General features: G+C 72.7%; 62 protein-coding genes (2 of these 62 running past the window's edge). 28 read left to right on the forward strand and 34 right to left on the reverse strand.

The window, feature by feature from the left end:
* From cysS to ABFX46_RS22050, 5 genes are all read right to left on the reverse strand, one after another.
* A protein-coding gene (cysS, locus tag ABFX46_RS22030) for a cysteine--tRNA ligase (RefSeq protein ID WP_346044738.1) crosses the window boundary here: on the reverse strand, positions 1 to 1,189 show its 5' portion. Its footprint begins 206 nt before the window's first position; only the first 1,189 of its 1,395 coding nucleotides appear in the window; its start codon is at positions 1,187 to 1,189; the stop codon falls past the left edge of the window.
* A 69-nt stretch (positions 1,190 to 1,258) separates the two neighbouring features.
* Positions 1,259 to 2,146 carry an alpha/beta fold hydrolase gene (locus ABFX46_RS22035; RefSeq protein ID WP_346044739.1) on the reverse strand — a complete coding sequence of 296 codons (888 nt, stop codon included), beginning with the start codon at positions 2,144 to 2,146 and terminating at the stop codon, positions 1,259 to 1,261.
* Positions 2,133 to 3,401: an RNA polymerase sigma factor gene (locus ABFX46_RS22040; protein WP_346044740.1), complete on the reverse strand. Its 1,269-nt coding sequence runs from the start codon at positions 3,399 to 3,401 to the stop codon at positions 2,133 to 2,135. Before ABFX46_RS22040 ends, ABFX46_RS22035 begins: the two co-directional genes overlap by 14 nt.
* Positions 3,398 to 3,766, reverse strand: a complete 369-nt coding sequence (locus tag ABFX46_RS22045) for a YciI family protein (protein WP_346044741.1) — start codon at positions 3,764 to 3,766, stop codon at positions 3,398 to 3,400. The genes ABFX46_RS22040 and ABFX46_RS22045 overlap by 4 nt, the downstream gene beginning before the upstream one ends.
* 94 nt (positions 3,767 to 3,860) lie before the next feature.
* Entirely contained in the window at positions 3,861 to 4,610 is a 750-nt protein-coding gene (locus ABFX46_RS22050; protein WP_346044743.1) for a DUF6585 family protein, read from the reverse strand.
* A gap of 215 nt (positions 4,611 to 4,825) precedes the next feature.
* Here ABFX46_RS22050 and ABFX46_RS22055 point away from each other — a divergent pair, with 215 nt between their 5' ends.
* The 3 genes from ABFX46_RS22055 to fahA are packed head-to-tail and all read left to right on the forward strand — an operon-like array spanning position 4,826 to position 8,017.
* Positions 4,826 to 5,992: a DUF2637 domain-containing protein gene (locus ABFX46_RS22055; RefSeq protein ID WP_346044745.1), complete on the forward strand. Its 1,167-nt coding sequence runs from the start codon at positions 4,826 to 4,828 to the stop codon at positions 5,990 to 5,992.
* Between the two features lie 28 nt (positions 5,993 to 6,020).
* The gene (locus ABFX46_RS22060) at positions 6,021 to 6,803 is read left to right on the forward strand and encodes a hypothetical protein (protein ID WP_346044747.1); all 783 of its coding nucleotides are present in this window, start codon (positions 6,021 to 6,023) and stop codon (positions 6,801 to 6,803) included.
* Positions 6,800 to 8,017, forward strand: a complete 1,218-nt coding sequence (gene fahA / locus ABFX46_RS22065; protein WP_346044748.1) for a fumarylacetoacetase — start codon at positions 6,800 to 6,802, stop codon at positions 8,015 to 8,017. The genes ABFX46_RS22060 and fahA overlap by 4 nt, the downstream gene beginning before the upstream one ends.
* A 9-nt stretch (positions 8,018 to 8,026) precedes the next feature.
* Here fahA and ispF read toward each other — a convergent pair whose 3' ends face one another.
* The gene (ispF, locus tag ABFX46_RS22070) at positions 8,027 to 8,488 is read right to left on the reverse strand and encodes a 2-C-methyl-D-erythritol 2,4-cyclodiphosphate synthase (protein WP_346044750.1); all 462 of its coding nucleotides are present in this window, start codon (positions 8,486 to 8,488) and stop codon (positions 8,027 to 8,029) included.
* Positions 8,489 to 8,522: 34 nt separating this feature from the next.
* Complete coding sequence (locus ABFX46_RS22075) at positions 8,523 to 9,005, reverse strand: CarD family transcriptional regulator (RefSeq protein ID WP_346044752.1); 483 nt, start codon at positions 9,003 to 9,005, stop codon at positions 8,523 to 8,525.
* A 350-nt stretch (positions 9,006 to 9,355) separates the two neighbouring features.
* On the opposite strand from ABFX46_RS22075, the gene ABFX46_RS22080 reads away from it, so the two are divergent.
* Together ABFX46_RS22080 and ABFX46_RS22085 are read left to right on the forward strand one after the other, a co-directional pair.
* Positions 9,356 to 10,129, forward strand: coding sequence for a hypothetical protein (locus ABFX46_RS22080; protein WP_346044753.1), 774 nt, complete (start codon positions 9,356 to 9,358; stop codon positions 10,127 to 10,129).
* Between the two features lie 203 nt (positions 10,130 to 10,332).
* A complete protein-coding gene (locus ABFX46_RS22085; protein WP_346044755.1) occupies positions 10,333 to 11,262 on the forward strand; it encodes a hypothetical protein in 930 nt (309 codons plus the stop codon).
* 66 nt (positions 11,263 to 11,328) lie between these two features.
* On the opposite strand, the gene ABFX46_RS22090 is transcribed toward ABFX46_RS22085, so the two are convergent.
* Entirely contained in the window at positions 11,329 to 12,009 is a 681-nt protein-coding gene (locus tag ABFX46_RS22090; protein ID WP_131942437.1) for a response regulator transcription factor, read from the reverse strand.
* Complete coding sequence (locus ABFX46_RS22095) at positions 12,006 to 13,208, reverse strand: sensor histidine kinase (protein ID WP_346044757.1); 1,203 nt, start codon at positions 13,206 to 13,208, stop codon at positions 12,006 to 12,008. Before ABFX46_RS22095 ends, ABFX46_RS22090 begins: the two co-directional genes overlap by 4 nt.
* A gap of 186 nt (positions 13,209 to 13,394) precedes the next feature.
* On the opposite strand from ABFX46_RS22095, the gene phoU reads away from it, so the two are divergent.
* Together phoU and ABFX46_RS22105 are read left to right on the forward strand one after the other, a co-directional pair.
* Entirely contained in the window at positions 13,395 to 14,057 is a 663-nt protein-coding gene (phoU, locus tag ABFX46_RS22100; RefSeq protein WP_346044759.1) for a phosphate signaling complex protein PhoU, read from the forward strand.
* Between the two features lie 64 nt (positions 14,058 to 14,121).
* Positions 14,122 to 14,988, forward strand: coding sequence for a WD40/YVTN/BNR-like repeat-containing protein (locus tag ABFX46_RS22105; RefSeq protein WP_346044760.1), 867 nt, complete (start codon positions 14,122 to 14,124; stop codon positions 14,986 to 14,988).
* Positions 14,989 to 15,035: 47 nt separating this feature from the next.
* Here ABFX46_RS22105 and ABFX46_RS22110 read toward each other — a convergent pair whose 3' ends face one another.
* From ABFX46_RS22110 to ABFX46_RS22125, 4 genes are all read right to left on the reverse strand, one after another.
* The gene (locus ABFX46_RS22110; protein WP_346044762.1) at positions 15,036 to 15,563 is read right to left on the reverse strand and encodes a hypothetical protein; all 528 of its coding nucleotides are present in this window, start codon (positions 15,561 to 15,563) and stop codon (positions 15,036 to 15,038) included.
* 154 nt (positions 15,564 to 15,717) lie between these two features.
* Positions 15,718 to 15,975 carry a DUF397 domain-containing protein gene (locus ABFX46_RS22115; protein WP_346044764.1) on the reverse strand — a complete coding sequence of 86 codons (258 nt, stop codon included), beginning with the start codon at positions 15,973 to 15,975 and terminating at the stop codon, positions 15,718 to 15,720.
* A 69-nt stretch (positions 15,976 to 16,044) separates the two neighbouring features.
* Complete coding sequence (locus tag ABFX46_RS22120) at positions 16,045 to 16,335, reverse strand: DUF397 domain-containing protein (RefSeq protein WP_346044766.1); 291 nt, start codon at positions 16,333 to 16,335, stop codon at positions 16,045 to 16,047.
* A gap of 8 nt (positions 16,336 to 16,343) precedes the next feature.
* Positions 16,344 to 17,222, reverse strand: coding sequence for a helix-turn-helix domain-containing protein (locus tag ABFX46_RS22125; RefSeq protein ID WP_346044768.1), 879 nt, complete (start codon positions 17,220 to 17,222; stop codon positions 16,344 to 16,346).
* A 130-nt stretch (positions 17,223 to 17,352) separates the two neighbouring features.
* Between ABFX46_RS22125 and ABFX46_RS22130 the strand changes: the two genes are divergently transcribed.
* The 3 genes from ABFX46_RS22130 (at position 17,353) to ABFX46_RS22140 (ending at position 18,627) form a co-directional block, all read left to right on the forward strand.
* Positions 17,353 to 17,613: a hypothetical protein gene (locus ABFX46_RS22130; protein ID WP_346044770.1), complete on the forward strand. Its 261-nt coding sequence runs from the start codon at positions 17,353 to 17,355 to the stop codon at positions 17,611 to 17,613.
* Entirely contained in the window at positions 17,610 to 18,026 is a 417-nt protein-coding gene (locus tag ABFX46_RS22135; protein ID WP_346044771.1) for an ATP-binding protein, read from the forward strand. The genes ABFX46_RS22130 and ABFX46_RS22135 overlap by 4 nt, the downstream gene beginning before the upstream one ends.
* 163 nt (positions 18,027 to 18,189) lie before the next feature.
* Complete coding sequence (locus ABFX46_RS22140; RefSeq protein WP_346044772.1) at positions 18,190 to 18,627, forward strand: hypothetical protein; 438 nt, start codon at positions 18,190 to 18,192, stop codon at positions 18,625 to 18,627.
* Between the two features lie 30 nt (positions 18,628 to 18,657).
* Here ABFX46_RS22140 and ABFX46_RS22145 read toward each other — a convergent pair whose 3' ends face one another.
* The 3 genes from ABFX46_RS22145 to mshA are packed head-to-tail and all read right to left on the reverse strand — an operon-like array spanning position 18,658 to position 21,381.
* Entirely contained in the window at positions 18,658 to 19,482 is an 825-nt protein-coding gene (locus ABFX46_RS22145; protein ID WP_346044774.1) for a phosphoglyceromutase, read from the reverse strand.
* Between the two features lie 28 nt (positions 19,483 to 19,510).
* A complete protein-coding gene (locus ABFX46_RS22150; RefSeq protein WP_346044775.1) occupies positions 19,511 to 20,002 on the reverse strand; it encodes a type III secretion system chaperone family protein in 492 nt (163 codons plus the stop codon).
* Between the two features lie 50 nt (positions 20,003 to 20,052).
* The gene (gene mshA, locus ABFX46_RS22155) at positions 20,053 to 21,381 is read right to left on the reverse strand and encodes a D-inositol-3-phosphate glycosyltransferase (protein ID WP_346044777.1); all 1,329 of its coding nucleotides are present in this window, start codon (positions 21,379 to 21,381) and stop codon (positions 20,053 to 20,055) included.
* 150 nt (positions 21,382 to 21,531) lie between these two features.
* Here mshA and ABFX46_RS22160 point away from each other — a divergent pair, with 150 nt between their 5' ends.
* Positions 21,532 to 22,287 carry an SDR family NAD(P)-dependent oxidoreductase gene (locus ABFX46_RS22160; protein WP_346044778.1) on the forward strand — a complete coding sequence of 252 codons (756 nt, stop codon included), beginning with the start codon at positions 21,532 to 21,534 and terminating at the stop codon, positions 22,285 to 22,287.
* A gap of 4 nt (positions 22,288 to 22,291) precedes the next feature.
* Here the strand turns inward: ABFX46_RS22160 and ABFX46_RS22165 are convergent, their stop codons facing one another.
* A complete protein-coding gene (locus ABFX46_RS22165) occupies positions 22,292 to 23,182 on the reverse strand; it encodes a class I SAM-dependent methyltransferase (protein WP_346044780.1) in 891 nt (296 codons plus the stop codon).
* 176 nt (positions 23,183 to 23,358) lie between these two features.
* On the opposite strand from ABFX46_RS22165, the gene ABFX46_RS22170 reads away from it, so the two are divergent.
* The 3 genes from ABFX46_RS22170 (at position 23,359) to ABFX46_RS22180 (ending at position 26,357) form a co-directional block, all read left to right on the forward strand.
* Positions 23,359 to 24,972, forward strand: coding sequence for an AMP-binding protein (locus ABFX46_RS22170; protein WP_346044782.1), 1,614 nt, complete (start codon positions 23,359 to 23,361; stop codon positions 24,970 to 24,972).
* A 68-nt stretch (positions 24,973 to 25,040) separates the two neighbouring features.
* A complete protein-coding gene (locus ABFX46_RS22175; RefSeq protein ID WP_346044784.1) occupies positions 25,041 to 25,829 on the forward strand; it encodes a TIGR03084 family metal-binding protein in 789 nt (262 codons plus the stop codon).
* A gap of 63 nt (positions 25,830 to 25,892) precedes the next feature.
* Positions 25,893 to 26,357 (forward strand): universal stress protein, encoded by a 465-nt coding sequence (locus ABFX46_RS22180; protein ID WP_346044786.1) that lies wholly within the window; start codon positions 25,893 to 25,895, stop codon positions 26,355 to 26,357.
* Between the two features lie 11 nt (positions 26,358 to 26,368).
* On the opposite strand, the gene ABFX46_RS22185 is transcribed toward ABFX46_RS22180, so the two are convergent.
* The gene (locus ABFX46_RS22185; protein WP_346044788.1) at positions 26,369 to 26,881 is read right to left on the reverse strand and encodes an O-acetyl-ADP-ribose deacetylase; all 513 of its coding nucleotides are present in this window, start codon (positions 26,879 to 26,881) and stop codon (positions 26,369 to 26,371) included.
* Positions 26,882 to 27,182: 301 nt separating this feature from the next.
* Here ABFX46_RS22185 and ABFX46_RS22190 point away from each other — a divergent pair, with 301 nt between their 5' ends.
* Positions 27,183 to 28,031, forward strand: a complete 849-nt coding sequence (locus ABFX46_RS22190; protein ID WP_346044790.1) for an NAD-dependent epimerase/dehydratase family protein — start codon at positions 27,183 to 27,185, stop codon at positions 28,029 to 28,031.
* A 33-nt stretch (positions 28,032 to 28,064) separates the two neighbouring features.
* Here ABFX46_RS22190 and ABFX46_RS22195 read toward each other — a convergent pair whose 3' ends face one another.
* On the reverse strand, positions 28,065 to 28,826 hold the full coding sequence (locus ABFX46_RS22195) for a dioxygenase family protein (protein WP_346044791.1): 762 nt from the start codon (positions 28,824 to 28,826) through the stop codon (positions 28,065 to 28,067).
* 90 nt (positions 28,827 to 28,916) lie between these two features.
* On the opposite strand from ABFX46_RS22195, the gene ABFX46_RS22200 reads away from it, so the two are divergent.
* Complete coding sequence (locus tag ABFX46_RS22200) at positions 28,917 to 29,402, forward strand: MarR family winged helix-turn-helix transcriptional regulator (RefSeq protein WP_346044793.1); 486 nt, start codon at positions 28,917 to 28,919, stop codon at positions 29,400 to 29,402.
* 52 nt (positions 29,403 to 29,454) lie between these two features.
* On the opposite strand, the gene ABFX46_RS22205 is transcribed toward ABFX46_RS22200, so the two are convergent.
* Complete coding sequence (locus ABFX46_RS22205; RefSeq protein ID WP_346044794.1) at positions 29,455 to 30,540, reverse strand: winged helix DNA-binding domain-containing protein; 1,086 nt, start codon at positions 30,538 to 30,540, stop codon at positions 29,455 to 29,457.
* A 91-nt stretch (positions 30,541 to 30,631) separates the two neighbouring features.
* Here ABFX46_RS22205 and ABFX46_RS22210 point away from each other — a divergent pair, with 91 nt between their 5' ends.
* On the forward strand, positions 30,632 to 31,444 hold the full coding sequence (locus ABFX46_RS22210; RefSeq protein WP_346044796.1) for a class I SAM-dependent methyltransferase: 813 nt from the start codon (positions 30,632 to 30,634) through the stop codon (positions 31,442 to 31,444).
* On the forward strand, positions 31,444 to 32,067 hold the full coding sequence (locus ABFX46_RS22215; RefSeq protein WP_346044798.1) for a TetR/AcrR family transcriptional regulator: 624 nt from the start codon (positions 31,444 to 31,446) through the stop codon (positions 32,065 to 32,067). Before ABFX46_RS22210 ends, ABFX46_RS22215 begins: the two co-directional genes overlap by 1 nt.
* Before the next feature lie 87 nt (positions 32,068 to 32,154).
* On the opposite strand, the gene trpS is transcribed toward ABFX46_RS22215, so the two are convergent.
* A complete protein-coding gene (gene trpS / locus ABFX46_RS22220; protein WP_346044800.1) occupies positions 32,155 to 33,189 on the reverse strand; it encodes a tryptophan--tRNA ligase in 1,035 nt (344 codons plus the stop codon).
* A gap of 220 nt (positions 33,190 to 33,409) precedes the next feature.
* Here trpS and ABFX46_RS22225 point away from each other — a divergent pair, with 220 nt between their 5' ends.
* Positions 33,410 to 33,898 carry a MarR family winged helix-turn-helix transcriptional regulator gene (locus ABFX46_RS22225; protein WP_346044801.1) on the forward strand — a complete coding sequence of 163 codons (489 nt, stop codon included), beginning with the start codon at positions 33,410 to 33,412 and terminating at the stop codon, positions 33,896 to 33,898.
* A 48-nt stretch (positions 33,899 to 33,946) separates the two neighbouring features.
* On the forward strand, positions 33,947 to 35,494 hold the full coding sequence (locus ABFX46_RS22230) for an MFS transporter (RefSeq protein WP_346044803.1): 1,548 nt from the start codon (positions 33,947 to 33,949) through the stop codon (positions 35,492 to 35,494).
* Here ABFX46_RS22230 and ABFX46_RS22235 read toward each other — a convergent pair.
* The 4 genes from ABFX46_RS22235 to ABFX46_RS22250 are packed head-to-tail and all read right to left on the reverse strand — an operon-like array spanning position 35,451 to position 38,561.
* Positions 35,451 to 36,356, reverse strand: coding sequence for a M56 family metallopeptidase (locus tag ABFX46_RS22235; protein WP_346044805.1), 906 nt, complete (start codon positions 36,354 to 36,356; stop codon positions 35,451 to 35,453). The genes ABFX46_RS22230 and ABFX46_RS22235 overlap by 44 nt on opposite strands.
* Entirely contained in the window at positions 36,353 to 36,736 is a 384-nt protein-coding gene (locus ABFX46_RS22240) for a BlaI/MecI/CopY family transcriptional regulator (protein ID WP_346044806.1), read from the reverse strand. Before ABFX46_RS22240 ends, ABFX46_RS22235 begins: the two co-directional genes overlap by 4 nt.
* A 38-nt stretch (positions 36,737 to 36,774) precedes the next feature.
* Positions 36,775 to 37,440 (reverse strand): response regulator, encoded by a 666-nt coding sequence (locus tag ABFX46_RS22245; RefSeq protein ID WP_346044808.1) that lies wholly within the window; start codon positions 37,438 to 37,440, stop codon positions 36,775 to 36,777.
* A complete protein-coding gene (locus ABFX46_RS22250; RefSeq protein WP_346044810.1) occupies positions 37,437 to 38,561 on the reverse strand; it encodes a sensor histidine kinase in 1,125 nt (374 codons plus the stop codon). The genes ABFX46_RS22245 and ABFX46_RS22250 overlap by 4 nt, the downstream gene beginning before the upstream one ends.
* Positions 38,562 to 38,695: 134 nt before the next feature.
* Here ABFX46_RS22250 and ABFX46_RS22255 point away from each other — a divergent pair, with 134 nt between their 5' ends.
* A complete protein-coding gene (locus tag ABFX46_RS22255) occupies positions 38,696 to 39,847 on the forward strand; it encodes a glycosyltransferase 87 family protein (protein ID WP_346044812.1) in 1,152 nt (383 codons plus the stop codon).
* A 98-nt stretch (positions 39,848 to 39,945) separates the two neighbouring features.
* On the opposite strand, the gene ABFX46_RS22260 is transcribed toward ABFX46_RS22255, so the two are convergent.
* Entirely contained in the window at positions 39,946 to 40,944 is a 999-nt protein-coding gene (locus ABFX46_RS22260; protein ID WP_346044814.1) for an aldo/keto reductase, read from the reverse strand.
* 115 nt (positions 40,945 to 41,059) lie between these two features.
* Between ABFX46_RS22260 and ABFX46_RS22265 the strand changes: the two genes are divergently transcribed.
* The gene (locus ABFX46_RS22265; RefSeq protein WP_346044816.1) at positions 41,060 to 41,953 is read left to right on the forward strand and encodes a helix-turn-helix transcriptional regulator; all 894 of its coding nucleotides are present in this window, start codon (positions 41,060 to 41,062) and stop codon (positions 41,951 to 41,953) included.
* 33 nt (positions 41,954 to 41,986) lie between these two features.
* On the opposite strand, the gene ABFX46_RS22270 is transcribed toward ABFX46_RS22265, so the two are convergent.
* Positions 41,987 to 42,745 (reverse strand): TioE family transcriptional regulator, encoded by a 759-nt coding sequence (locus tag ABFX46_RS22270; protein ID WP_346044818.1) that lies wholly within the window; start codon positions 42,743 to 42,745, stop codon positions 41,987 to 41,989.
* A gap of 198 nt (positions 42,746 to 42,943) precedes the next feature.
* Between ABFX46_RS22270 and ABFX46_RS22275 the strand changes: the two genes are divergently transcribed.
* From ABFX46_RS22275 to ABFX46_RS22295, 5 genes are read left to right on the forward strand one after another with little or no spacing between them, the layout of a single operon-like run.
* A complete protein-coding gene (locus ABFX46_RS22275; RefSeq protein ID WP_131944559.1) occupies positions 42,944 to 43,183 on the forward strand; it encodes a ribbon-helix-helix domain-containing protein in 240 nt (79 codons plus the stop codon).
* Positions 43,180 to 43,569, forward strand: a complete 390-nt coding sequence (locus ABFX46_RS22280; protein ID WP_131944560.1) for a hypothetical protein — start codon at positions 43,180 to 43,182, stop codon at positions 43,567 to 43,569. The genes ABFX46_RS22275 and ABFX46_RS22280 overlap by 4 nt, the downstream gene beginning before the upstream one ends.
* Positions 43,570 to 43,622: 53 nt before the next feature.
* Positions 43,623 to 44,150 (forward strand): hypothetical protein, encoded by a 528-nt coding sequence (locus tag ABFX46_RS22285; RefSeq protein WP_346044820.1) that lies wholly within the window; start codon positions 43,623 to 43,625, stop codon positions 44,148 to 44,150.
* A 34-nt stretch (positions 44,151 to 44,184) separates the two neighbouring features.
* Complete coding sequence (locus ABFX46_RS22290) at positions 44,185 to 45,549, forward strand: cytochrome ubiquinol oxidase subunit I (RefSeq protein ID WP_346044822.1); 1,365 nt, start codon at positions 44,185 to 44,187, stop codon at positions 45,547 to 45,549.
* Positions 45,546 to 46,562, forward strand: coding sequence for a cytochrome d ubiquinol oxidase subunit II (locus ABFX46_RS22295; protein WP_346044824.1), 1,017 nt, complete (start codon positions 45,546 to 45,548; stop codon positions 46,560 to 46,562). The genes ABFX46_RS22290 and ABFX46_RS22295 overlap by 4 nt, the downstream gene beginning before the upstream one ends.
* Here the strand turns inward: ABFX46_RS22295 and ABFX46_RS22300 are convergent.
* The 3 genes from ABFX46_RS22300 to ABFX46_RS22310 form a co-directional block, all read right to left on the reverse strand.
* Positions 46,453 to 47,040 carry an isoprenylcysteine carboxyl methyltransferase family protein gene (locus tag ABFX46_RS22300; RefSeq protein ID WP_346044826.1) on the reverse strand — a complete coding sequence of 196 codons (588 nt, stop codon included), beginning with the start codon at positions 47,038 to 47,040 and terminating at the stop codon, positions 46,453 to 46,455. The two genes, ABFX46_RS22295 and ABFX46_RS22300, sit on opposite strands and share 110 nt — an antisense overlap.
* An 8-nt stretch (positions 47,041 to 47,048) precedes the next feature.
* Positions 47,049 to 48,098, reverse strand: coding sequence for a type III polyketide synthase (locus tag ABFX46_RS22305; protein ID WP_346044828.1), 1,050 nt, complete (start codon positions 48,096 to 48,098; stop codon positions 47,049 to 47,051).
* Between the two features lie 67 nt (positions 48,099 to 48,165).
* Positions 48,166 to 50,481 (reverse strand): MMPL family transporter, encoded by a 2,316-nt coding sequence (locus tag ABFX46_RS22310; protein ID WP_346044830.1) that lies wholly within the window; start codon positions 50,479 to 50,481, stop codon positions 48,166 to 48,168.
* A 71-nt stretch (positions 50,482 to 50,552) separates the two neighbouring features.
* Between ABFX46_RS22310 and ABFX46_RS22315 the strand changes: the two genes are divergently transcribed.
* A complete protein-coding gene (locus ABFX46_RS22315; RefSeq protein WP_346044832.1) occupies positions 50,553 to 51,230 on the forward strand; it encodes a TetR family transcriptional regulator in 678 nt (225 codons plus the stop codon).
* A 66-nt stretch (positions 51,231 to 51,296) separates the two neighbouring features.
* Here the strand turns inward: ABFX46_RS22315 and ABFX46_RS22320 are convergent, their stop codons facing one another.
* The 4 genes from ABFX46_RS22320 to ABFX46_RS22335 form a co-directional block, all read right to left on the reverse strand.
* Complete coding sequence (locus ABFX46_RS22320) at positions 51,297 to 52,028, reverse strand: alanyl-tRNA editing protein (protein ID WP_163058441.1); 732 nt, start codon at positions 52,026 to 52,028, stop codon at positions 51,297 to 51,299.
* Positions 52,029 to 52,044: 16 nt separating this feature from the next.
* Positions 52,045 to 52,410, reverse strand: a complete 366-nt coding sequence (locus ABFX46_RS22325; protein ID WP_203596704.1) for a DUF2516 family protein — start codon at positions 52,408 to 52,410, stop codon at positions 52,045 to 52,047.
* 191 nt (positions 52,411 to 52,601) lie between these two features.
* Complete coding sequence (locus ABFX46_RS22330; protein ID WP_346044834.1) at positions 52,602 to 53,018, reverse strand: hypothetical protein; 417 nt, start codon at positions 53,016 to 53,018, stop codon at positions 52,602 to 52,604.
* Positions 53,015 to 53,393: the 3' portion of a helix-turn-helix domain-containing protein gene (locus ABFX46_RS22335; RefSeq protein ID WP_346044836.1), read on the reverse strand. 62 nt of this gene lie beyond the right edge of the window; only the last 379 of its 441 coding nucleotides appear in the window; the start codon falls outside the window, past its right edge; its stop codon occupies positions 53,015 to 53,017. Before ABFX46_RS22335 ends, ABFX46_RS22330 begins: the two co-directional genes overlap by 4 nt.

A 53,393-nucleotide genomic window follows, 5' to 3' on the forward strand; every position in this document is an offset into this window, starting at 1 on the left:
GCGGGTCGATGCCGAGGACGTCCGCCATCGCCCGCACGGATGCGAGCGCATCCCGCGCCGCGTCCCGATCGCCGGCGGCGAGGGCGCTGTTCCCCTCCCGGACGGTCTCGTGCAGCACCGCGAGCGCCTGCGGGACGCCCAGGTCGTCGTCCAGCGCCGCGGCGAACTCGGACGGCACCGAGGAAGCCGGAACCGCGCCCACCAACTCGGAGGCTCGCGTAACGAAACCCTCTATGCGCTGGTAGGCGGACACGGCCTCGGCCAAGGCGGCGTCGGTGTAGTCCATGAGGGACCGGTAGTGCGCCGAGGCCAGGTAGTAGCGCACCTCCACCGGACGGGCCTTGCCCAGCAGATCCGGCAGCAGGACCACGTTGCCGACCGACTTGCTCATCTTCTCGCCGTCCACGGTGAGGAGCCCGTTGTGCAGCCAGTAGCGGGCGAACCCGTCGCCGGCGGCACGGGACTGGGCGATCTCGTTCTCGTGGTGCGGGAAGATCAGGTCGACGCCGCCGCCGTGGATGTCGAACGTCGGGCCGAGGTACTTCGTCGCCATCGCGGAGCATTCGAGGTGCCAGCCGGGGCGCCCGTCGCCCCAGGGCGTCTCCCAGAACGGCTCGCCCGGTTTCGCGCCCTTCCAGAGCGCGAAGTCGCGCGGGTCGCGCTTGGCGTCCTCGTTGGGCGTGTCGCCGGTGGGCCGCATGTTGTCCAGCCGCTGGTTCGACAGCGACCCGTACTCGTCCGCCCACGACTTCACGTCGAAGTACACGTCGCCGCCCGCCGCGTAGGCGTGGCCCTTCTCGATCAGCCGGCGGATCAGCACGATCATCTCCGGGACGTGCCCGGTGGCGCGCGGCTCGACCGTCGGCGGCAGGCAGCCGAGCAGGTCGTAGCCCTGCGTGAAGACGCGCTGGTTGCCCTCGGCGACCGCGAACCACGGGACGTCCCGCTCCGCCGCCACCGCGATGATCTTGTCGTCGACGTCGGTGACGTTGCGGGCGAACGTCACCTCGTAGCCGGACGCGCGCAGCCAGCGCAGCAGCACGTCGTAGATGACGCCCGAGCGGAGGTGCCCGATGTGCGGTGATGCCTGCGGGGTCGCACCGCACACGTACATCCCCACGCGGCCCTCTTCGAGGGGCTCGAACGTGCGGACGCTGCGGGTGCCGGTGTCGTAAAAGCGCAGACTCACAGGGACAAGGCTATTGGATCGGCGCGGGGCCGCGCCGTGCATTGCGCGGCGCGGCCCCATGGCGGCGGGTCACGCCTTCGCGAACACGGCGTCCAGCCGGGCCGCGAACGCCTCGGCCTCGGCGCCGAAACCGCCGTGGTCGCCCGGGTAGACCTCGGCGGACGTGCCGAGGCGCTCGGCGAGCGCGAGGGCCGCCCGGTGCGGCGGCTCCCCGGCGGACGCCTCCCCCGCCGCGACGACGACCGGGACGGACGATCCGCGCAGCGCCGCGACGTCGAGCGCGTGCCGCCCGAATCCCGGCACCTCGTACCCGGCGAAGAAGTCGGTGTTCTTCTCGAAACGCGCGAACATCTCCAGCATTTCCGGGGACGGCGGCTCCTCCGGCGCCTCTCCGGCCCCCGTTGCCCCTGTCGCCTCCGACGCCTCTCCCGCCTCCGGTGCCTCTCCGGTCTCCGCCGGCTCGTCGTCGCCGGCCATGCCCATCGCGGCGCCGAAGACGCCCATGGCGGGGCCTGCGCCGCCGTCCCGGTAGGCGCGTTCCACGTCCGCGATGACCGACTCCCAGTGCGCCGCGTCCGGCAGCAGCCCGAGCAGCGGCGGCTCGTGCGCGATCAGCGCTCGCACCTGCTCCGGGTGCCGCACCGCCAGCTCCAGCGCGATCTGCGCGCCCGAGCTGTTGCCGAACACGAACGCGGGCTCGCCGGTCACCGCGGCGAGCAGCCGGGACGCGTCGTCGGCGTGCTCCGCGACGCTCTGCACCGACGGCGGCCCGGACAGCGGGCTGCGCGAATTGCCGCGCCGGTCGTAGGTGACGACCGTGTACCGGTCGGCGAGCAGACCGGCGAGACCGGCATATCCGGCCGCGTCGTAGATACCGCCGCAGATCAGCAGCAGCACCGGTCCGGCACCGCGCATCTCGTAGTGCAGGCTCGCGCCGGGGACATCAAGCGTGTTCATTGTCTTCTCCATTGAGTCGAACCGCGCGGGATTCGAGGTAGCGGCGCTCCGGCAGGCTGGTCGTGCGCCGCGCCGCCTCCCGGTAGGCGTCCCGCGCCGCCTCCGGGTCTCCGGCCATTTCCAGCAGGTGGGCGCGGACGGCCGCGAGCCGGTGGTGTCCCGCCATGCGGTCGTCGCCGTCCAGCGTCCGCAGGAGGTCGAGCCCGGCGGACGGCCCGGAGACCATCGCCAGGGCGACCGCCTCGTTCAGCGTCACCATGGGGTTCGGCGACAGGTGCGCCAGCAGCCGGTACAGCGCGAGGACCTGCGCCCAGTCGGTGTCCTCCGGGCGCCGCGCCTCCGCGTGGACGGCGGCGATCGCGGCCTGCACCTGGTACGGGCCGGGCGGCGACCAGGTGAGCGCGTCGGTGATCAGCGCCGTGCCCTCCTCGATGGCGTCCCGCCGCCAGAGCGTCCGGTCCTGCTCGGTGAGCGGGATCAGCAGCCCGCCGCGGCCCGTCCGCGCCGGGCGGCGGGCGTCGGTGAGCAGCATCAGCGCGAGCAGGCCCGCGGCCTCGCCGTCCCCCGGCAGCAGCCCGTGCAGCGCCCGCGCCAGCCGGATCGCCTCCGCCGTCAGGTCGGCGCGCTGCAGGTCCGGCCCGCTGGACGCCGTGTAGCCCTCGTTGAAGATCAGGTACAGGACGTGCAGGACGGCCCGCAGCCGCTCGTCCCGCTCCCCGGCCGGCGGGAGGGCGAACCGCGCCCCCGCCGCCCGGATCTTCTGCTTGGCGCGGCTGACCCGCTGCGCCATCGTCGCCTCGGGGACGAGGAACGCCCGCGCGATCTGCGCGGTCGTCAGGCCGCCCACCGCGCGCAGCGTCAGCGCGACCTGCGAGGGCGGCGACAGCGCCGGATGGCAGCACAGGAACAGCAGCGTCAGCGTGTCGTCCCGGTCGCCGGGGCGCTCCTCGTCCGGGCCCGGACCTTCGACCTCCTGAGCGAGCACCGCGTCCCGGGCGAACACGGCGGCCTCCCGGTCGCGGCGGGCCCGCTCGCTGCGCCACTGGTCGGTGAGCCGCCGCGTCGCGACGGTCAGCAGCCAGCCGCGCGGGTGCTCTGGGACGCCGTCCCCCGGCCACTGCACGGCGGCGGCGAGCAGCGCCTCCTGCACGGCGTCCTCGCAGGCGTCGAAGGCGCCGTGCCGCCGCACGAGCGTGCCGAGGACCTGCGGCGCGAGGGTGCGCAGCAGGTCCTCGACGGCCGGGGGCGTCCTCACATCTCCGTCCCGGCGCCGTCCATGATCGCCCGGACCTCCATGCGCCCGCCGTACCGGACGTCCGGCCAGCGCGAGGCGATCTCCACGGCCCGCTCCTCCGACTCGACGTCGACGGTGAGGTGGCCGGCGAAGTGCTCCTTGGCCTCCAGGAACGGGCCGTCGGTCACGGCCGGCTGCCCGTCCGCGCCCGCCCGGACGGTCTTCGTCCGGGACGGGTCGGCGAGCGCGTCCCCGCCGACCATCTCCCCCGACTCGGTCAGCTCCTGCATGATCGCGTCGACCTCGCCGAACAGCGCCTCGCGCTCGGCCTCCGTCAGCTCCTCCACGAAGCCGGGACGGTTGTAGATCAGCAGCATGTACTTCATGGTTCGCTCCTTGCCCTGAGCGGCCGCGACGGCCACTCGTCACAGAACGATCGGAGCGGCGGGCGGGTTCTCGACATCCCCCGCGAAAGATTCTTCAGGACGATCCGGCGAGGTCCCCGAGCCGGTGGCACAGCGCCGCGAACGCCAGCGCGTCCGGCGTCTGCGAGGCGACCGCCGTCAGGTCGGGCCGGCCGGCCCGCGCGTGCACGGTCACCATGCCGTTGTCGATCGCCACGTCGCGGACCTCCTTCCACGGGAGCCGCTCGCCGTCCTTCTCGACACCGTCGAGGTCGACGGTGAACGCGCCGAGGCGCACGGTCTCGCGCGCCCGGACCGCCTCCAGGTGGCGCGGGACGATCCGGGCCGTCACCTCCTCCGCGACGGCCACCCCCAGCGTCCGGACGTCCGGGATGTCGTCTTCGAGGCGCAGGACGCGGCCGTCGTCCGCCACGACCGTGAAGCACCACCGGACCCGCGGGCCCCGGGACCGGCCCGAGACGGTCACCGAGGCCAGCTCGTCCCACGTGTAGCCGGCCTCGCCGCCCGGTCCGGTGAGCGACAGGCCCCCGGTGTAGAGGCGGGCGACCCGGTGGCGGAGGCGCGGGCGGTCGCGGCCCGCGATCCAGCCGGCGGCGGCCGCGTAGCCCATCGAGAGCAGCAGCGCCGGGACGCCCACCCACCACGCGCGGTCGTGCAGGTAGACGACGGCCGCCGGGATCAGCGACGCCGACGCCAGGCCCAGCAGGCCCAGCCATGCCCACGTGCGGCGGCCCGCGGCCCTGCCGTCGAAGATGCGGATCGGCTCGCCCAGCCGGCCGGCCGGGCGGTCGTGAGGCCACGCCATGCCGCGCTACCCGGCCGTTCGGGTCCGCGTTCCGTCCACGAACCAGCCGTACGGCATCGCAGCCTCCCCTCGGGATGTCGTCGTCCATACCGTACGTCTCCCCCCTTATGGTGCGCAGCGACAATGTGATCACCAAGAAGTTGCGGTTCGCCTCCGTCCCGGCTGGTTAATCTCGGCTGAGGATCACTCAGGCGCCCTCCCCGGAACGAGACCCCATGCCATCTGATCGCACCCCGCCGTCCTACAGCCGCGGCCAGCGGCGGCTGCTGACCGCCCTCGCCGGCCTCGTCGTCGCCGCGCTCGCGGCCGCCGCGTACGTGCTCACCTACGACGTCCTGCGCGAACTCGCCCTCGCCGGGCGGGTGAGCCGCCGCTGGGCGCCGCTGTACCCGGCGATGGCCGACACCCTCGTCGCGATGACGATCCTGTCGCTGGTCGTCACCCGGGGCGCCCGCTGGTGGACGCGGCTGCTGCGCTGGGCGCTGCTGCTCGTGCTCGCCGCCGGGGGCGCCGCGGCCTCCGTCCAGCACTCGGTGTGGGGCTACGGCTCCCTCCCGGAGGACGCGGTGCGCGCGGGGGTCGCCGTGGCGCCGCACGTCATGCTGGTGATCGCGATCTGGCTGTGGCTGACGATGTTCAAGCAGATCCGGGTGGCCCGCCCCGCCACCGAGGAGGCCGCGCCCGTCGAGACGCAGCGCGGCCATGTGAAGGTGCTGGAGCCGGCCGCGCCGCCGCTCGCGCTAGAGGCCCCGGCGGCCGCCGAGCCGCCGTCCGAGTCCGCCGACGAGGAGCCGCTGATCCCGTTCCTCCCGGAGCCGCCGGCCGAGCAGGCTCCGGACCCGCACGCGCCCTGGCCCGCCGAGCCCGGGACCGGCGCCGGGACCGTCCCAGATGTGCCCGGCGTGGCCGAGGCGAGCGCGCCGGAGCCCGTCCAGGCCGAGGACGGCCACGAGATCGCGGTTAGCGCACCGGAGGAGCGGCAGGACGGCGAGCAGGCCCGGGAGGCCCCGGGCGCCGAGGACGAGCCCGCCGCGCCGAGGCACGACGAGCCCCTCGGCTACGGGGGCGGTCTGTCGTCCGAGCCGGCGCCGCCGCTGGACGCGCTACCGGCGCCGCGGCCGCCGCTCGACCGCGTTCCGGCGCTGCTGCCGACGGACGTCGAACTCGTCCGCGGCCGTGACCGGGAGGACGCCGCCGAGCAGCGTCCGGTGGCGTCCACGACCCGGCCCGACTTCGTGATCCCCGGCGCCGACGAGGACCTCCACGACACGCCGCCCGCCGACCGCGCCGAGGACCCCGACGCCGGCGACCCCCCGGCCGAGGACTGGAACCCGCCGCCGTCCAGCAACTTCCGCAGCGGCCCCACCCCGCCGGTCGACTAGCGCGGCGGGCCCGGGGTACGGGACGGGCATGGGCGCCTTACTCGCTCGGCTCTTCGACGACGCCGCGCTCTCCCCGCCGGACCGCGCCCCGATCGGCGCGGCGCTGCCCGCCTACCGCGCGGCCGTCCGCGATCCCGTCGCCGGACGGCTGCGCTGCCCCGCATCCCGGTTCGCGGAGCTGCGGGCGCATCTCGTCCCGGAGGACCTCCTCGACCTCGTCCTCGTCGCCGACACCGGGATCGACGAGCTGCCGGAGGCGCTGGACGCCGCCCTGGCCGAGCCGCGCGTCCGGCCGTCGGCGCTGGAGATCGCCGTCCCGCCGGACGCCGACCAGGCGCGGGCCGTGGCCGTGACGCTCGCGCGGCTGCCGTCCGAGGTCCCCGCGCGCATCGGGGTGCGTCCCACGCCCGGCTGGCGGGACGCGCTGGACCGCATCGCCGCCGCCCGCGACCACGGCGCGCCCCTCGGCACCGCGACCACGACCGCGTCGGCGGCGTTCATCTCCGCCTGCGCCGAGCGCGGCCTCGAATTCACGTGCGCGGACGGGGCGGGCGGGTCGTCCGGCCACGGGTTCCTGAACGTGCTGCTGGCCGCGGCGCACGCCGCGGCCGGTGAACGAGACGTCCGCCGGACGCTCCAACGCACCGATGCCCCACGCCTCGCCGACGACGTCCGTGCCCTGCCCGAGGACGCGGCGCGGGCCGCCCGGCGTCTCCTCGCCGCGTTCACCGTCCGCGATCTCGGCGCCTGCCGCACGAATCTGCGCGCGGCGGGTCTGATGCCGGACACGGGGGAAGATATGTCTCCATGACGACCGTTTCGTGGGTCGAGGTCGACGAGGACGCCGGGTTCGGCATCGAGAACCTGCCGTACGGGGTCTTCGCGCGCCCCGGCGAGCTGCCCCGCGTCGGCGTGGCCATCGGCGACCGCGTCCTCGACCTGGCGGAGATGTCCGCCGCCGGGCTCGTCGAGGACCGGCACTACTTCGCGTCCGGCTCCCTGAACGCCTTCATGGTCGCCGGACGCGCGGCCTGGCGGGCGAACCGCGAGCGGGTGACCGAGCTGCTCACCGACGCGTCCTACCGCGCCCGGGTCGAGCCGCACCTGATCCCGGTCGCGGACGTCGAGCTGCTGCGGCCGTTCGAGGTCGCCGACTACGTCGACTTCTACTCGAACGAGCACCACGCCGTGAACGCGGGACGGATGTTCCGGCCGCACGGCGACCCGCTGACGCCGAACTGGAAGCGGCTGCCGGTCGGCTACCACGGCCGCGCGGGGACCGTGTACCCGTCCGGGACGCCGATCATCCGGCCGTCGGGGCAGCGCCGCGTGTCCAGTGACGCCGAGCCCACCTACGGCCCCTCGCTGCGCCTGGACTTCGAGGCGGAGGTCGGGTTCGTCGCGGGCGTCCCGTCCCCGGCGGGGCGCGGCGTCCCGGCCGGCGCGTTCCGCGATCACGTGTTCGGGTTCGTGCTGGTGAACGACTGGAGCGCACGGGACCTGCAGGCGTGGGAGTCGCAGCCGCTCGGGCCGTTCCTCGGCAAGTCGTTCGCGACGTCGGTGTCGTCGTGGGTGGTGCCGGTCGCGGCCCTCGAACCGGCGCGCGTGTCCCCGCCCGTCCAGGACCCGGCGCCGCTGCCCTACCTGCGCTGCGACGAGCCGTGGGGCCTCGACCTGCACCTGGAGGTCCTGATCAACGGCCAGGTGGCGGCGCGCCCGCGGTTCGCGTCGATGTACTGGACGCCGCCCCAGCAGCTGGCGCACGCCACGGTGAACGGAGCCCCGCTGCGCACCGGCGACCTGTTCGCGTCCGGGACGGTGTCGGGCCCGGAGCGCGACCAGCGCGGCTGCATGCTCGAACTCAGCTGGAACGGCCAGGAGCCGCTGGAGCTCCCCGACGGCACCGAGCGCACGTTCCTGGAGGACGGCGACACGGTGACGATCCGTGCTCAGGCCCCGGGAGCCGCCGGCTCCCGGATCACGTTCGGCGAGGTGACGGGCACCGTCCACCCCGCCCAGCCGTAGAAGACGGCCCTAGAAGACCAGAGCGGTGGCGATGGCCGCGAGCCCCTCGCCTCGGCCCGTCAGGCCCAGGCCGTCCGTCGTGGTGGCGGAGATCGTCACCGGTGCGCCGCCGAGCGCCTCGGTGAGCGTCTTCTCGGCCTCGGCGCGGCGCTTGCCGATCTTGGGGCGGTTGCCGACGATCTGGACGGCCACGTTGCCGATGGTGAAGCCCGCCTCGGTAACGCGGCGGGCGACCTCCCGCAGGAGGTCGACGCCGGACGCACCCGACCAGCGGGGGTCGGCGGTGCCGAAGACGGCGCCGAGATCGCCGAGGCCGGAGGCCGACAGGAGCGCGTCGCAGGCCGCGTGCGCGGCGACGTCGCCGTCGGAGTGGCCGGCCAGGCCGTGGCCCTCACCGGGCCATTCGAGACCCGCGACCTTGAGAGGGCGCGGTGAGGACGAGAACGGGTGGACGTCGGTTCCGACGCCCACCCGTGGAAGCCGCTCGGTCAACTCGGTCGGCCGCTCAGCTGGCCAGGACCTCGTCGAGCAGGGCCTCTGCCTTGTCCTCGTTGGTCTTCTCGGCGAGCGCCAGCTCACTGACGAGGATCTGGCGTGCCTTCGCGAGCATCCGCTTCTCACCGGCGGACAGACCGCGCTCCTTGTCGCGCCTCCAGAGGTCGCGGACGACCTCGGCGACCTTGTTGACGTCGCCGGACGCGAGCTTCTCAAGGTTCGCCTTGTACCGGCGCGACCAGTTGGTGGGCTCTTCGGTGTAGGGTGCGCGCAGCACCTCGAACACCTTCTGCAGCCCCTCCTGGCCGACGACGTCCCGGACGCCCACGTCCTCGACGTTCTCGACCGGGACCTGCACTGTCAGGTCACCCTTGTCAACCTTCAGAACCAGATAGGTCCTGTCCTCACCCTTGATGGTGCGAGTCTCGATGGCCTCGATCCGAGCAGCCCCATGGTGGGGGTAGACGACGGTGTCGCCGACCTGGAAAGTCATGTGACAAGTACCCCTTCCGCTAGGACCAGGGTAGCACGGAAACGAGTGTGCCTGAACCGGCCTTCCCGGCATATCCGCAGGTCAAGCCACATATTGGGGTATTGACAAAGCCCTTTAATGGTGCATCGGCGTCCAGTTCCCCGTACTCAGCGTAGCCGATGGATCACCGGGATCCCATCCGAACACCATTACCGGTAAGGGGAGGCCCGTTACAAGCATCCGTCCCGCCCGCCGCGCGGATGCGTTCCATACTGGAGGTGAGCATGCCGGGCGGCGCGGGTACGAAGCGCCCGGAAGGCCCCGAATAGGACGGCGGCCCGTGCGGACGCGAGCCCGAGGGGAGGTGCGGCGTGAGGCCGGACGGCGGCGACCCGGAGCGGGACGACTACGGGCTCCCGCACGTCGACGTCGTCGTGCCCGACGACGCCCGCGAGCTCGAGCGGGACATGGCCGCCTACCACCGCGAGGAGCGGCGCCGGCGGCGCAGGCGGCGGCTGCGACGGCTGGCCGGCCCAGTGACCCGGTTCGGCGTCGCGATCCCGATCATCGCGGGCGCGCTGCTGGTCGCGCTGCTCAGCGGGGTGCTCATGACCGCGTTCGGGCCGCGCCCGGTGCCCCGCCCGACGGGCGCGCAGCTCGCGCCCCGCCCCTCCGCCGACCCCGGCACGATCGGCGGACTCCTGCCGGACCGGGAGGTCGACATCGTCGCGGACGGCCGCACGTCCACCCCGCTGCGGAACCTCCGGCCCAGCGTGATCGCCATCGTCCCGGCCGCCTACGAGTGCGAGGGCGTGGTGGCCGACCTCGCGGGCAAGACGCGGCAGTACCGGCTCAACTTCTGGCTCGTCGCCGACCCGCGCCCCGCCGGCGACCGGAAGGCGGCGTCGCTGAAGGACCTGCGGGCCTGCGCGGGCACCGCCCACGACGGGATGCCGATGATCCTGGAGGACCGGGACGGCGTCCTCGCCGCGGCCTACGCCCCCGAGCCCGGCACACGCGGCCCGACCGGCACCGGCCTCACCGCCGTGTTCGTCCAGCCGGACGGCGTCGTCACCGAGATCGTCCACGCGCCGAGGCCCGGCCCCGACCTCACCGCCCGCGTCGAGGCCCTCGGCACCGGCTGACCGGCGGGGCCGCACCTGCTGACCGGCGGGGCCGCGCCGGATTCGGGCGGCGCACCGCGCATGGTCCGCCCGTCCGCGAGCATTGTTCAGGCCATGCGCACGCGTGTCGGCGACCCCGAAGACGGATCCGCGGCGGGGTCTCGCTACGCTTCCTCTGGCGTATCTCACGCCGCTCTCACAACTTTTCGATGTCACATCTTCTGATGACACTTCGCGAGGAGACCGACGCCGTGATCCGAAACAGCCGTCGAGTGGTCGTGCTCGCCGTCGCGGGCGCCGTCGCATTCGCGCCGGTGATCTCCGGCTGCGGCGCCGGCGAGACTCCCCAGTCCGCCTACCCGACCCGCCTGTCCGAGGGCGTCAACGTGTCGGTGCCGCTGGACAAGCCGAACTCATCGCAGATCGACCTGCGCAACATGTTCCTGCTGGGCGCGGGCCCCGACGGCTCGCTCAAGCCCGGTGACGCGCTGCCGCTGTACGGCGTGATGATCAACCAGGTGCAGGGCCGGGAGGACCGGCTGGTCTCGGTCAGCTCCCCCGCCTTCAGCGGCGCGAAGATCGCGGGCGGCACCATCGCCCTGCCGGGCGCCGCGGCGGACGGGACGGGCAGCATGGTCCCGCTGCTCGGCAAGCCGGCGAAGGAGAGCCCCTCCGCGAGCCCGACCGGCCAGAGCACGGGGCAGCCGACGGGCGGCACGAGCCCGCAGCCGACGGCCGGGGCGGGCGCCGCGCCGACCACGACCGGCACCCCGACGTCGCAGAACACGGCCGGCCCGCAGGAGAGCGGCCTGCCGACGACCCCGCGCCCGGGCGACCAGCCGCTCGTGGTGCTCACCGGCCTGACCGCGAGCAACCTGGTCGCCGGGTCGACCGTCCCGGTGCGGATGCAGTTCGAGAAGGCGGGCAGCGTCGAGTTCCAGGTGCCGATCGCGCCGCACCAGCAGGACTACGCGACCTACCCGCTGGCCACCCCGACCGAGCAGCCGGCCGGCACCCCCGGCCCGGGCGCGACGGGTCCGCAGGGGAGCCCGAGCCCCGGCGCCTCGGGTGAGCCGACGCCCGGCACGTCCGAGACCCCGGGCGCGCCCGCGAGCCCCGGCGGTTCCGAGACTCCGGCCGCCGCCGGCCACTGACCGGTCCCGCATCACGAAAGAACGGCCCGTCCGAACCCCGGACGGGCCGTTCTTCTTCGCCGTGCGTCAGGGCTCGAACTTGTAGCCGAGGCCCCGCACGGTCACGATGTACCGCGGCGCGGACGGGGTCTCCTCGATCTTCGCGCGGAGGCGCTTGACGTGCACGTCCAGCGTCTTGGTGTCGCCGACGTAGTCGGCGCCCCACACGCGGTCGATCAGCTGCATCCGGGTCAGGACGCGGCCGGCGTTGCGCAGCAGCACCTCCAGCAGCTCGAACTCCTTCAGCGGCAGCTGGACGGGCTCGCCGCCGACGCTGACGATGTGCCGCTCCACGTCCATCCGGACGGGCCCGGCCTCCAGCGTCGCGGGCGCCGGCTCGTCCGCCTCTCCCTGGCGGCGCAGGACGGCCCGCATCCGGGCGATCAGCTCCCGGGTGGAGAACGGCTTGGTGACGTAGTCGTCGGCGCCGAGCTCCAGCCCGACGACCTTGTCGACCTCGCTGTCCTTCGCGGTCAGCATGATCACCGGCACGTTGGACCTGGCGCGCAGCTCCCGGCACACCTCGGTGCCCGGCAGGCCGGGCAGCATCAGGTCGAGCAGCACGAGGTCGGCACCGTTGCGCTCGAAGATGTCCAGCGCGTCGGGGCCGGTGGCGGCGACCGCCACCTCGAAGCCCTCCTTGCGCAGGTTGTACGACAGTGCGTCGCTGAACGACTCCTCGTCTTCCACGACGAGAACGCGGGTCACGTTTCTGCCTCCCGGGCGATGTCCTGTGGGGGTTGTTCCGCACCTGCGGCGGGACGGGACGGGGCGTCGAGCAGCGGGAGCCGGATCGTGAACGTCGACCCGTGCCCCTCCTTGCTCCACACCGTCACGTCGCCGCCGTGCTTGCCGGTGACGTGCTTGACGATGGCGAGGCCGAGCCCGGTGCCGCCGGTCCGCCGGGAGCGCGCCGGGTCGACCCGGTAGAAGCGCTCGAAGATCCGGCCGATCTCGCTGTCCGGGATGCCGATGCCCTGGTCGGACACGTTGATCTCGACGTGCCCGTCGTCGCGGCGCCGGGTCGACACCACCACCCGGGTGTGCTCGGGGCTGTAGGCGACGGCGTTGTCGACGAGGTTGCGCAGCGCGGTGACGAGCAGCTCCTGGTCGGCGCGGACCCGCACGTCCCCCTCACCGCCGGACGCCAGCTCGATGTCCTTCGCGGACGCCTTGAACTGGCACCGTTCGAGCGCCTCCACCATCACCTCGCCGAGCACGACCGGCTTCAGGTCGGGCAGCGGCTCGTCCCCCTGGACGCGCGACAGCGTCATCAGGTCCTGGACGAGGTTGTTCAGCCGCACCGACTCGTACTGCATGCGCCCGGCGAACCGGCGGACGGCCTCGGGGTCGTCGGCGGCGCCCTCGACGGTCTCGGCCAGCAGCGACAGCGCGCCGACCGGCGTCTTCAGCTCGTGGCTGACGTTCGCCACGAAGTCGCGCCGTATCGCCTCGGTGCGGTGCATGTCGGTCAGGTCCTCGGCGAGCACGAGGACGAGCCCGTGCGACCCGAGCGGCGCGACCCGCACCGCGAACCAGCGCCCGTCCAGCCTGCTCCGCACGGTCGTCGGGCCGACCTGGATCTCGGTCTCCCGGATCTCCCCGTCCCGGCGGACGAGCCGGGTCATGGCGAGGACCTCGTTCACGACGAGCCGGTCCCCGCTGACGAGGCCGTACGCGCGCGCCGCCGAGCTGGCGCGCAGCACCCGGTCCTCGCCGTCCACGACGACGGCCGAGGACCGCAGGACGCTCAGCACCGACGCGACGCCGGGGGGCAGCGACCCCGCCGGGGCCGCGGGCGCCGGTATCCGCTGGGACCGCTCGCTCACGCGCACCGCCAATCCAGTCGTGAGCCCGATCGCGAGCCCGGCGAGCCCGGCGAGGCTCGCCACAATCTCGACCTCCACACCTCGGATCGTAAGCGGCTTTCCGGACCACCCTTCCCGGCGGCCCAGGTCAGAGCACTCCGTTAGCCGAAAATTCACCTTCCCCTCCGGGACCGTTCACAGCGGCAGGGCAGGCTGTTGCGTGGGCGAATCCGCCCTCCCCCGGCCCCCGTTCTCCCGGCCCTGATCTCCCGAAAAGGACTTCACGTGCGCGACGCCTATCACGAGGAACTCGACTCCCTCACCGACAGCCTGGTGGAGATGACCCGCCTCGTCCGGTCCGCGATGGCCCGCGCGGTGACCGCCCTCCTGGACGCCGACCTGCGGCTGTCGGAGGAGGTCATCAGCGGTGACGAGCACGTCAACAAGATCGAGGCCGACATCGAGGCGACGGTGTTCGACCTCATGGCGCGGCAGCAGCCCGTCGCCGGCGACCTGCGCCTCCTGATCACCGCGCTGCGGATGAGCGGCGACCTGGAGCGCATGGGCGACCTCGCCGTGCACATCGCCAAGACCGCCCGGCGCCGCCACCCCGAGTCGGCCGTCCCGCCGGAACTGCAGGCCATCGTCCTGGAGATGGGGCAGATCGCCCAGCGGATGATCGCCAAGACGGGCAGCGTCATCGCGTCCCAGGACGTGGAGATGGGCCTCGAACTCGACGCCGACGACGACCAGATGGACCGGCTCCACCGCCGCCTGTTCGACCTCCTGCTGTCCCCGAAGTGGAAGCACGGCGTCGAGCCCGCCGTGGACATCACCCTCGCCGGCCGCTACTTCGAGCGCTTCGCCGACCACGCCGTCCACGTCGCCGAGAACGTCGTCTACCTGGTGACCGGCCAGCGCCCCGACGAGATCACCGACCTGTCCTGACCGCCCCGCCCGACGACCCTGGACGACTTGATCAACTTGGGTTGGCTTGCGCCTCATGAGGCCGATGAGAGCGCTCGTCCGGAAGCTGTCGTTCGCCGGAATCTGCGCCGTGGTCGCGGCGTCCCTCACCGCGCCGGCCCCCGCGAACGCGGGCGGGCCGGGCTGGCGGCTCACGCCGACCGGCACCGACGCGCGGTTCCGCGGGCTCGCCGCGGTCGGCCGGGACGTCGCCTGGCCGGCCGGCAGCGGCGGGACGGTCCTCCGCACGACCGACGGCGGCCGGTCCTGGCAGGACGTCGCCCCGTCCGGCGCGGCGGGCCTGGAGTTCCGCGACATCGAAGCGTTCGACGCGCGCCGGGCCGTCGTGCTGGCCATCGGCGAAGGCGACGCGTCCCGCGTCTACCGGACGTCGGACGGCGGCCACACCTGGACCCTCGGCTTCCAGAACGACGACCCCAGGGCGTTCTACGACTGCGTCACGTTCTTCGACTCCCGGCACGGGCTGGCCATGAGCGATCCCGTGGACGGCAAGTTCCGGATCATCTCCACCCGTGACGGCGGCCGCAGCCGGCGCGTCCTGCCGTCGTCGGGGATGCCGCCCGCCCTGGACGGCGAAGCGGGCTTCGCGGCGAGCAGCCAATGCCTGGTGAGCCACGGAAGCCGGGACGTGTGGCTGGCAACGGGCGGCGGCTCCCGCGCCCGGGTCTTCCACTCCGGCGACCGCGGCCGCACCTGGACGGTCGCCGACACGCCGCTGCCGAGCGGCCCGTCCCAGGGCGTGTTCGCGGTCGCGTTCCGCGACTCCCGGCACGGCATCGCGGTCGGCGGCGACTACCGGCCCGGCGAGTTCGAAACGGTCGACTGCACCCCCGCCCACACCTGCTGGGCCGCCGGCGAGAAGGGACGCGCCGCCCACCTCACCCTCCGATAACCCACCACCCCGCCGCGCCCCCATAACCGCAGATCCTGCCGGAAGGTCTACGACGATCGGCCATTCGGGAGCGCGTCCGGATGTCGGAAACACGGAGAGGAGATGTTCACGCCGATACGCTGCTCGCTCCCCCGACCGGCGATGGGCGCTTCGAGAACCGCGCCATACCCGCTCTCCGGCGGCGCGACCCGCAACTGCCACGTCCCGCCAGAAGGCCGCTCGAACGACGCGACCCGCCATCCCTCCTCGCGAAGATGCTCACTCAGCCGGGTCAACGCCGCCGTGGCCTCGTCCTTGCCCCGCACGCTCATCCATGTGTTCACGGTCATCGCATAAGGGCTGTAGTCGACGTACCAAGGCTTCAGATAGGGGTTGACGCCGGGCGGGCCAGTTCTCCGCACGCCTCTGCGGTCCGCTTCATTTCCGCAGGGCAACGGGTTGACGCCTGCCGTCCGGCTATCCGCGGGCAGTCCAACGCCGAGACCCTTCTCTATCTGGCCGCGCAGCCCCTCGACCTTGCCGGCGACCTCCCGTGGATGCGCCACCGGAAGATCACTCTTCCCTCGCACCTCCACGCCACACCCTCCCGGACCGCAACCGGCAACCATCCCCGCCAACAGGGACACCGCTACCGCAGTGCGTCGCCGCACAGGTCCGTCCTCCCCTCCGCGCACACCCGGCCAGAGGCGAAGCTGAGGGCCATCGCCAGAGATACCGGCGCAGGTGGCGTCAAAGGACGGGAGCGGTGAAGTCCTCGATCAGGCGGGCCGAGTCGAACTCCCGCTTGCTCACACCGTCCAGGAACGCATCCCACTCGGCCACCGTGAACACCTGCGGCTCCCGGCCCGGGTTCTTACTGTCCCGGACGAGCACGACGAACTCCTCGTCCACCTTGTTCGCCACACCACAGTCACGCCCGCGCACCACGGCCACCTCAACGCAATGACCGCCGTTGTTGCCACTGCGGGAACTCTTGCGCCAGTCCACGGCTCAACCATCCGGCCGCTGCGTACCACGCCGCAACTGTCCACCCGGAGAGGCAGGCGTAACTCCAGGTCAGCGGACGGGAGCGGTGAAGTCCTCGATCAGGCGGGCCGAGTCGAACTCCCGCTTGCTCACACCGTCCAAGAACGCATCCCACTCGGCCACCGTGAACACCTGCGGCTCCCGGCCCGGGTTCTTACTGTCCCGGACGAGCACGACGAACTCCTCGTCCACCTTGTTCGCCACACCACAGTCACGCCCGCGCACCACGGCCACCTCAACACAGACGCCGCCGTTGTTGCCGCTGCGGGAACTCTTCCGCCACTTCGGGCCGGGGACGTTCATCACGGACACCCCTTGCATGTCATCGCCTACGCCAACTCTTCCGCCAGCTTGCGCAGCATCACGATCGTCTGTTCAGGCCCGAGCGCTTGAGCCCGCAAGTGGTCAGATATCAGCCTATACCGGCTGACTTCGGGCGGCTTCTGAGCGTAAAGACCTCCGATGTGCTGCTCCATGTACACCTTGTCCGGGTCGTCCGGAGCCGCGAACTCCAGCAGGTAGAACATGCCGTGCATGGCACCGTGTTCACCCGAAGCGAATGGCAAGATCTGAAGAGTCACGTTGCGAAGACGAGCCAGCTTGATCAGGTGCTCGATCTGCTCGCGCATGACGTCACGGCCGCCCACCATCCGGCGGATCACAGCCTCATTCAGGACGAACCACGCTTCGAGTGGGTCGTCTCTCGTCAGTCGCGCCTGGCGAGCGGCTCGCACTGCAATCTTTTCTTCGATCTCCGCCTCGGTGTCCGGATAGGGCGCTGTGGACATGATCGACCGTGCGTAGGCGTCCGTCTGCATGATCCCCGGCACGAACTCCGACTCATAGCCAAAGATGTGGGACGCGGACGCCTCAAGGACGACGTAGACCTGCAACCACTCTGGGATGGCGCCGGAGTACTGGTGCCACCAGTCGGGTTCGCGGGCCAGCCGGGCGAGTTCGAGCATCGCGTCCGCCGCATCGCCCTCGACCTTGTACAGACCAAGCAGGCGTTTGACGTCCCGGACCAGCACGCGACTCTTGTCGTTCTCGATACGGGTCAGTTTGCTCTCGTTCCAGCCCATCTCCTCGGCCACGGCCTCCTGGCTCAGGCCAGCCTGCCCGCGGAGGCTCCGGAGTTCCCGGGCGAGACGAGTGCTGGCCACGGTCGGAACGTGCCTGCCTGGCGCCATCTGAGTCCCTCGATCCATCCGGCTATTTAGCGACCTACAAATACGCTCTTGCGTTCATGCTCCTCGGCGTGCATCCTAACGACGGCAGGTCGAACGCGCAGCGTAGTTGTTAAATTACTTAAAGTGGTCGCAATGAGGAGAATGTCCGATGACGGGGCGCGAGGTGCAGTTGCTTCACCTGGTGGTGCTCGCCGTCGAGCTGGACGTCCTCGGGCGGTCCTGCACGATCGCGCTCAGCCGTTACGACATGCCGGTCCTGTACGTGCCGAGGGGCACGGCGACGCTGAAGATCAAAGCGGAACTGCGAGGCGAACGATGGTTCTACGCGTGGGGGCGGAGTCCCTCGAACCGGATTCCGGTGGACAGGGGGGCGGCGCGCGGGATCGCCGCGACGGTGGCGGCGCCGTGACGGGGCGCTTCCTCGGGCTGATCGTCTTCCCCGGGGCCGTCGAGGAGGTGCCCGACGCCCGGCACTACGTCCGGAGCCTGCTCGCCCGCAACGGGTCGCCCGCCATCGCCGGCGACGCGGAACTGCTGGCCTGCGAGTGCGTCAGCAACGCGATCCGGTTCACCCGCAGCGGCGCCGCGGGCGGCCGGGTCGCGGTCAAGCTGCTGGGGCTGGACGACGCCCTCCGTGTCGAGATCCTGGACGAGGGCGGCGCCTCGTCCGTCCCGGCCCCGTGCGGCGCGCCCGACTCCGCGGAGGCCGAGAGCGGCCGCGGCCTGCACCTGATCGAGGCCCTCGCGAAGGAGTGGGGCAGCATGCCCTACGGCCCCGGCACCCTCACCTGGTTCACCATCGCCCGGCCCGCTCACGCCTGACCTCAGCCGCGACTACTCGGCCGACCGCCGTGCCGCTCCGTATGGCCGTCCTCTCGTCCCCTGGGCGCGAGGACGGTATGGCGCTCGCTGCGCTCAGCAGCGATTCTTGATCGTGGCGCGTCGTCGGCGACGCGTGTCGCGATCCGGCTTGGAGTGGGGTGTGGTGACGGCGCTCATACTGATCGGCGTCATCGCGGTGATGCTCTGGATGATCTTTCTGCGCTCCTCGATGATCAGCATGTTCTGGGGGCCGATCGTGCGGTCCGCGGGTGGGGACGTCGCGTTGGCCACCGTGCTGTCGGTGGTCCTGTACATCGGCGGCCTGGTCGCGTTCGGGCTGGTGCTGCTGGGGATGCACTGGGCCTTCGACGGGCTGCTCGCGCGGGCGCCGGCCCTCGTGCTGAGCCTGCTGTACGCGCCGGTGGCGTTCATGCCGATGCCCGACCGCGACAAACGCCCCTATGGGGAGGTTCGGGACTACCTGATGAAGGCCGGGGCGACGGAGAAGCAGGCGCGGGCGTGCGCGTGGGCGACCGGGCCGCTGGCCTTCGCCGGGCTCCCGGTGGTCGCCGGCGGATTCTTCTCGGCGTTCGTCGGTTGAGGGGCCGCGCCTGGGCGGCCCCTCGACCGGCTACTTCTTGCGGCCGCGCCTGGGCTTGTCCTTCTTGGCGTCCTTGGCGGGCGGGGTGGGGGGCTTGGGGCCGTCCTTCTTGGCGGCGCCCTGGTTCTTGACGGCCTCGATCGCGGCCTTGGCGGCGGCCGGGTCGAGGTACTCGCCGCCGCGCTTGAGCGGGGCGAAGTCGTCGTCCAGCTCGTAGACGAGCGGGATGCCGGTCGGGATGTTGAGGCCGACGATCTGCTCGTCGGAGATGTCGTCCAGGTGCTTGACCATGGCGCGGAGCGAGTTGCCGTGCGCGGCGACCAGGACGGTCTTGCCGGCGGCCAGGTCGGGGACGATCGAGTCGTACCAGTACGGCAGCAGGCGGTCGACGACGTCGGCGAGGCACTCCGAGCGCGGGATCAGCTCGGACGGCAGCTCGGCGTACCGCAGGTCGTTGACCTGGGACAGCGGGTCGTCGTCCTTGATCGGCGGCGGCGGGGTGTCGTAGGAGCGGCGCCAGGTCATGAACTGCTCTTCGCCGAACTCCTCGCGCGTCTGCGCCTTGTTCTTGCCCTGGAGGGCGCCGTAGTGGCGCTCGTTCAGCCGCCAGGAGCGCTGCACCGGGATCCAGAGGAGGTCCGCGACGTCCAGGGCGATGTTGGCGGTGCGGATGGCCCGCTTCAGCAGGGAGGTGTGGACCACGTCGGGGGTGATGTCGGCGTCGAGCAGCAGGTCTCCGCCGCGGGTCGCCTCGCTCTCGCCCTTCGTGGAGAGGTCGACGTCCACCCAGCCGGTGAACAGCCCTTCCGCGTTCCAGACGCTTTCGCCATGCCGGAGCAATACCAAGGTCGCCATGCTCCAGAGCCTATCGGCCCCGGGCGGGTCACTCGCGGTTGGCCGGGTCGGCGAAGGAGGCGAACGCCTGGAGGTTGGCGAGGCTCTCGCCGCGCTTGACCCGCCAGTCCCACTCGCGCTGGATGGACGTCTTGAACCCGCGTTCCAGGGCCTTGTCGAAGTTCTCGTCGGAGTAGGTGAGGACGCAGCCGAGGATACGGTCGATCTCGTCCGGCGAGATGGCCTCCAGGGGCAGCTTGCCGACGAGGTGGACGTCGCCGACGTCGTCCAGGGCGAAGGCGACCCCGTACATGCGGCCGTTCTTCTCCAGGAGGAACCGGTAGAACTCGGCGTGGTTCTCGTCGGGACGGCGGCAGAAGAACGCCTCGACGTGCAGGGAGTGGTCGCCGACGATCAGCCACGTCATGGTGGCGAGCTTGTGCTGCCCGGGGAGCTTGACGAAGAACGCGTTCTCGCGCGGCTCGTCGAACTCCAGCTCGGCCGCCTCCAGCGTCTCCCTGATCGTTTCGACGGGACTCAAGCTCACCTCCTGCGGGGGGACGACCCCCCGCACCCCCCGGTTCGCTTCGCTCATGCCGTGACCTCCGCAGCAACGGAAACGGGGACGGGAACGGCCGGAATGGACATGGCACCGGTATACACGTCGAGCAGGCGGTCGACGGTGGCGTCCCAGCCGAAGCCGGCCGCGTGTCGGACGGCCCCGCGGGACAGCCGGGCGTGCCGGCCGGGTTCGGCGTGCAGGCGGCGCAGGACGGCGGCGTAGTCGGCCGGGTCGTGCCCGGAGATCAGCACGCCGGACTCGCCGTCCGCGACGGCCGTGCACAGGCCGCCGACGCGGGACGCGACGACGGGCGTCCCGCACGCCTGGGACTCGACGGCGACGAGCCCGAACGACTCGCTGTGGGACGGGACGACGGTGACGTCCGCGGCCCGGTACCAGTCGGCCAGCTCGTGCTGCGGGCTCGGCGGCTCGAAGCGCATGACGTCGGAGATGCCGAGCCGGGCGGCCAGGGACTGGAGCCCTTCGGGGCGGGAGCGGCCGGAACCGGACGGGCCGCCGACGACCGCGACGACGAGCTTGGAGCGCAGCGCCGGGTCGTCCGCGAGCATGCGGGCGACGGCGCGCAGCAGGACGTCCGGTGCTTTGAGCGGCTGGATCCGGCCGACGAACAGCAGCACGTACGCGTCCCTGGGCAGGCCGAGCCTGCGCCGGGCGGGGCCGGTGCGGTGCGGGAGGAGGCCGGTGCTGCGGGCGAGGATCGGCGACTCGGGGCGGAACATCGACAGGTCGACGCCGGGGCTGACGGTCGCGACGCGGGACGGGTCGGCGCCGTAGAGGTCGACGAGCTCACGTGCCTCTTTGGCGGTGTTCGCCACGAGATGGTCGGACGAAGCCACGACCTGCTCCTCACCGAGGACGCGCTCGGCCGGTTCCGGCTTGTCGTCGTCCGCGAGGGCGGCGTTCTTGACCTTCGCCATCGTGTGCATGGAGTGGACGAGCGGCACGCCCCACCGCTGCTTGATGGCCCATCCGGCCTGGCCGGACAGCCAGTAGTGCGTGTGGAGAAGGTCGTAGTGCCCGGGGTCGTGGGCCGCCTCGACGCGCAGCACCCCGGAGGTGAAGCCGCACAGGTGGCGGGGCAGCTCGGTCTTGTCGAGCTCCTCGAAGGGCCCGGCGATGACGTTGCGCACGAGGACGCCCGGGGCGAGTTCGACGACCGGGGGCAGGGCCCGGGATGTCGCCCGGGTGAAGATGTCGACTTCCACGCCCCTCGCGGCCAGCCGCTTGGCGACCTCGACGATGTAGACGTTCATGCCGCCCGCGTCGCCGGTACCAGGTTGGTCAAGGGGGGAAGTATGAACACTGACCGTCGCAACCCGGTTGATACGACGCGACACTGCACACCACCTCCGGTAGTGCAACCTATCGACCGTGTCAGGTGTTCCCTCAGCAAGGGGGACAACCGTGACAAACCGCCACAGTGATCGACCTCACCGGTCCCCCGCCCGCCCGGCGGTGCCGCGTCCGGCGTCTGGGACCCTGGACGCATGCGTAAGACCGCGATAGTGACCGGAGCAAGCAGCGGGATCGGGGCCGCCACGGCGAAGCGCCTGGCGGCGGAGGGGTTCAACGTCGTCCTCGCGGCGCGGCGCCGCGACCGCCTCGACGCCCTCTCCAAGGAGATCACCGAGTCCGTGCCGGGCGCCGGCCGGGTCGCGCCCGTCACGCTGGACGTGACCTCGCAGGAGTCGGTGGACGCGCTCGCGGCGGCGGTCGACACCTGCCACGTGCTGGTCAACAACGCGGGCGGCGCCGTCGGCCTCGACAGCGTCGCGACCGCCGACCTCGCCGACTGGCAGACGATGTACGACACCAACGTCCTCGGGCTCGTGCGGGTGACCAAGGCGATCCTGCCGAAGCTCATCGAGAGCGGCGGCCATGTGGTGAACGTCACCTCGCTCGCCGCGCACGTCCCGTACGAGGGCGGCGGCGGATACAACGCGGCCAAGCACGCCGCCTACGCGGTCAACGACGTGATGCGGCTGGAGCTGGTCGCCGAGCCGGTCCGGATCACCGAGATCGCGCCGGGGATGGTGAAGACGGAGGAGTTCTCGCTGGTCCGGTTCCGCGGGGACGAGGAGCGGGCCGCCAAGCCGTACGAGGGCGTCCCGGAGCCGCTGGTCGCCGAGGACGTCGCCGACTGCGTCGCCTGGGCCGTCACCCGTCCGCCGCACGTCAACATCGACCGGATCGACGTCCAGCCGCGCGTGCAGGCCGCCCCCTACAAGCTCCACCGCGAGTAAGGCTTCACCGGACATCGGGCGCCGGAGGCGCGACCGCTTTCCAGGGGAAGGTGACCTCGCCGAGGCGCCACCGGTGTCGTCCGCCGTAGGGAGGGCGCGTAAGAACCGGGTGGGTCTGCGCCAACAGCGACACGGCCTCGACCCAGCGCGCGCGGGGGCCGAACGCCGAATGCGGCGCGGCCGTCGCCCAGCAGCGGTCGAACGCGGTCAGCAGGGCGTGGACGGGTTCCCCTGGCACGTTCCGGTGGATGAGCGTCTTCGGCAGCCGCTCCGCCAGCGCGGACGGACGGTCCAGCGTGGGCAGATGGGCCGCGAACGTGATGGTCTGGGGGCCGTCCTTGGTGATGGTCACCCAGACCGCGCGGCGCCCTATCTCGTCGCACGTCCCCTCCACGAGGACGCCCGAGGGCGCGAGGCGCGCGCGCAGGTCGTCCCATGCGTGCCAGGCCGCCGGCTCGTCGTACTGCCGCAGCACGTTGAAGGCCCTGACCAGCGCGGGCGGACGCGGGACCGGCAGTTCGAACCCGCCGCGCCGGAACGACAGCCCGTCGTACGCACCCGGACCGCCGCGCCCTTTCGCACCGCCGGCTCCTTTCGCACCTCCGGCCCGCCTCGGCGGGGGCGGGTCCGGCGGTTCGGGGGGTTCGCGGAGGGCGGCGAGGAGGGTGAGCCCGGCCGTGACGCGCTCGGGCTCTATCTCGATGCCCACGACCTCCAGCCGCGGGGAGACGGCGCGCAGGCGGGAGTAGAGCTCGAACGTGGTGACCGGCGAGGCGCCGTACCCGAGGTCGACGACCAGCGGGCGGCCGCCGATGCGCAGCGGGCCCGCCTGGGTGGCGGTGATCCAGCGGTCGACGCGGCGCAGGCGGTTCGGGGCGGTGGTGCCGCGAGTCACCTCTCCTCGCGGCTTGCGGGCTGGGGGCACCCGGTAATTGTTCCGTCTCGCCGCCTATGCCCTGTACGTCTGGTACGCCGTGCCGCTACGAATATGTCCCCGCACCCCACCGAACGAGATTCGGTAAGTTATCGATTACGGTGCTGCCCACGCCGTCCCCCGCGAGGAGAATGCCGATGCTCGACCTGGCGACCCTGCACGAGGCCATCGCCGCCGCGGTCCCCGACCGCGAATGCCTGGTGTGGCGCGACCGCCGGACGACCTGGCGGGAGGTCGCCGACCGGACGCGGCGGCTCGCGAACGTCCTGCACGGGCACGGCCTCGGCCTGCGCGGCACGGCGTCCGAGCCGTGGGAGTCGCCGCACGACCATCTGGCCCTCTACCTGCACAACGGCCCCGAGTACCTGGAGGGCCTGGTCGGCGCGCACAAGGCCCGGGTCGCGCCGTTCAACGTCAACTACCGGTACGTGGACGACGAGCTGGCCCACCTGCTCGGCGACGCCCGGCCGGCCGCCGTGCTGTACCACGCGCGGTTCGCCGACGCGATCGGACGCGTCACGGAGCGGCTCGCCGGCCGGTCCGGCGACCGCCCGCTGCTCCTCCAGGTCGCGGACGAGTCCGGCGCCCCGCTCCTGCCCGGCGCGCTCGACTACGAGGACGCCCTCGCCAAGGCGTCGTCCGACCCGCTGCCCGTCCAGCCCGACGCGCACGACCTGCACATCCTCTACACGGGCGGCACGACGGGCATGCCGAAGGGCGTGCTGTGGCGGATCGGCGACCTGATGCTCGGCCCGCTCGGCCTGCGGCGCCGCGACGGCGCGCCGGTCACCGATCTCGGCGAGGCGGTGGCGCGGGCCGTCCGCAGCGACGTCCGGGTCCTGGTCGGCCCGCCGATGATGCACGGCGCGGGCACGTGGTCGGCGCTCGGCGCGTGGTGCGGCGGCGGGTCCGTGGTGTTCCCCGACCGGGTGGACGGCCTGGACGCCGCCGACCTGATGGCCGCCGCCGAACGCGAGCGCGTCACCCGGATGCCCCTCGTCGGCGACGCGTTCGCCCGCCCGATCGTCGAGGCGCTGGAGGCCCGCCCGCACGACCTGGGCGCGCTCCGCTCGTTCGTGAACTCGGCCGCCGCGATCAGCCCCGGCGTGAAGGCGCGGATGCTGGAACTGCTCCCCCACTCCCGGATCGTGGACGTCCTCGGGTCGTCGGAGTCCGGTTTCCAGGTGACGCGGAGCGGCTCGGCGGCGACGGCGTTCGCGGTGGCGCCCGGGACGGCCGTGCTGTCCGCCGACCGGTCCCGGCGCCTCGCGCCCGGCGAGGACGAGATGGGCTGGCTCGCCAAGGGCGGCGGCTCGATCCCGCTCGGCTACCTCGGCGACCCGGTGAAGACGGCGTCCACGTTCCTCACGGTGGACGGGGAGCGCCTCGTCGTGCCGGGCGACCGGGCGCGGCTGCTCGCCGACGGCACCGTGGAGGTCCACGGGCGGGAGGCCACCACGATCAACACCGGCGGGGAGAAGGTGTTCGCGGAGGAGGTCGAGGCGGTGCTCCGCGCGCTGCCGGGCGTCGCGGACGCGCTCGTCGTCGGCCGGCCGAGCGAGCGCTGGGGGTCGGAGATCGTCGCGGTGCTGAGCCCCGCCGGCGGCCCGTCCGATGCCGAGCTGCGCGAGGGCTGCGCCGCCCACCTGGCCCGCTACAAGATCCCGAAGGCGTTCGTCCGCACCGACCGGGGCCTGCGGCTGCCGAACGGGAAGGCCGACTACGCCGCCGCCCGCGCGCTCCTGGACTAAAGAACCCCGTTCGGGTTTGTAGGGGCCGGTCCTGTACCGGCGGCGGCACGACCGGCCATGCTGGCGAAATGCCGGATCTGCACTCTCTGCTCACCGATCTCGCCGCCGAGGGCGACTCCGTCGACGCCCTGGTCGCGCCGCTGCCCGCCGCCCGGTGGGCGGACCCGACCCCGGCCGAGGGCTGGACGATCGCCCACCAGATCGCCCACCTCGCCTGGACCGACGACCAGGCGGTCGTCGCGGCGACCGACGCCGGCGCGTTCGCCGAGCTCGTCGAGGAGGCGCTCGCCGACCCCGGCGGCTACGTGGAGACGGGCGCGCGCGAGGGCGCGAAGGACGCCCCGGCGGATCTCCTCGCCCGCTGGCGCGACGGGCGCCGCCGCATGGTGGAGGCGCTCGCCGCCGTCCCGCCGGGCACGCGGCTCCCCTGGTTCGGCCCGCCGATGGGCGCCGCGACGCTGGCGACCGCGCGGCTGATGGAGACGTGGGCGCACGGCGAGGACGTCGCCGACGCGCTCGGCGAGCGCCGCGAGCCCACGCACCGGCTCCGCCACGTCGCGCACATCGGCGTCCGGACCCGCGACTTCGCGTTCCGCAACCGGGGCCTGGAGCCGCCGGCCGAGGAGTTCCGCGTCGTGCTGGCGGGCCCCGGCGGCGAGGAGTGGACGTGGGGTCCGCAGGACGCGCGCCAGTCCGTGGCCGGCCCGGCGCTCGACTTCTGCCACGTGGTCGCCCAGCGCCGCCACCGCGCGGACACCGCCCTCGTCGCGACCGGCCCGGACGCCGACCGCTGGCTGGACGTCGCCCAGGCGTTCGCCGGCCCGCCCGGCCCCGGCCGCGCCCCGTCGGCCGGCTGAGAGATCGGCCACTACGCGCCCCGTTCGGGTTCGGGCTCGGACGATCTTGGAAATGGTCGGGGTATGACAGTTCTGATCGCCTTTGACGGTTCTGACGACTCCCAGGCCGCCGTCCAGTACGCCGCGCGCCGCCTCAAGGCCGAGCCGACCGTGGTCATGACGGTGTGGGAGCCGCTGCTGACCCAGCTCAGCTGGGCGCCGCTGGCCGCCGCGGTAACGGTCGCCGCGGAGGCGCCCGGCGACGAGTACGAGGAGGAGAAGCAGGCCGAGCAGCTCGCGCGGAAGGGCGCCGACCTCGCGATCGCCGCCGGGCTGACCGACGTGGCGATCCGGGCCGAGCGCGGCGGCGGACCGGTGTGGGCCGCCATCGTGGACGTCGCCGACGAGCTGAACGCGTCCCTGATCGTCACGGGTTCGCGGGGTCTCGCGGGCGCCCGGTCGGTCATCCTCGGCAGCGTCTCGACCCGCGTCCTGCACCACGCGCGCCGCCCGGTCCTGGTCGTCCCGCCGCCGAAGAAGGACGACTAGGGAAAGCGGGGCTAGGCCGCGGCCACCGCGTGCTCGAAGGCCGCGTAGGCGTCCGCGGTGAACAGGACGAAGCGCGCATCGGCGATCCGGGTCGGGGTGGCGCGGACGGTCCCGACGGCGATGCGGGCGGCGTCCTCCATCGGCCAGCCGTAGATGCCCGCCGACACGGCCGGGAAGGCGATCGAGCGCGCGCCCAGCTCGTCCGCGACGCGCAGCGACTCGCGGTAGCAGGAGGCCAGCCGCTCGGACCGGTCCTCGGACCGGGAGTACACCGGCCCGACGGTGTGGATCACCCAGCGGGCGGGCAGCCGCCCGGCCGTCGTCGCGACCGCCTGCCCGGTCGGCAGCCCGCCGCCGTAGTGGGAGGCCCGCAGCCTGCGGCATTCGTCCAGGATCTCCGCACCGCCCTTGCGGTGGATCGCGCCGTCCACCCCGCCACCGCCCAGCAGCGACGAGTTGGCCGCGTTCACGACCGCGTCGACCTCCTGCTCGGTGATGTCGCCCTGGACAAGAGTGATCTTCATTGCGTGCATTCCTCCGCATTGGCCGGACCCGTCCGAGGACATCAATTCTCATCCGCGCCAAGTGTGAAACGCGTTCGGGCGGTTCCCGGCGGTACGCTCATTGGCGGACGAGGCTCCGGGGGCGGTGCGGCTCGTCCGACTTCGTCCGGCCGGACGCAGGGGGGCTACCATGCCGAACGCCAGGCGCAGTGCAGGTGACAGGCGCAGTCCAGGCAAACAGAGTGCAGGCAGAGGGGCAGTGCAGGCAGAGATCTCGCACGCCCGTTCCGACCAATGGCGTGACAGTCGCGGAGGTACCCCCTTGAAGATTCTCCTCGCCGGAGCGACCGGAGTGGTCGGTCGCCGGCTGATCCCGCTGCTCGTCCAGGCGGGCCACGAGGTCGTCGGAACGACGCGCCGCACCGAACGCGCCGGCCTGCTCGGCGAGCTCGGCGCCGAGCCCGCCATCGTCGACATGCTCGACGCCGCGGCGGTGCGCGACGCCGTCGCCGCGCAGCGCCCGGACGCCGTGATCCACCAGCTCACCGACCTCAGCGCGGAGGACTTCGACGCCAACTCGCAGCTGCGCATCACCGGCACCCGCAACCTGGTGGACGCCGCGCTGGCCGCCGGCGTCGAGACGATGGTCGCGCAGAGCATCGCGTGGCTGTACGTGCCGGGCGACGCGCCGGCCGTCGAGACCGACCCGCTCGACTCCTCGCTCCCGCCGTACAAGGGGGTCGCGGCGCTGGAGGAGGCGGTCGGCGAGATGCCGCGCGGCGTGGTGCTGCGCTACGGCGCGCTCTACGGCCCCGGCACCTGGTACGCCCCGGACGGCGCGATCGCCGAGCGGGCGCGCGCGGGAACGCTGCGCCTGGCGCCCTCGTGGACGTCGTTCGTGCACACCGAGGACGCCGCGTCGGCGGCGCTCGCCGCCCTCGACTGGCCGGCCGGCGCCGTGAACATCGTGGACGACGAGCCCGCGACCACGGCCGACTGGCTGCCCGTCTACAGCGCGGCCATCGGCGCGCCGCATCCGGGCAGCGCGGGCAAGCACGCCGCGGCGACGGGCCGCCCGGCGTCCAACGCCAAGGCGCTCGGCCTCGGCTGGAAGCCGCAGGTCACGTCCTGGCGCACCGGGTTCGCCCAGATGGACGGCGCGGCCTCCTGACCGCCGCCCGCCAACCGGACGGAACGTGACAACTCACCCGAACTGGAACGAACGCTTCGCCAGCCCGAGCCAGTAGCCGTCGATGACCGCCCGGCGGTCGGAGGCGTCCCCGGCGTCGGCGCCGAGCGCCACGAACAGCGGCGCGAAGTGCTCGGTCCGCGGGTGGGCGATGCGCGCCGCGGGCGCCTTGGCGCGGAAGTCGAGCAGGGCGTCGATGTCGCCGCCGGTGACGGCGCGGTCCGTCCACTCGTCGAACTCCGCCGACCAGGCGGGCGGCGCGGCGTCCGGCTCCGGGCGCAGCTCCCGCAGGTTGTGCGTCGTGAAACCGCTCCCGACGATCAGCACGCCCTGGTCGCGCAGCGGCGCGAGGCTCCGGCCGAGTTCGAAGAGCCGCTCCGGCTCCAGCGTCGGCATCGACATCTGCAGCACGGGGACGTCGGCGTCCGGGTACATCTCCACGAGCGGGACGTAGGCGCCATGGTCGAGCCCCCGCTCCTCGTCCTGGTGCACGCCGGGAATGAGCTTGCGCACGTCGGCGGCCAGCTCGGGGGCGCCGGGCGCGTCGTACCGGACGCGGTAGTAGTGCTCGGGGAAGCCCCAGAAGTCGTACACGAGCGGCACCCGCCGGGTCGCGCCGATGCTCAGCGGCGCCTCCTCCCAGTGCGCCGACACCATGAGCACCGCCTCGGGCTTCGGCAGCTCGGCCGACCAGCGGGCGAGCTGGCGGGTCCAGCGGGCGTCGTCGGCGAGCGGCGGCGCGCCGTGGCTGAGGTAGAGCACGGGCATCCGGGTCATGTCGTCCCCCTTACTTGAGAGCTCAACTATAGCCCGGAAATGATTGAATCTTCAAGCCTTGAGTGTTCAAGCTTCGGGTAGACTGGGCGCATGAGCGAGACGCGCTGGCTGGACGACGAGGAGCAGGAGACCTGGCGTGCCTTCCTGTGGACCTCGCGGCTGCTCAACGAGGCCCTCGACCGGCAACTGCAGCGCGACTCGGGCATGCCGCACGCCTACTACATGATCCTGGCGATGCTGTCGGAGGCGCCCGGCCGCGCGCTGACGATGACCGCGCTCGCCGAGATCGTCCACTCGTCCCCGAGCCGCCTCTCGCACGCCGTGAACCGGCTGGAGGAGGCCGGCTGGGTGAGCCGCTGCAAGCACGAGGGCGACCGCCGCACCACGATCGCGCGGCTCACCGACGAGGGATACGCCGTCCTGCGCGAGGCGGCGCCCGGCCATGTCGGCGAGGTCAGGCGCCACCTGTTCGACCCGCTGAGCCGCGAGCAGATGCTCCAGTTCCGCGAGACGCTCCACGCCCTGCTGTCGTCCCTGGACCCCGACCAGACGGCCCCCTGCGCCCCCGAACGTTGACCTGCGGCGTGTTGTTGTTATCCGGCCCGCCATAACAACAACACGCCGCAGGTCAACGGAACTCGACGGCGTGGGAGGCGGCGTCCGGGTGGGCGGCGGCCAGGAGGCGCATCGCCTCCTCCTCCAGGGCGGCTTGCTCCCGCTTCGGGACCGGGGCGAACGGGTCGATGCGCAGCACCGCCTCCCGGCGCTTCTTCTCGATCTTCCACATGCCGTGGACGAAGCCGTCCACGAGGAACGTCGCGCGGATGATGCCGTTGACCGTGAAGACGCGCTTGCGGTGCTCCTCGCTGATGATCCGGGACCGCTCGGCGTGCGAGAGCAGCAGGTTGTCGAAGTCCGGGACGAACCGGACGGGCGCCGGCGTGTCCGGGTCGGGGCGCGGCGCGTCCGGCACGTCGTAGAGCGTGCGGCCGCCGTCGTCCCGGAACTCCACCAGCCCGGGCCGCAGCCGCTCGACGACCTCGCCGAGCCGCGTCAGCCCCGACCACTGCTGGACGTCCCGGACGCTCGCCGGCCCGAACGCCGCCAGGTACCGCAGCACCACGTCGTCCAGCGATGTCACGGCCGCCGGATGCCCGTCCAGCCACGCGTCGAGCGTCGTGTGCCGCGCGGCGCCCGAGGCGCCCCAGATGCCGCGCGGCGGGACCTGCACCAGCGGCAGGCTGCACCGGACGGCCCAGGTGAGCAGGTCGGCATCGTGCCCGGGCCACCGCTCGCCGAGCAGGGCGCGGAGCTCCTTGTCGGTGCGCGGCTCGTCCTCCAGCAGCCCGCGCGCGTGCGCGGTGACCGCGCCGAGGTCGACGCCGTCGAGGTCGCGGGCCCGCGTCTTCAGGTAGTTGTCGAGGAGCCCCTGGGTCAGCGGGCGCAGCGCGCGGGCGTCGCGGGCGCTGACCAGGTGGAGGGTGCCGCGCATCAGCACCATCCGCAGCGCGCTCCGCTCGGTCATCAGCGCGCCGACCTCGTCGAACCGGAAGTCCGCGAGCCGGCTCCACAGCCCGATGTGCGGCGGGTTCGGCGCCTGCGACTGCATGCCGACCAGATGCTCGATGGCGTCCAGCACGGGCATGTCATGCCGCTCCAGCAGCATCTGCCGCGCCAGCAGCGCCCGGTTCAACGCCCTCTTGTCAGTTGTCACAGCGCCCAGGATGGCCGATATGCGGGCGACTTGACCGGCAAAAGGTATGAACGTATGTTCATGAACATGCGTTCATAACGAGGGAGGGGCCATGGCCGACATCGTCAACACGCATCAGGCCGAAGCCTGGAACGGGTACGAGGGCGAGCACTGGGCCGGCCACTACGACCGGTACGACGCGGTCAACGGCGGGTTCAACGACGCACTGCTGGACGCCGCGGCGATCGGGCCGGACGACCGCGTCCTCGACATCGGCTGCGGGAACGGGCAGGTCACACGGCTCGCGGCGCGGCGGGCCCGGCACGGCGGCGCGACGGGCGTGGACCTGTCCGGGCCGATGCTGGCCCGTGCCCGCTCCCTCGCGCGGGAAGAGGACGTCGCGAACGCGACGTTCGAGCAGGGCGACGCGCAGGTGCACCCGTTCCCCGACGGCGGCTTCGACGTCGCGATCAGCCGGGTGGGCGTCATGTTCTTCGCCGACCCCGTCGCCGCGTTCGGGAACATCCGGCGGGCGCTGCGGGACGGCGGCCGCCTGGCGTTCCTGTCGATGGCACCGATCGGTGAGACCGACCTCCAGGCGGTCTTCGCCGCGCTGCCGCCGCGCGAGGAGGCACCGATCGGGCACGACGGGCCCCTGTCGTTGTCAGACCCGGACCGTGTCCGGGAGGTGCTCGGCGCGGCCGGGTTCGGCGGCGTGGACTGCCGCAAGGTGGAGGCCGAGCAGATCTGGGGCCGGGACGCCCGCGACGCGGCGGAGTTCTTCGCCGCCTGGGGCCCGATCCGCTACAACTACGGCACCGGCGACGCCTTGGTCGACACCCTCACGGACGCGATGCGCCCCTTCGAACGCGACGGCGCCGTCCGCCTCCGGGGCACGTCCCTGCTGGTCACGGCCCGGCGCTGATGTCTCCTCGAAGGGCGGCCGCGGTGCGCGGCGGCGAGCGGTCGCTGCGCGACCATCTGATCGCCACGGCGGAGCGGATGATCGCGGAGCGCGGGACGGCGGGGCTGACCGTCCGGGCGATCGCGCGGGAGGCCGGCGTCGCCGACGGCGTCCTGTACAACCACTTCGCCGACAAGGAGGAGCTGCTCGCGCACGCGCTGCGCGCGCACGCCGAGTCGGTGGGCCGCACGCTCGACCCGCTGCCCGAGGCCGGCGGCGGGACGGTCGAGGAGAACCTGCGGGCCTACGTCCGGCACGGGCTGGTCGCGCACAACGCGCTGCTGCCCGCGCTCGCCGGGCTGGTGGCGCAGCCCGAGGTCCTCGCCCGGTTCTCCGCGCTGAGCGGCGGCGACGCGGACTGGCGCTCCCGGCTCGCCGCCTACCTGCGGGCCGAGCGCGACCTCGGCCGCCTCGCCCCGGACGCGCCGGTGGACGCGGCCACGTCCATGATCGTCGGCGCGTGCCACGAGCCGGTGCTGTCGGTGCTCTTCCAGGGCGAGGACCTCGCCCGCCGGGCCCCGTCGGACGTCGCCGACGACCTGGTGGCCGTCGTCCTGCGCGGCATCACCCCCCGCACCCCCTGATCGCGCGCGCCGATCGCGCGCAAGCTCTTCGTTGATCTGCGGCGTGTTGTTGTTATGCGGCGCCCGATAACAACAACACGCCGCAGGTCAACGGGGCTCCATGGCCGTGCGTACCTCTTCCAGGGTGCGGTCGGCTACGGCGTTCGCGCGGTCGGCGCCCTCGGCGAGGACGCCGCGCAGGTACCCGCGGTCGGCGATGAGCTCGGCGCGGCGGGCGCGCATCGGGCGGAGGAACTCGTTGACCGAGTCGGCGACGACCTTCTTGAGCGCGGCGCCGCCGCCGTCGCCGATCCCCGCGGCGACCTCGTGCGGGTCGCGGTCCTGGCAGAGCGCGGCGAGCAGGACGAGGTTCGACACCTGGGGACGGCTCTCCGGCTCGTAGGTGATGTGCCGGTCGGTGTCGGTCACCGCGCGCCGGATCAGCCGGGTGGTCTCGTCCGGCCCGGCGGACAGCGCGATCGCGTTGCCGCGGCTCTTGCTCATCTTCTGGCCGTCCGTCCCGAGCAGGAGCGGCGCGGCGGACAGCAGCGCGTCCGGCACGGGGAAGACCGGCGCGTAGCGCTCGTTGAAGCGGCGCGCGACCGTCCGGGTGACCTCCTGGTGCGGGAGCTGGTCCCTGCCGACGGGGACGAGGTTCGCCTTGCAGAACAGGATGTCGGCGGCCTGGTGGACGGGATAGGTGAACATCAGCCCGCTGACCGACGACTGCCGCGACGACGCGATCTCGTCCTTCACGGTCGGGTTGCGGCCGAGCTCGGCGACCGACACCAGCGACAGGAACGGCAGCATGAGCTGGTTCAGGGCGGGGACGGCGCTGTGCCGGAAGATCGTCGCCGCGGACGGGTCGACGCCGGCGGCCAGGTAGTCGGCGACGAGCCCCTCGACGTGCTCGGACAGGCGGTCGGCGACGTCCCGGTCGGTGAGCACCTGGTAGTCGGCGACGAGCACGAACAGCTCGACGCCCGCCTGCTGGAGCCGGACGCGGTTGGCGAGGGTGCCGAAGTAGTGGCCGAGGTGCAGCGGCCCGGTCGGGCGGTCGCCGGTCAGGACGCGGAACGCGCCGGGGTCGGCGGCGATGCGCTCCTCCAGCTCGCGGCTCCGGGCTTCGGGGGTGGTCTCCATGGTCTCTCTCCTCGTTTCGGGTCGGCCGCCCACCGGCGGACCCCGCGAGGAAGAGAGAAGGGCCGTCCAGTGGACGGCCCGATGGCGTGCGAGTGTCGGCCGTCCTAGGACGGCCACCAGCCCTGACACGCGATGCGGTTCACGGCACCAGCATAGGCGACGACGAGAAGCAGATGCTCATAGATAATCCAGAACGGAACCAGTTGGGTAGCCTGAGGGCATGACCTCGATGGCCCCCGGCCGGACGAAACCGGACCTGTCCTTCCTGCTCGACCGCACCAGCCACGTGCTGCGCACCCGGATGACGGCGGCGCTCGCCGAGATCGGGCTGACGCCGCGCATGCACTGCGTCCTCGTCCACGCCCTGGAGGAGGAGCGCACCCAGATCCAGCTCGCCGAGATCGGCGACATGGACAAGACGACCATGGTCGTCACGGTGGACGCCCTGGAGAGGGCCGGCCTCGCCGAGCGCCGCCCGTCGTCCAAGGACCGGCGGGCCCGGATCATCGCGGTCACCGAGGAGGGCGCGCGGGTCGCGGCCCGCAGCCAGGAGATCGCGGACGGCGTCCACGCGGCGGCGCTGGACTCGCTTCCGGCCGACGAACGCGAGGTGCTCGTCCGCGCGCTGACCACGCTGGCCGAGGGCCATCTGGGCACGCCGGTCGAGAGCCCGCTCCCGGCCCGCCGGGTCCGGCAGCGCACAAAATAAGTCCGTGAAGGATCGTCTCTAACAAAACTATCTGTTACGGTCTCTCCTATGACCACGGAGACGACCCCTCCCTCGCGGCTCGCCGCCCCGTTCCGCTCCCGCTGGGCGGCGCTGGGCGTGCTGTCGGCGACGATGCTGATGACGATCCTCGACGGCAGCATCGTGACCGTCGCCGCCCCCGCCATCCAGGACGATCTCGGCTTCTCCCCCGCCGGGCTCAGCTGGATCATGAACGCCTACCTGATCCCGCTCGGCGGCCTGCTGCTCCTCGCCGGACGCCTCGGCGACCTCGTCGGCCGCCGCACGCTGTTCCTGGCCGGGAACGCCGTCTTCACGGCGGCGTCCCTGCTGGCGGGCGCGGCCACCACGTCCGGCCTGCTGATCGCGGCACGCTTCCTCCAAGGGGTCGGCAGCGCGCTGGCCTCGGCGGTCGTGCTCGGCATCCTCGTGACGCTGTTCACCGGCGCCCGCGAGCGCGCCCGCGCCATCGGGATCTTCAGCTTCACCGGCGCGGCGGGCGCGTCCATCGGGCAGGTGCTCGGCGGCGTCCTCACCGACGCGCTGAGCTGGCACTGGATCTTCCTGATCAACCTGCCGATCGGCCTCGCCACCCTCCTGCTCGCCCTCCCGGCGCTGCCCCGCGACCGCGGCATCGGCCTCGCCGCGGGCGCGGACCTCGGCGGCGCGCTGCTCGTCACGTCCGGGCTGATGCTCGGCATCTCCACGGTCGTCAAGGTCGAGGCCCGCGGCTGGCTCTCCCCGCACACCCTCGGCCTCGGCGCGGTGTCCCTGCTCCTGCTCGCGGGCTTCCTCGTCCGGCAGGCGCGCGCCGCGACCCCGCTCATGCCCCTGCGGATCCTGCGCTCCCGCAACGTGTCGGGCGCGTACGCCGTCCAGTTGCTCACCCTGTCGGCGATGTTCTCGTTCCAGGTGATCGTCGCCCTCTACATGCAGCAGGTCCTCGGGTACAGCGCGCTCGACACGGGCCTGGCGATGCTCCCGGCGGCCGTGGCGATCGGCGCGGTGTCGCTGTTCGCGTCGGCGCGGCTATCGAACCGCCTCGGTGAGCGGTCCGTGCTGATGATCGGGCTGGTGCTCCTGATCGGGGCGATGGCGTGGCTCACGACCGTCCCGGTGGACGCCGACTACGTCACCGACCTGCTGCCGGTCTTCGTCCTGGCCGCCGGCGCGGGGCTCGTCCTGCCGTCCCTGACCGGTCTCGGCATGTCGAGCGCACGGCCGGAGGACGCGGGTCTGGCGTCGGGGCTGTTCAACACCGTCCAGCAGGTCGGGATGGCGCTCGGCGTCGCGGTCCTGACCACGCTCGCCGCGTCACGCACCGGCGCCCTCCGCGCGGACGGGCACGGCACCGCCGCCGCGCTCACCGGCGGCTACCACCTGGCGTTCGGCATCTCCGCCGGCCTCCTGGTGGCCGCGCTCGCCGTCTCCCTCGTCGTCCTCCGCCGCCCGGAGCCCCGGCGGCCGGGACGTCCGCCACGTCCGCGACCGACCCGGTGCACACCGGCATCTGAGGGAGATCGAGATGGGCGGTCTAGTGGGGCAGGACCAGGAGGAGCAGCGGCAGCCCCGCGATGACCGGCACCGCGACGGACGCGGCGACGCGGATCTTCCGGGACACCGGCTGCGGCTCCAGCAGCCGGTTCACCCGCACCATCACCGGGATGTCGCCGTGCGCGACGCCGAGGGTCCCGGACGGGGCGGCGGCGGGGCGGGCGGCGGCGAAGCGCAGCAGCGCGGTCGCCAGCTCGCGGGCCGGGCGGCCGTGCCGGGCGCGGTCGTCGGCGGCCATCTCGATCAGCAGCTCGACCGCGTCCAGGCACCGTCCGACCAGCCGGAACTGCGGGAACACCTGGCGCAGCGACGCGAACGGCAGCAGCACCAGGTCGTGCCGCTCGCGCGCGTGCGCGCGCTCGTGCGCGAGGACCGCGGCCAGCTCGCCGCGGTCGAGCAGCTCCAGCGTCCCGGCGCTGACGACGACCTTGTGCGAGCGGACGCCCGGCACGCAGTACGCGGCGGCGCCGGGGTGGTCGAGGACGAGCGTGCCGGGCACCGAGGAGTCGCGGCGCGACACCAGCGCGAGCAGCGCCCGGTGCCGGCGCCGGGCCCGCACGACCCGCAGCACCGCGAACATGAGCATGACCAGCAGCACGCCGGTCAGGCTGATCGCGCCGAGCAGCGCGGAGACCTGGACGGCGCCGAGCCGGGCGGCCTGGTCGTCGTAGAGGCCGGGCAGCCCGCCGAGGACGCCCTTGCGGTACGGGAGGAGGGCGAGGCCGAGGAGCGCGCCGATCGTGGCGACGCCCCAGCACAGCCCGAGGGCCTGCCAGAGCGCGATCCCGATGCGGGGCGCCCGCCACGTCCACCGGGCACGGGACAGGAAGTGCGCCCCGCCGACGGTCCCCAGTGAGATCAATGCGAGCAGGGCGGCGCCGGTCATGCGGGGGGTTCCTTGCTCATGAGGCCCGCGAGGGTCTGCCGGATGACGTCGACCTCGTCCCGCGAGACGGACCGGACGAAGTGCGCGAGCGCCGCGTCCCGGTCACCGGTCTCGTTCAGGGCGCCCAGCATCAGCTCGGTCACGTACATCTCCCGGCTCGCGACCGGGTGGTAGCGCCAGGCGCGGCCGTCGCGCTCGCGCTCGAGGAAGCCTTTCTTGGCAAGCCTGTCCAGCACGGTCATGACCGTAGTGTGCGCGAGGTCCCGGTCGCCAGCGAGCGCACGGCTCACGTCGCGGGCGGTCGCGGCCTCGTGGCCGGCGTCCTCCCGCTCCCACAGGACCTCCATGACCGTGCGTTCAAGCTCTCCCAGACCCTTCACGCCTTCAAGGTTATCCGACCGAGACGAAGGTCACCACGTCAGGTAGTACTACCGCCTGTAGGGGGTGCGACGAGCCCCAGCTCGTAGGCGGTGATGACGAGCTGCACGCGGTCGCGGGCGCCGAGTTTGGCGAGCAGCCGGGCGACGTGCGCCTTCGCGGTCGCCACGCTGATGGAGAGCTCGTCGGCGATCTCCTGGTTGGACATGCCGCGCCCGACCAGCGTCAGGACCTCGCGCTCGCGGCCGGTGATCCCGTCGACCGGCGCGGGCCGCCGGGGTCCGGCCGGTTCGGGACGCGCCGCGAACTCCTCGATCAGCCGCTTGGTGACGCTGGGCGCGATGAGCCCGTCGCCCTTGGCGACGACGCGGATCGCCGCGAGGATCTCCTCCAGCGCCATGTCCTTGACGAGGAACCCGCTGGCGCCCGCCTTCAGCGAACCGTAGACGTACTCGTCGTCGTCGAACGTGGTCAGCATGATGACGTGGGCGGACGTGATGCGGCGCGCGGCCTCGATGCCGTCCATGCCGGGCATGCGGATGTCCATGACGACGACATCGGGGTTCACCTCCTCGACGAGCTCGACCGCTTCGGCGCCCGTCCCGGCCTCGCCGACGATCTCCAGGTCGGGGGTGTCGGCGATGAGGACGCGCAGCCCCGCGCGGATCAGCGGCTGGTCGTCGGCGAGGACGACGCGGATCGTCACCGGCCCTCCAGCGGTATCCGCGCCGCCACCCGGAACCCGCCCTCGGGACGCGGCCCGGCGGCGAACTCGCCGCGCAGGAGGGAGACGCGCTCCCGCATCCCGACGAGCCCGTACCCGGTGCCGACCATGCCGCCGCGCCCGTCGTCCACGACCTCGACGGCCAGCGCATCGTCGCGGTAGTCGATCGCCACACGGCAATTGTCCGTGCCCGCGTGCCGGACGACGTTCGTGATCGCCTCCTGGACGATCCGGTACGCGGAGAGGTCGACGTCCGGCGGGAGGGGGCGGCGCTCGCCCACCGTGCTGATGTCGATCTCGACGCCGGCGTCCGCCGCCGCCCCCGCGAGGCTCGCCAGATCGTCCAGCCCGGGGGTGGGGCCGAGCGGGACGGAGTCGGCGCCGTCCTTGCGGAGGGCCGTGAGCATGCGCCGCAGCCCGGACAGCGTCTCGCGGCTGGTGGCCTCGATGGCGTCCAGCGCGTTGCGGGCCTCGGCCGGCTGCGTGTCGATCACCCGTCCGCCCACGCCCGCCTGGATCGCGATGATGCCGATGCTGTGCGCGACCATGTCGTGCAGCTCGCGCGCGATCCGGAGCCGCTCGGCCGCGACCGCCTGGGCCGTCGCCTGCACGCGCATCGCCTCGGCGTGCGTCCGGCGCACCCGGATCGAGTTGCCCGTCATCCAGGTGATGGCCATCGCCAGGATGAGCGTCATCGGGAGCACTTCGTTCCCGGACAGGAACGCGGCGATGGACAGCCCTTGGAGGACGAACGTCACGACGGCGACGGAGACCGAGACCTTCCGCGGACGGGTGACCGCGATGTAGCCGACCGAGACGTCGGTGAGCAGGACCAGCAGGCCGACGATCGTCCCGTTGGGCATCTCCAGCGCGGCGAGGATCCAGGCGGTGAGCAGGAGCGCGTGGGCGGGCAGCGGGTTCCGCCTCAGCAGCGCCATGACCAGGACGGTGAGGCCGGCGGAGAGGAGGACGTAGACGTCCTCGAAGCCGGTCCGCCCGACGGAGACGGTGACGAACAGCACTGCCGGGTACAGGACGGCGCCGCACCAGGCCAGCGCGATCCCCGTGACGCGGCGAGCTCGGCTCAGCGGCATGGCGGACATGCGCCGATCGTAACCGCGGCGCCTTCCCGTGCACATTGGCCCGGAGGCGTAATCCCACGGGCTACAAGAGCATTTCCCAAGTGTGTTCGGCAGCCCGATGACCATTGAGCGGCGCACCCAGCACCGTTACCGGCATGAAGCGCGCGGCGTCATTGATCCTGGCTCTCCAAGTACTGCTGATCGTCGTATTCTCCATCGCGTACGACTCGCTGGACTTCCGCATCTACCGGCTGGGCGGCCGCGCGATAACGGACGGCGCGGCCCTCTACGAGGAGCAGCTCGCCGACCACTGGTTCACCAACACCCCCTTCATGGCGGCCCTCTTCACGCCATTCTCCGGACTGCCGCCGACCGCCGGCCGCCTGATCTGGCAACTGGCCTCGCTGGCGGCCTTCGCCTGGGCCTGCCGGACGGCACTGCGGATGGCCGGCCGCCGCGTCCCGCTCGTGGTCGTCGTGGCCGCCGGCCTCCTCCTGGAACCGGTCTGGCACACGTTCTTCCTGGGCCAGGTCAACCTGTTCCTCCTGGCCCTCGTCCTCGCGGACATGCACCGGGCGGCCCTCGGCCGCCCGTCCGGGATCGGCATCGGCATCGCGACCGCGATCAAACTGACCCCGGCCATTTTCGTGGTCGTCCTCCTGCTGACACGGCGGACCAAGGACGCCGTCACGGCCACCGCGACCTTCGCCGTCTGCACGGCGGTCGCCTACCTGATCAACCCGGACGCCTCCCGCGCGTACTGGCTGCACACCTTCTACGACACGTCCCGTGTGGGCGTCCCGTACATCAGCAACCAATCTCCCTACGGCGCGCTGACCCGCATCCTGTGGAGAACGGCCGAGGTAGGCGACTGGTACACGGCCATTCCCATCACCATCGGCGTATTCGGCCTAACAGTCGCCGCCCTGTGGGCAAGGCGAGGCGACTGGCCGGCCGCCACCGCTATAACCGGCATGACCGGCCTGCTGGTATCTCCGATCTCCTGGGCACACCATTGGGTATGGGTCGTTCCGGCACTGGCCGTCCTGCTCCGCAACAACAACCGAAAGACCGCGCTGGCGATTTACGCCGTCTTCGTGCTCTCCCCGCTCTGGTGGACGCCCCACAACGGCCACCCGCTCGAATACGGCTTCCACCCGCTCCTGACGCCGGTGGCGAACTGCTATCTGCTGGCCGGCGTCGCCTTCCTGGCCCACATGGCGGTCCGCCTTCGCACCACCCCGCCCGCCCTTCCCGGCGGCCGTCCTGAGCGGCGCCGTGCGGCGGTCGGGGACAGCGGCGGGTAGGCCATCCGGTCGGCCCGGTGATGGCGGGTGGCCGTGCTCACGCCGAGGCCCGATCCGGAGCGAACGACCGGATCGGGCCCCGGCGGGACGGTGCCAGGTCAGAGCGGCATGTTGAGGGCGGACATCATGGCGCGCGGATACCGCTCGCCGCGCGCCGCGCCCGGCGGCACCGCTTTCTCGATCTCGGCCAGGTCGTCCGCGGTGAGGTCCAGGTCCGCCGCGGGCAGCGCCTCCGTCAGCCGCTCGCGGGTGCGGGCGCCGACCAGGGGCACGATGTCGTCGCCCTGCGCGGCCACCCAGGCGATGACCAGCTGGGCGACGGTGCACCCCTTCGCCTCGGCGACCCGCCGCAGCGCGTCCACGAGCACGAGGTTGTGCTCCACGTTCCCGCTGGAGAACCGCGGGCTCGAGCCGCGGCCGTCGCCGGGGCCCGACGTGCGCCCGGCGGACCAGTGCCCGGAGATCAGCCCACGGCCGAGGACCCCGTACGCGGTGAGGCCGATGCCGAGTTCCCGCAGCGTGGGCAGGATGTCCGCCTCCACCTCGCGGAAGATCACCGAGTACTCGATCTGCAGGTCGGCGACCGGATGCACCGCGTGCGCCCGGCGGATCGTCTCCGCGTCGACCTCGGAGAGCCCGAGGTGCCGCACGTGCCCGGCGTCGATCATGTCCTTGATCGCGCCCACCGTCTCCTCGATCGGCACCGCCGGGTCCAGCCGCGCGGGACGGTAGACGTCGACGTGATCGGTGCCCAGCCGCCCCAGTGAGTACGCCAGGAAGTTCTTCACCGCTTCGGGACGTCCGTCGATACCGCCGAACTCGGGACCGGGCCCGCGCAGCATGCCGAACTTGACGCTCAGCTCGTAGCCGTCGCGCGGCCGTCCGCGCAGCGCCTCGGCGAGCAGCAACTCGTTGTGCCCCATGCCGTAGAAGTCGCCCGTGTCGATCAGCGTGACACCGGCCTCCAGCGCGGCGTGGACGGTGGCGATGCTCTCCGCGCGGTCCGTTTCGCCGTACGCGCCCGACATGCCCATCGCGCCGAGGCCCAGTGCGGAAACCGCCGGCCCGTTGCTGCCCAAAGTCCGTGTCTGCATCATGTTCTCCCTTCCGCCGTCCACCCTGCGCGCCCATCGGCAGGCGCGAAAGCGGAGCGTTCATCGTGGGAGCACCGCTCCCTGGCTAACGCGGGCGTCCGCGAGCAACGATGGGGGTATGCAGCGTGACCAGCTCGCCGACTTCCTGCGCCGCCGCCGGGAGGCGATCCGTCCGGCGGAGGTGGGCCTTGCCGACGGCCCTCGCCGGAGGACGTCCGGTCTCCGCCGCGAAGAGGTGGCGATGCTCGCCGGCATGTCGGTGGACTACGTCGTCCGGCTGGAGCAGGGCCGCAGCAGCCGGCCCTCGCCGCAGCTGCTCGGCGCCCTCGCCCGTGCGCTGCGCCTGTCCGACGACGAGCGCGTCCACCTGTTCCACCTGGCCGGGCACCAGCCGCCGCCTGCCGACGGAACGGCCCGGCCGGCCCGCGCCGGCCTGGTGCGCATGCTCGACCTGCTCGGCGACACCCCGGCCCTCGTCGTGTCGGACCTGGCCGAGGTCCTCGCCCAGAACCGCGCGGCCATCCTGCTGCTGGGCGACCAGACCGGCTTCTCCGGCGACCGGCGCTACCTCCTGTACCGCTGGTTCACCGAGCCGGGCGCCCGCGCCGTCTGCCCGCCCGAGGAGCGGGAGGACCACTCTCGCCGGCTCGTGGCCGACCTGCGCGCGGTCGCCGGCCACTGCGGCGGCGACCCGGTCGTCACCGGGCTGATCGACCGGCTGCAGGCAGCGAGCGCCGACTTCCGCCGCCTCTGGAGCGAGCACGAAGTCGCCGTCCACCGCGCCGACCGCAAGACCGTGCGGCATCCGCGGGTCGGCGACCTGCTGGTGGACTGCGAGACCCTCGTCACCCCTGACCAGCGCCAGCAGTTGCTCGTGCTCACCCCCGCGGACGCCGAGTCCCGCGAACGGCTGGAGCTGCTGCGCGTCCTCGGCATCGAAGAGTTCCCAACGGACGCCTCGTCCGCGAGGGCTCCGGACGCCTCGGACGCCGGCACGCCGGCCGCCGGTTAGGCGAACGGCCCTCGCTTGGTCCTCGTGGGCGCGTCAGCCGTGTGCGGGTGCCGGGTGGCGCGGGACCTGTTGCAGTGCGGCGGGATTCAGCAGGCCGAGGTAATCGTTGAGCCGGGCGGCTCCTTTGAGCATCGCGAGCCCCTGCACGGTCAGCTTCCGTTGCCAGGCGTCCAAAGACCGCGCGAGCGCGTCGGTGCCGCCGGCCGTTCGGACCTGCTGGACGACGGCGGCGATGTGCTCCAGCAGATATCCCCCGCGCCGCAGCAGATGAGCGAGTTCGGCGTCGCGGATGTCGGTCGCGCGGAAGACGCGGTATCCGGTGGCGGGATCCCTCGCCGGGACGATGATGCCGGCGTCCTCCCAGTTGCGCAGGGTCGCCGCCGTGACGCCGAGCCGATGCGCGAGGTCCCCGATCGTCCGGATGCGGGAATCCTCAGGACGATCCGCGGCCGCACCGGGTCCCGCCGTCAGGTGGTCGACCGCCTGCCGCACCGAACCGAGCGTGTCCCGGTCGCGGAGCAGCTGCTGGTGGCCGCGGTCGATGATCGCCAGGGCGTCGTCGAGCCGGTCGCCGTGGACGGCGTTCATGACCTGCCCGGCCGCCGAGTACCCGTAGGCCGGGACGAGGGCCAGGTAGGCGTGGAGCGCCGCCGCGTGCGTCTCGGTGTAGATCCGGTAGCCGCTGGGGGTGCGGTCCGCCGGTGGGATGAACCCGTCCCGCTCGTAGTTGCGGACGGCCTGCGCCGAGATGCCGTGCTCCCGCGCGAGATCGACCGGTCGCAAAGTGATCATCCGTTTGAGGCGGCGAGGCGTGATCGCGTGTTCATCGCTCCGAAAGTATCAATCGATGCAGAGGCCGCGATTCGCCGCTCGGGGCTCACCGTGCGCTCCGCCTGACCCGGCCGCCCGGCCCGGGGGCGCGTTAGGGCATCCGAGCGAGCACCCGGCCAGTACACACTGGAAGGGCTCGGAGTGTGTATTCTGTGCCGCATGGCGAGACTCAACATCACGCTGCCCGACGAGCTTGCGGCCACGCTGCAGGGGCTCGCCGAGGACAAGAAGATCGCCTCGGTGTCCGGGTTCCTCGCGGACGGGGCGCGCCTCAAGCTGGCCTTCCTGCGGGACTCCTCGACCATCGACGACCTGTTCGGCCCGCCCGGCCCGGACGAGCAGGCCATGGTGGACCGGCTGGTCGAACGCGGCGCGCCGGACCGCCGGGACGTCGCGTGATCACCGGTCACGTCTTCGACGCGACCGCCCTCCTGGACCTCGCCACCGGCAAGACGATCTACGTCCGCGCCCGGCTGCGCGCGTCCATCGCCCAGCACGCGACGATCGTGATCCCCGCCACCGCGCTCGCCCGCGCGTGGCAGATCGTCCCGGACCACGGCCGCACCGTCCTGGAGCGGCTGCCCGGCATGCAGGTCGTCCACGTCGACGACCTCGACGACGTGATCGCCCAGCAGACCGGGCTCCTCGTGACCACGATCCCCAACCTCGGGATGGACGCCGCGCAGGCCGCCTGGTCGGCCCGCTGGCGGCGCTGGCCGCTGATCACCGCCGACCCGGACGTCTACGAGGCCGTCCCCGGCGTGCGGGTCGAGCAGATCCCCTGACCGCCGCCTCCGGGCGTGCCGTTTACGCCGCGCGCCGGGGGTACGGGGCCCGCATGACGACACCTGGCAGCCGGGGCCTGCTGCACATCTACCTGACCGATCACCTGGCGGCGGCCGCGGGCGGGGTGGCGCTGGCCCGCCGGGTCGCGCGCTCGCACCGCGACTCGGCCGACGCGGAGCGGCTGAAGCGCCTCGCCGACGACATCGCCGCCGACCGCGGTGCGCTGCTGTCGATCCTGCGGTCGCTGGGGATGCCGGCCCGCCGGTACAAGAGCGTGGCGGTGTGGGCCGCGGAGAAGGGCGGCCGGCTGAAGCTCAACGGCCGGCTGCTCAGCCGCTCCCCGCTCAGCGACCTGGTCGAGGTCGAGGCGCTCCGCCTCGCCGTCGAGGGCAAGGCCGCCGGATGGCGCACCCTGCTCGCCGTCGCCGACCGGGAACGCGGCCTGGACGCCGCGCACCTGCGCACCCTGCTGGACCGCGCCGCCGCCCAGATCGGCCTTCTGGAGGAACTCCACGCGAAGGCCGCCGGCACGGCGTTCCGGGAGACGAGGACGGAGCGGCCGGAGACGGTCTCGCCATGACCGGCCGCCGGGCCCGGGTCGCGCGGCGGCCCGGGTGAGCGGGCCGGCCGCGGCCGCCGTGGGGACGGCGGACCTCGGAGCCGCGCGCATGCAGATGGGGCTGTCCCTCGGCTGGCACATCATCCTGGCGTGCCTGGGCGTGGGCATGCCGGCGATCACGTTGATCGCCGAGTGGCGGGGGCACCGCACGGGGGACGTGCACTACCGGCTGCTCGCCCGGCGCTGGGCGCGGGCCATGGGGGTGCTGTTCGCGATCGGGGCCGTGTCGGGAACGATCCTCTCCTTCGAGATGGGGCTGCTGTGGCCGGGGCTGATGGGCGCCTACGGCCAGGTCATCGGGCTGCCGTTCTCCCTTGAGGGCATCGCGTTCTTCATCGAGGCGATCTTCCTCGGCGTCTACCTGTACGCCTGGGACAGGCTGCCGCCCGTCGCGCACCTGCTGACCGGCGTCCCGATCGTCGTCGCGGGGGTGGCGAGCGCCTTCTTCGTGGTGACGGCGAACGCGTGGATGCAGCAGCCGACCGGGTTCGACACCGAGAACGGGCGCATCGTCGCCGTCCACCCGTGGAAGGCGATGTTCAACCCGGCGACCCCGCCGCAGACCGTCCACATGATCCTGGCGGCGTTCATGGTCGCCGGGTTCGCGATGGCGTCGGTGTACGCGGTGGCGATGCTGCGGGGCCGCCGCGACCGCTACCACCGGCTCGGCTTCCTGCTGCCGTTCACCGTCGCGGCCGTCATCACCCCGGTGCAGATCGGGGTGGGCGACTGGGCGGCGCACTTCGTCGCCTCGAACCAGCCGGTGAAGCTGGCCGCCATGGAGGGGGTCTACCGGACGGCGCGGGGCGTCCCGCTGCACATCGGCGGGATCGCGGTCGACGGCGAGCTGCGGTACGCGGTGGAGATCCCCGACGGGCTGTCGCTGCTGGCGCACTGGAACCCCGGCGCGGAGATCGCCGGTCTCGACCAGGTGCCCGAACGCGACCGGCCGCCGGTGAACGTCGTCCACCTGGCGTTCCAGGCCATGGTCGGGCTCGGCTTCGCGCTGCTGGCGCTGAGCGCGTGGCTCGGCCTCCACTGGTGGCGCCGCCGGGACGTCCCCCGGACGAAGTGGTTCCTCTGGCCGGCGTCGCTGGCGGGCGCGGCCGCGGTGGTGGCGCTGGAGTCCGGCTGGGTGGTCACGGAGGTGGGGCGCCAGCCGTGGATCGTCTACGGTGTGCTGCGCACGGCCGACGCCGTGAATCCGGCGCCCGGCCTCGTGTGGGGCTTCGTCCTGGTCACCGCCGTGTACGTGCTGCTCACGGTCGCGTCGGTGTACGTCCTGCGCCGGCTGGCGCGGAGCACGCCGGTGCCGGTCGCGCCGCAGGAGCCCGACGTCACCGGCTACAAGGTGGTGTGAGGGTGCCGCTCGCCGAGATCCTGCTGGCCGTGCTGTGGCTCGGCCTCACCGCCTACGTCCTGTTCGGCGGGGCCGACTTCGGCGGCGGCGTATGGGACCTGCTGGCGGGCGGCGCCGCCCGCGGCCGTCCGCAGCGGGCACTGGTCGAGCACACCATCGGCCCCGTGTGGGAGACCAACCACGTGTGGCTGATCTTCGTGCTGGTCATCATGTGGACGGGGCTGCCGCCGGTCTTCGCGGCGATCGCCTCCACCCTCTACATCCCGCTCACGCTGGCGGCGCTCGGCATCATCGGGCGCGGCGCCGCGTTCGCGTTCCGCAAGGTCAGCACCGAGCCGTGGCAGCAGCGCCTGTTCGGCGCCGCGTTCGCGTTCTCGTCGCTGGTCACCCCCTTCTTCCTCGGGACGGTGGCGGGCGCGATCGCGTCCGGGCGCGTCCCGGCCGGGATCGCGGAGGGCGACCTGCTCGGCAGCTGGCTCAACCCGACGTCGGTGCTGGCCGGGCTGCTGGCGGTGGGGACGGCCGCCTACCTGGCCGCCGTGTACCTCACCCGGGACGCCGAACGCGGCGGGGACGAGGCGCTGGCCGGGCTGTTCCGCCGGCGCGGCCTCGCGTCCGGGGTGGTGGTGGGCGCGCTGTCGGTGGCGGGGCTGCCGGTGCTGCGCGCCGACGCGCCCGGCCTGTTCACCGAGCTGACGTCGGGCGCGGCGCTGGGCCTGGTCGTCGTGTCCATGGCGGCCGGGTTCACGTCACTGGTGCTCCTGTGGCGCCGCGCGTACGTGACCGTCCGCGTCACCGCGGCGCTGGCGGTCGCGGCCCTGCTGTGGGCGTGGGGCGCCGCCCAGTACCCGGTTCTGCTGCCCGGCGTGAGCCTGGACGAGGCCGTCGCGACCGATGCCGTGCTCACCGCCAGCCTCGGCTCCCTGGCCGTCGGCGCCCTGCTGCTCCTGCCGTCCCTGTGGTGGCTGTACTCGACGTTCCAGCGTGACCGAGCGCGGCGTTCTCCACCCTGACGCGGGTCCGGAGCAGCCACAGGTTCGCTGTGGTGAACAGCAGCGCGGTGCGCCACGCGGTGTGGACGAGCGGCAAGCCGACCCCCTCGGCGACGACCGCCGCATAGTTCGGGTGCCGCAGGCGGCGGTAGGGGCCGCGCGCCACGAGCGGCATCCCGGGGACCACGATGACCCTGGTGTTCCACCGCGTCCCCAGGCTCGCGATGCACCACCAGCGCAACGCCTGAGCGGAGGCGGTCAGCGCCAGCATCGGCCAGCCGATGGACGGGACGAACCGCGTCCGCCGCGCTTCCAGCAGCGCGCCGCCGAGCAGGCCGACATGGGCGGCGGCGATCAGCGGGTAGTGCCGGGCACCGTGTTCGACCCCGCCGTTCCGCATGGCCCAGGCGCGGTTGCGGCGCGCCATGGCCAGTTCGGCGAGCCTCTCGGCGGCGACGAGCGCGATCAGCCCGGCGTAGCGGTTCACAGAGCGGTTCACAGAGCCGTTCACCAGCGCAGCAGCACGAGTTCGGCGGAGAAGCCCGGCCCCAGCGCCATCAGCAGCCCCGGCTCGCCGTCGGGCGGGCGGCGGTGCGCGATCGTCTCCTCCAGCACGTTGAGCACCGACACCGACGACAGGTTCCCCATCGTGCGCAGCGAGTTCCAGGTGATGTCGAGGGCGTCCGGCGCCAGGTCGAGCTCCTGCTGGATGATCTCGATCACCTTCGGGCCGCCGGGGTGGCACACCCAGGAGCCGACCCGGTCCGGGGAGAGCCCGTGCTCGCCGAGGAACGCGGACACGTCGGCGGCCAGCGTCGCCTCGACGTGGTCGACCAGGTCGGCGGCGAGGACGATGCGGAGGCCGTGGTCGCCGACGTCCCAGCCCATGAGGCGCTCGGTGGCGGGGTAGAGCCTGCTGCGGGTCGCGACGACCCGCGGCCCCCGGTAGGCACCGGTGTCCCGCCGGTCGCCGACCGCGACGACCGCGGCGGCGCCGTCCCCGAACAGGCCGCTGGCGACCAGGTTCGCGACCGAGACGTCCTCGCGCTGCACGGTCAGCGAGCACAGCTCGACGCAGACCAGCACCGCGACATGGCCGGGCCAGGCGCGGAGGGTGTCGTAGAGCCGGGACAGCCCGGCGGCGCCCGCCGCGCATCCGAGGCCGAACATCGGCACGCGCGTGATGTCCTCGCGCAGGCCGGCGCGCTGGGCGATGCGGGCGTCCAGCGAGGGCGTCGCCACCCCGGTCGAGGAGCAGAAGATCAGATGGTCGACCTCGTCCGGGGCGCGTCCGGCGGTGTCGAGCGCGTCCCGGACGGCGCGCACCGCCAGCTCGACGGCGGTCTCGATGTAGACGTCGTTGGCGCCCGTGAACCCGTCGAGCTTCACGTACTCGTCGATCGGCAGCGCCAGGCTGCGGCCGGTGACCCGGGTCGCGGCATGGAAGCGCCGGGCGAGCTCCGGGTTGGCGTCGGTGCGCTGAACGACGGCCTGCGTGATCTCGTCCTGGTCGTAGCGGTGTTCCGGCACGACCGTGCGTACCCCGGCAACGCGCATGGTGTCCCCCCGAGTGTCCGACCCGCATCTACCCGGGACGCCGGAGAACACTCGGCGAACGGGCGCGTCAGCTCGTCAGCTCCAGTTCCAGCTGCTCGGCGACCGGTTCCGGATCCGGCGGCGGGGGCGGCACGGGACGCGACCGGCCGGGCCACCACCAGTTCGCGTGGCCGAGCAGGCTCATCAGCGCCGGGACGAGGACGAGCCGGACGACCGTGGCGTCCATCGCGACGGCGACGGCGAGGCCGAGCGCCATCATCTTGATCGTCGGGTCCGGCTGCGGGACGAAGCTCGCGAACACGAAGATCATGATGAGCGCCGCCGAGGTGATGAGCCGGGCGGTGGCCCCGATCCCGATCACCACGGACTCGTGCGGGTCGCCCGTCCGCTCGTACTCCTCCTTGATCCGCGACAGCAGGAACACCTCGTAGTCCATGGACAGCCCGAAGATCAGGGCGAACATGAACAGCGGGATGAACGACATGATGGGGATGGCCTGGTCCACGCCGAGCAGCCGGATCCCCCAGCCCCACTGGAACACGGCGGTGACGACGCCGAACGAGGCCCCGATCGACAGCAGGTTCATCAGCGCGGCCTTCAGCGGGACGACCACCGACCGGAACGCGATCACGAGCAGCAGCAGCGCGACGCCGACGACCGCGACGACCACGACCGGCATCCGGTCGCCGACCGTCGTGGCGATGTCGATGATCGCCGGGTTCTCGCCGCCGAGGTAGATCTCGGTGCCGGGGTGGGCGTCCCGCACGGCGGCGATCTCGGCGTTCCGCAGATGGTGGACGAGGTCGGTGGTCGACTCCGCGTGCGGCGCGTCCCGCGGGATCACCGTCAGGATCGCCGTCTTCCCCGTCACCACCGGGTCGCCGACGAACACCACGCCGGGCGCCTCGGAGATCCGCTTCTGCAGTTCCTGGGCGATGAGCACCGCGTCCTTGTCGGGCTTCTTCGCCGGGTCCGGCGCGCCCTTGGGGAGGGCGGGCTTCGGCGAGGGGCTCGGTGCGGGCACCGCCGGTTTCGTCAGGCCCGACAAGCCCTCGCGGCCGTCCACCGTCGGCACGACCCGCTTCGGCTTGGCGCGCCTCTCCTCGCCGGGGACCTTCGCGACCACGACGAACGGGCTGTAGTGGCCGGCGCCGAACTCGCGGGCGACGATGTCGTAGGCCTGCCGCGCCTCCATCTTCGGGGACGACATGCTGTCCGCCATCACCCCGAACCGCAGGCTGAGCGTCGGAACGGCGAGGGTGAGCAGGACGAGCGTCGCGACGATCGCGTAGGGCCAGGCGTGCCGGTCGACGTGCCGTCCCCAGGCCATCCAGCGGTGCGAACTGCGGTCGGGACGGACGCGCGGCAGCCTGTACCGGTCGATGCGGGGCCCGAGCGCGCCCAGCACGGCGGGCAGCAGCGTCAGCGCGGCGACGACCATGATCGCGACGGCGAGCGCGGTGAAGATCCCGATCGTCCCGACGAACTCGATCCCGGACAGGAACAGGCCGCAGATCGCGAACACGACGGTGCCGCCGGCGAACACCACGGCGTGCCCCGAATGCGCCATGGCGCGTCCGACCGCGGTCTCGACGTCGTCGCCGTCGGCGAGCTGCTGCCGGTAGCGGGTGACGATGAACAGCGCGTAGTCGATCCCCGCGCCGATGCCGAGCATCGCCGCGCACATCGGCGCGGTCGGCGCGATCTGGAAGAACGACGCCGAGAAGTGGATCAGCGAGTAGGCGACGGCCATCCCGCACAGGGACACGAGGATCGGGATGCCCGCCGCGAGGAACGACCCGAACGCCAGCAGCAGCACGACCAGCGCGAGGACGATCCCGACGCCCTCCTGCGGCCCGCCCTTCGGCTGGTTCAGGATCATCGCGACGATGCCGCCGAACTTCACGTCCAGCCCGGCCATCCGCGCGGGCTCGACGGCCCGGTTGAGCGCGTCGAGGTCGGCGTGGCTGACGTCGCTCATCGTCCCGGTGAAGTTGAGCCGGGCCACGACGGCGTTGTCGTCCTTCAGCCCGCCCATGCCCTGGACGTAGGGGTTCTCGACGAACGCGACCCGCTTCAGCTTGCCGATGTTCTCGATCGACTGGCCGATCGTGAGCGCGACCCGCCAGTCGGCCGGGCTGGCCTGGCCGGTCTCGTGGAAGACGACGGTCGCGGTCGGCCCGGTCATCGCCGGGAAGTCCTGGGAGAGCGTGTCGATGGCGCGCTGCGTCTCGGTCCCGGGCAGCGTGCTCTGCTGGACGAACATGCCGCCGTGCATGATGCCGAGGACACCGGCGCCGAGCATCACGGCGACCCACAGCTCGAAGACGGTGCGCCGCCGCCGCACGCAGAGCCGCCCCAGTGCGTCCAGGAATCGCGCCATGCTCGCAGAGAACACCCATCGGTGCAGATTTGCAATAGATGCAACTTTGCAGTCATGGTAACGTCCGTCACATGGACGAGCAGACGGCCGGGGCGCGCGGCGAGGCGGCGGACGCGGAGCGGGACGCCGAACCGGCCAGGCCGAGCCTGCGCGAGCGCAAGAAGCTGCGCACCCGGCAGGCCATCGCGACCGCCGCGCTGCGGCTGTTCGCCGAGCGCGGCTACGAGGAGACGACGATCGCCGACATCGCCGCCGCCGCCGACGTCGCGCCCCGCACGTTCTTCAGCTACTTCCCGTCCAAGGAGGACGTGGTCTTCGCCGAGATCGACGACCGGCTCGCCGAGGTCGCCGAGCGGCTGCGCCGCACGCCCGGCGAGACGCCGATGGAGACGATCCGGCGCAGCATCGTGGACGTCCTCAACGCGGTCGTCACCGAGCACGCCGACTACGGCGCCGTCCAGGTCGCCCTCGTCCTGGAGCGCCCCGCCCTGCGGGCCCGCGCCCTCCAGCGGATGACCGACGCCCAGGAGGCGATCGAGGCCCTGCTGCGCGACCTGTGCCCCGGCATCTCCGAGATCGACGCGGTCGCCGCGTCCGGCGTCGCGATCGGCGGCATGCAGGCGGTCGTCGCGCACTGCCGCCGCGAGGGCTACGACCCGCTCTCCATGCGCACGGCCCTCGACCGCGCCGTCGACATCGTCGAGCACGGCCTGGTCTCCGTCGAGGCCCTGTCGAGCCCGTCCCCCTAGACCGTCGGGCACCGGGCGCGGCGGAGGCGCCCGCCGCCCCGGTGCCCGACCCCGCCTCCTGCGCGGTCAGTCGGTGAGTTTGATGCGGAGGCGGCGGAAGCCGCGGCCCTTGTTCTCGACCTTGGCGACCGTGATGCGGCCGATCTGCTTGGTGGAGCCGACGTGGGTGCCGCCGTCGGCCTGGGTGTCGAGGCCGACGATGTCGACGATCCGGACGTCGTGCACCTCGGGCGGCACGAGGTTCGTGGCGGTGCGGATGATGTCGGGGATCTCGAACGCCTCGGCGCGCGGCAGGGTCCGGATGTCGATGCGGCGGTCGGCCTCGACCTCGGCGTTGCAGGCGTCCTCGACCGTCTGCTTGAAGCCGGGCGGGACCTCGCGGAGGTCGAAGTCCATGCGCGCGGCCAGCGGTTCCATGTTGCCGCCGGTGACGAGGCAGCCGTAGTCGCGGAACACCACGCCGCAGAGCAGGTGCAGGCCGGAGTGGGTGCGCATGAGGGCGGTGCGGCGGTCGTCCTCCACGGCGGCCCGGACGACGGTGCCGGCGGGCGGGAGCGGGTCGTCCTCCGCGGGGATCAGCACCAGGTCGTCGCCCTTGCGGACGCCGGCGATGCGGGTCTGGACGCCCTGCCACAGCAGGACGCCGTGGTCCGGGGGCTGGCCGCCGCCGCCCGGGTAGAAGGCGGAGCGGTCGAGGACGATGCCGTCCGGTCCCGCGTCGAGGACGACGGCCTCCCATTCGCGGAGGTCCTGGTCGGTCAGTTCCAGCCGGGTCGTGCGTCCGAGGGTGTCGCTCATGACCTCAACGTAGAGGTCACCAGGGGCCGTAGGGGCCCGATCGGGAACCGCCGCGGCCGCCGTTGTTCTTCTTGAACGGCGCCACGGCCGGGCGGACGTCGGCCAGGTAGATCGCGGCGCCGATGAACGCGGCGACCGGGAGGATGCCGAGCAGCAGCGCGATGGGGCTGGCGCCGAGCGCGGCGGGCGCGACCGCGTAGGCGGCGCCGACCACGGTCGCGACGATCAAGATGATCATCCAGAGCTTCTTGCTCTGCTTGCTCGCCGCGGAGAACGCGCCGGTCGGCACGGTCAGCGAGTCGATCAGCGCCCACGCCTCCATGGCGAACGCGATGATCAGCAGCAGCCAGAAGAAGTAGTCCAGCACATTGAAGCCCGACATCGGCGATCAGCGCTCCTGCTCGTCTCGGACGGCGACTCCTTGTCGCGCACACGGCGTGTTTCCGCCCCAACCCTATGCGCCCCGGGCCCGTGCGCACCGTCCGGCGGGACCGGGACTGAAAGGAGGGGCGGCCTGCTGGAACAGACGAAGGAACCCGGCCGGGTGTTCCCGGCCGGGTCCGCACGGTGCCGTTACTTCTTCGCGGTGGTCCGGGCCTGCCGCGTGGAGCCGGTGCCGGTGGTCCGGCGCGGCGCCGCGGTGCGGGTCTTGGCGACCGGCTTGGCGTCGGACTCGGTGATCTCGGCGACCTGGACGGCCTCGCGGTTCACGACCTTGCGGCCCCGCTCGGCGAGCTCGTCGATGAACTCGACGGCCCGGGTGCCGACGTGCGTGGCGTAGGCGACCGCCGCGCCCGGCAGGTCCTTGGCGTCCACGCGCTCCTGGTACCGGGAGACCTCGCCGCGGTAGCGGTCCACGGTCTCGCGCACCTGGTCGCGGTAGCGGTCCACCTGACCGGGGACCTCACGGAGCTTCTCCACCGCGAAGTCGCCGGCGCCGGCCACGGCGTAGACGGCCTTGTTCTCTCGGAGGTTGCTGGCCAGCGTCATCCGACCTCTTCCTTTCCGTTCTGTGCGTCTGCTGGTTCGGGTGCTTCTCGTTCCGGTGCGGCCGCGGCGGCGAACCCGTCGCCGACCACGCCCGTGGCCTCGTTCTCCTTGAGGAACGACGCGTAGATGTCGAGCAGGACCTGCTTCTGCCGCTCGGTGAGCAGGAGGTCGGCCCGGACGGCGGCCTGGACGTCGGTGTCGGCCTCGCGGTCCTCAAGGATGCCCGCCTGCACGTACAGCGCCTCGGCGGAGATCCGCAGCCCCTTGGCGATCTGCTGCAGGATCTCGGCGCTCGGCTTGCGCAGGCCGCGCTCGATCTGGCTCAGGTACGGGTTGGAGATCCCGGAGACGTCCGCCAGCTGGCGCAGCGAGATC

The sequence above is a fragment of the Actinomadura chokoriensis genome (assembly GCF_039529475.1).
In the GTDB taxonomy this organism is placed as follows: domain Bacteria; phylum Actinomycetota; class Actinomycetes; order Streptosporangiales; family Streptosporangiaceae; genus Spirillospora; species Spirillospora bangladeshensis.

Excerpts from the sequence above, each read along its gene's own strand:
- ABFX46_RS22250 (WP_346044810.1), bottom strand. The coding sequence starts at position 38,561 with ATGTCCGCCATGCCGCTGAGCCGAGCTCGCCGCGTCACGGGGATCGCG.
- ABFX46_RS22225 (WP_346044801.1), top strand. The coding sequence starts at position 33,410 with ATGACCTCGATGGCCCCCGGCCGGACGAAACCGGACCTGTCCTTCCTG.
- ABFX46_RS22285 (WP_346044820.1), top strand. The coding sequence starts at position 43,623 with ATGACGACACCTGGCAGCCGGGGCCTGCTGCACATCTACCTGACCGAT.
- ABFX46_RS22210 (WP_346044796.1), top strand. The coding sequence starts at position 30,632 with ATGGCCGACATCGTCAACACGCATCAGGCCGAAGCCTGGAACGGGTAC.
- ABFX46_RS22060 (WP_346044747.1), top strand. The coding sequence starts at position 6,021 with ATGGGCGCCTTACTCGCTCGGCTCTTCGACGACGCCGCGCTCTCCCCG.
- ABFX46_RS22255 (WP_346044812.1), top strand. The coding sequence starts at position 38,696 with ATGAAGCGCGCGGCGTCATTGATCCTGGCTCTCCAAGTACTGCTGATC.
- ABFX46_RS22185 (WP_346044788.1), bottom strand. The coding sequence starts at position 26,881 with ATGAAGATCACTCTTGTCCAGGGCGACATCACCGAGCAGGAGGTCGAC.
- ABFX46_RS22235 (WP_346044805.1), bottom strand. The coding sequence starts at position 36,356 with ATGACCGGCGCCGCCCTGCTCGCATTGATCTCACTGGGGACCGTCGGC.
- ABFX46_RS22310 (WP_346044830.1), bottom strand. The coding sequence starts at position 50,481 with ATGGCGCGATTCCTGGACGCACTGGGGCGGCTCTGCGTGCGGCGGCGG.
- ABFX46_RS22315 (WP_346044832.1), top strand. The coding sequence starts at position 50,553 with ATGGACGAGCAGACGGCCGGGGCGCGCGGCGAGGCGGCGGACGCGGAG.
- ABFX46_RS22045 (WP_346044741.1), bottom strand. The coding sequence starts at position 3,766 with ATGAAGTACATGCTGCTGATCTACAACCGTCCCGGCTTCGTGGAGGAG.
- ABFX46_RS22160 (WP_346044778.1), top strand. The coding sequence starts at position 21,532 with ATGCGTAAGACCGCGATAGTGACCGGAGCAAGCAGCGGGATCGGGGCC.
- ABFX46_RS22195 (WP_346044791.1), bottom strand. The coding sequence starts at position 28,826 with ATGACCCGGATGCCCGTGCTCTACCTCAGCCACGGCGCGCCGCCGCTC.
- fahA (WP_346044748.1), top strand. The coding sequence starts at position 6,800 with ATGACGACCGTTTCGTGGGTCGAGGTCGACGAGGACGCCGGGTTCGGC.
- ABFX46_RS22125 (WP_346044768.1), bottom strand. The coding sequence starts at position 17,222 with ATGGATCGAGGGACTCAGATGGCGCCAGGCAGGCACGTTCCGACCGTG.
- ABFX46_RS22270 (WP_346044818.1), bottom strand. The coding sequence starts at position 42,745 with ATGATCACTTTGCGACCGGTCGATCTCGCGCGGGAGCACGGCATCTCG.
- ABFX46_RS22215 (WP_346044798.1), top strand. The coding sequence starts at position 31,444 with ATGTCTCCTCGAAGGGCGGCCGCGGTGCGCGGCGGCGAGCGGTCGCTG.
- ABFX46_RS22330 (WP_346044834.1), bottom strand. The coding sequence starts at position 53,018 with ATGACGCTGGCCAGCAACCTCCGAGAGAACAAGGCCGTCTACGCCGTG.
- ABFX46_RS22180 (WP_346044786.1), top strand. The coding sequence starts at position 25,893 with ATGACAGTTCTGATCGCCTTTGACGGTTCTGACGACTCCCAGGCCGCC.
- ABFX46_RS22170 (WP_346044782.1), top strand. The coding sequence starts at position 23,359 with ATGCTCGACCTGGCGACCCTGCACGAGGCCATCGCCGCCGCGGTCCCC.
- ABFX46_RS22320 (WP_163058441.1), bottom strand. The coding sequence starts at position 52,028 with ATGAGCGACACCCTCGGACGCACGACCCGGCTGGAACTGACCGACCAG.
- ABFX46_RS22085 (WP_346044755.1), top strand. The coding sequence starts at position 10,333 with ATGACACTTCGCGAGGAGACCGACGCCGTGATCCGAAACAGCCGTCGA.
- ABFX46_RS22120 (WP_346044766.1), bottom strand. The coding sequence starts at position 16,335 with ATGCAAGGGGTGTCCGTGATGAACGTCCCCGGCCCGAAGTGGCGGAAG.
- ABFX46_RS22130 (WP_346044770.1), top strand. The coding sequence starts at position 17,353 with ATGACGGGGCGCGAGGTGCAGTTGCTTCACCTGGTGGTGCTCGCCGTC.
- ABFX46_RS22075 (WP_346044752.1), bottom strand. The coding sequence starts at position 9,005 with ATGACTTTCCAGGTCGGCGACACCGTCGTCTACCCCCACCATGGGGCT.
- ABFX46_RS22055 (WP_346044745.1), top strand. The coding sequence starts at position 4,826 with ATGCCATCTGATCGCACCCCGCCGTCCTACAGCCGCGGCCAGCGGCGG.
- ABFX46_RS22175 (WP_346044784.1), top strand. The coding sequence starts at position 25,041 with ATGCCGGATCTGCACTCTCTGCTCACCGATCTCGCCGCCGAGGGCGAC.
- ABFX46_RS22035 (WP_346044739.1), bottom strand. The coding sequence starts at position 2,146 with ATGAACACGCTTGATGTCCCCGGCGCGAGCCTGCACTACGAGATGCGC.
- ABFX46_RS22230 (WP_346044803.1), top strand. The coding sequence starts at position 33,947 with ATGACCACGGAGACGACCCCTCCCTCGCGGCTCGCCGCCCCGTTCCGC.
- ABFX46_RS22050 (WP_346044743.1), bottom strand. The coding sequence starts at position 4,610 with ATGGCGTGGCCTCACGACCGCCCGGCCGGCCGGCTGGGCGAGCCGATC.
- ABFX46_RS22260 (WP_346044814.1), bottom strand. The coding sequence starts at position 40,944 with ATGATGCAGACACGGACTTTGGGCAGCAACGGGCCGGCGGTTTCCGCA.
- ABFX46_RS22305 (WP_346044828.1), bottom strand. The coding sequence starts at position 48,098 with ATGCGCGTTGCCGGGGTACGCACGGTCGTGCCGGAACACCGCTACGAC.
- ABFX46_RS22200 (WP_346044793.1), top strand. The coding sequence starts at position 28,917 with ATGAGCGAGACGCGCTGGCTGGACGACGAGGAGCAGGAGACCTGGCGT.
- ABFX46_RS22105 (WP_346044760.1), top strand. The coding sequence starts at position 14,122 with ATGAGAGCGCTCGTCCGGAAGCTGTCGTTCGCCGGAATCTGCGCCGTG.
- ABFX46_RS22325 (WP_203596704.1), bottom strand. The coding sequence starts at position 52,410 with ATGTCGGGCTTCAATGTGCTGGACTACTTCTTCTGGCTGCTGCTGATC.
- ABFX46_RS22275 (WP_131944559.1), top strand. The coding sequence starts at position 42,944 with ATGGCGAGACTCAACATCACGCTGCCCGACGAGCTTGCGGCCACGCTG.
- trpS (WP_346044800.1), bottom strand. The coding sequence starts at position 33,189 with ATGGAGACCACCCCCGAAGCCCGGAGCCGCGAGCTGGAGGAGCGCATC.
- ABFX46_RS22265 (WP_346044816.1), top strand. The coding sequence starts at position 41,060 with ATGCAGCGTGACCAGCTCGCCGACTTCCTGCGCCGCCGCCGGGAGGCG.
- ABFX46_RS22145 (WP_346044774.1), bottom strand. The coding sequence starts at position 19,482 with ATGGCGACCTTGGTATTGCTCCGGCATGGCGAAAGCGTCTGGAACGCG.